The organism is Mesorhizobium newzealandense, from assembly GCF_042682145.1.
GTDB lineage: Bacteria > Pseudomonadota > Alphaproteobacteria > Rhizobiales > Rhizobiaceae > Mesorhizobium > Mesorhizobium newzealandense.
On the sequence record NZ_JBHUGZ010000012.1, the window covers coordinates 287,416 to 345,086 of the forward strand.

At 58.7% G+C, this 57,671-nt stretch carries 39 protein-coding genes and 17 pseudogenes (2 of these 56 only partly in view); 33 read left to right on the top strand and 23 right to left on the bottom strand.

Annotation, left to right across the window (positions count from 1 at the left end):
• Positions 1-881 (top strand): annotated as a pseudogene (locus ACFSOZ_RS17860) (IS256 family transposase); its annotated part reaches 67 nt to the left of the window's first position; the annotation flags it as partial.
• Positions 882-1,209: 328 nt separating this feature from the next.
• Here ACFSOZ_RS17860 and ACFSOZ_RS17865 read toward each other — a convergent pair.
• Positions 1,210-2,430, bottom strand: a complete 1,221-nt coding sequence (locus ACFSOZ_RS17865; protein WP_379100486.1) for an IS110 family RNA-guided transposase — start codon at positions 2,428-2,430, stop codon at positions 1,210-1,212.
• Positions 2,431-2,685: 255 nt separating this feature from the next.
• Between ACFSOZ_RS17865 and ACFSOZ_RS17870 the strand changes: the two are divergent.
• Positions 2,686-2,907 (top strand): annotated as a pseudogene (locus tag ACFSOZ_RS17870) (transposase); the annotation flags it as partial.
• Between the two features lie 41 nt (positions 2,908-2,948).
• On the opposite strand, the pseudogene ACFSOZ_RS17875 reads toward ACFSOZ_RS17870, so the two are convergent.
• Positions 2,949-3,442: pseudogene (locus tag ACFSOZ_RS17875) on the bottom strand (IS21 family transposase); the annotation flags it as partial.
• A gap of 458 nt (positions 3,443-3,900) precedes the next feature.
• Here ACFSOZ_RS17875 and ACFSOZ_RS17880 point away from each other — a divergent pair.
• Positions 3,901-5,661 carry a hypothetical protein gene (locus ACFSOZ_RS17880; RefSeq protein WP_379100249.1) on the top strand — a complete coding sequence of 587 codons (1,761 nt, stop codon included), beginning with the start codon at positions 3,901-3,903 and terminating at the stop codon, positions 5,659-5,661.
• A 370-nt stretch (positions 5,662-6,031) separates the two neighbouring features.
• Complete coding sequence (locus tag ACFSOZ_RS17885) at positions 6,032-6,304, top strand: PAAR domain-containing protein (RefSeq protein ID WP_342586887.1); 273 nt, start codon at positions 6,032-6,034, stop codon at positions 6,302-6,304.
• A 692-nt stretch (positions 6,305-6,996) separates the two neighbouring features.
• On the opposite strand, the pseudogene ACFSOZ_RS38750 reads toward ACFSOZ_RS17885, so the two are convergent.
• A pseudogene (locus ACFSOZ_RS38750) lies at positions 6,997-7,137 on the bottom strand (hypothetical protein); the annotation flags it as partial.
• Between ACFSOZ_RS38750 and ACFSOZ_RS38755 the strand changes: the two are divergent.
• Both ACFSOZ_RS38755 and ACFSOZ_RS38760 read left to right on the top strand, forming a co-directional pair.
• Positions 7,081-7,321: pseudogene (locus ACFSOZ_RS38755) on the top strand (porin); the annotation flags it as partial. The pseudogenes ACFSOZ_RS38750 and ACFSOZ_RS38755 sit on opposite strands and share 57 nt — an antisense overlap.
• A gap of 26 nt (positions 7,322-7,347) precedes the next feature.
• On the top strand, positions 7,348-7,743 hold the full coding sequence (locus ACFSOZ_RS38760; protein WP_465264463.1) for a porin: 396 nt from the start codon (positions 7,348-7,350) through the stop codon (positions 7,741-7,743).
• Here the strand turns inward: ACFSOZ_RS38760 and ACFSOZ_RS17895 are convergent.
• The gene (locus ACFSOZ_RS17895; protein ID WP_379100488.1) at positions 7,716-8,111 is read right to left on the bottom strand and encodes a hypothetical protein; all 396 of its coding nucleotides are present in this window, start codon (positions 8,109-8,111) and stop codon (positions 7,716-7,718) included. The genes ACFSOZ_RS38760 and ACFSOZ_RS17895 overlap by 28 nt on opposite strands.
• A gap of 358 nt (positions 8,112-8,469) precedes the next feature.
• Between ACFSOZ_RS17895 and ACFSOZ_RS17900 the strand changes: the two genes are divergently transcribed.
• Positions 8,470-9,786 carry an aspartate aminotransferase family protein gene (locus ACFSOZ_RS17900; RefSeq protein ID WP_379100251.1) on the top strand — a complete coding sequence of 439 codons (1,317 nt, stop codon included), beginning with the start codon at positions 8,470-8,472 and terminating at the stop codon, positions 9,784-9,786.
• Between the two features lie 313 nt (positions 9,787-10,099).
• Here the strand turns inward: ACFSOZ_RS17900 and ACFSOZ_RS17905 are convergent, their stop codons facing one another.
• The 6 genes from ACFSOZ_RS17905 to ACFSOZ_RS17930 form a co-directional block, all read right to left on the bottom strand.
• Positions 10,100-10,642: a flavin reductase family protein gene (locus ACFSOZ_RS17905; RefSeq protein ID WP_206073804.1), complete on the bottom strand. Its 543-nt coding sequence runs from the start codon at positions 10,640-10,642 to the stop codon at positions 10,100-10,102.
• Positions 10,643-10,693: 51 nt separating this feature from the next.
• Complete coding sequence (locus tag ACFSOZ_RS17910; protein ID WP_095090334.1) at positions 10,694-11,875, bottom strand: acyl-CoA dehydrogenase family protein; 1,182 nt, start codon at positions 11,873-11,875, stop codon at positions 10,694-10,696.
• A gap of 161 nt (positions 11,876-12,036) precedes the next feature.
• Entirely contained in the window at positions 12,037-12,921 is an 885-nt protein-coding gene (locus tag ACFSOZ_RS17915) for a branched-chain amino acid ABC transporter permease (RefSeq protein WP_095090335.1), read from the bottom strand.
• A gap of 9 nt (positions 12,922-12,930) precedes the next feature.
• Entirely contained in the window at positions 12,931-13,635 is a 705-nt protein-coding gene (locus ACFSOZ_RS17920; protein WP_095090336.1) for an ABC transporter ATP-binding protein, read from the bottom strand.
• 8 nt (positions 13,636-13,643) lie between these two features.
• Positions 13,644-14,816, bottom strand: a complete 1,173-nt coding sequence (locus ACFSOZ_RS17925; RefSeq protein WP_379100253.1) for an ABC transporter substrate-binding protein — start codon at positions 14,814-14,816, stop codon at positions 13,644-13,646.
• Positions 14,817-14,947: 131 nt separating this feature from the next.
• Positions 14,948-16,813, bottom strand: a complete 1,866-nt coding sequence (locus ACFSOZ_RS17930; protein ID WP_095090338.1) for a branched-chain amino acid ABC transporter ATP-binding protein/permease — start codon at positions 16,811-16,813, stop codon at positions 14,948-14,950.
• 634 nt (positions 16,814-17,447) lie between these two features.
• On the opposite strand from ACFSOZ_RS17930, the gene ACFSOZ_RS17935 reads away from it, so the two are divergent.
• Both ACFSOZ_RS17935 and ACFSOZ_RS17940 read left to right on the top strand, forming a co-directional pair.
• Positions 17,448-17,969 carry a hypothetical protein gene (locus ACFSOZ_RS17935; protein WP_095090339.1) on the top strand — a complete coding sequence of 174 codons (522 nt, stop codon included), beginning with the start codon at positions 17,448-17,450 and terminating at the stop codon, positions 17,967-17,969.
• 405 nt (positions 17,970-18,374) lie between these two features.
• On the top strand, positions 18,375-19,289 hold the full coding sequence (locus ACFSOZ_RS17940; RefSeq protein ID WP_095090531.1) for a MurR/RpiR family transcriptional regulator: 915 nt from the start codon (positions 18,375-18,377) through the stop codon (positions 19,287-19,289).
• Positions 19,290-19,319: 30 nt separating this feature from the next.
• On the opposite strand, the gene ACFSOZ_RS17945 is transcribed toward ACFSOZ_RS17940, so the two are convergent.
• Positions 19,320-20,486 carry an NAD(P)/FAD-dependent oxidoreductase gene (locus tag ACFSOZ_RS17945; RefSeq protein ID WP_379100255.1) on the bottom strand — a complete coding sequence of 389 codons (1,167 nt, stop codon included), beginning with the start codon at positions 20,484-20,486 and terminating at the stop codon, positions 19,320-19,322.
• Between the two features lie 46 nt (positions 20,487-20,532).
• Between ACFSOZ_RS17945 and ACFSOZ_RS17950 the strand changes: the two genes are divergently transcribed.
• The 4 genes from ACFSOZ_RS17950 (at position 20,533) to ACFSOZ_RS17965 (ending at position 24,580) form a co-directional block, all read left to right on the top strand.
• Positions 20,533-20,892, top strand: coding sequence for a hypothetical protein (locus ACFSOZ_RS17950; RefSeq protein ID WP_143748894.1), 360 nt, complete (start codon positions 20,533-20,535; stop codon positions 20,890-20,892).
• Between the two features lie 201 nt (positions 20,893-21,093).
• Positions 21,094-22,215, top strand: a complete 1,122-nt coding sequence (locus ACFSOZ_RS17955) for an aminomethyl transferase family protein (protein ID WP_143748895.1) — start codon at positions 21,094-21,096, stop codon at positions 22,213-22,215.
• A 95-nt stretch (positions 22,216-22,310) separates the two neighbouring features.
• Positions 22,311-23,257, top strand: a protein-coding gene (locus ACFSOZ_RS17960) for an IS630 family transposase (RefSeq protein ID WP_417568608.1) whose coding sequence is annotated in 2 segments (ribosomal slippage) — positions 22,311-22,652 and positions 22,655-23,257 — 945 coding nt in all. Because the reading frame shifts where the segments join, the coding sequence is not laid out codon by codon here.
• A 474-nt stretch (positions 23,258-23,731) separates the two neighbouring features.
• Entirely contained in the window at positions 23,732-24,580 is an 849-nt protein-coding gene (locus ACFSOZ_RS17965) for a MurR/RpiR family transcriptional regulator (RefSeq protein WP_379100258.1), read from the top strand.
• Positions 24,581-24,693: 113 nt separating this feature from the next.
• Here the strand turns inward: ACFSOZ_RS17965 and ACFSOZ_RS17970 are convergent, their stop codons facing one another.
• From ACFSOZ_RS17970 to ACFSOZ_RS17980, 3 genes are all read right to left on the bottom strand, one after another.
• A complete protein-coding gene (locus ACFSOZ_RS17970) occupies positions 24,694-25,581 on the bottom strand; it encodes a MurR/RpiR family transcriptional regulator (RefSeq protein ID WP_379100260.1) in 888 nt (295 codons plus the stop codon).
• A gap of 114 nt (positions 25,582-25,695) precedes the next feature.
• On the bottom strand, positions 25,696-26,385 hold the full coding sequence (locus ACFSOZ_RS17975) for a cysteine hydrolase family protein (RefSeq protein ID WP_379100262.1): 690 nt from the start codon (positions 26,383-26,385) through the stop codon (positions 25,696-25,698).
• On the bottom strand, positions 26,375-27,145 hold the full coding sequence (locus ACFSOZ_RS17980) for an N-formylglutamate amidohydrolase (RefSeq protein ID WP_379100264.1): 771 nt from the start codon (positions 27,143-27,145) through the stop codon (positions 26,375-26,377). Before ACFSOZ_RS17980 ends, ACFSOZ_RS17975 begins: the two co-directional genes overlap by 11 nt.
• A gap of 348 nt (positions 27,146-27,493) precedes the next feature.
• On the opposite strand from ACFSOZ_RS17980, the gene ACFSOZ_RS17985 reads away from it, so the two are divergent.
• The 15 genes and pseudogenes from ACFSOZ_RS17985 to ACFSOZ_RS18055 all read left to right on the top strand — a co-directional run bounded on the left by ACFSOZ_RS17985 (position 27,494) and on the right by ACFSOZ_RS18055 (position 42,216).
• Complete coding sequence (locus tag ACFSOZ_RS17985) at positions 27,494-28,807, top strand: glutamine synthetase family protein (RefSeq protein ID WP_379100265.1); 1,314 nt, start codon at positions 27,494-27,496, stop codon at positions 28,805-28,807.
• A 32-nt stretch (positions 28,808-28,839) separates the two neighbouring features.
• Positions 28,840-29,919, top strand: a complete 1,080-nt coding sequence (locus tag ACFSOZ_RS17990) for a GlxA family transcriptional regulator (RefSeq protein WP_379100267.1) — start codon at positions 28,840-28,842, stop codon at positions 29,917-29,919.
• Positions 29,920-29,961: 42 nt separating this feature from the next.
• A pseudogene (locus tag ACFSOZ_RS17995) lies at positions 29,962-30,116 on the top strand (arginase); the annotation flags it as partial.
• Positions 30,117-30,118: 2 nt separating this feature from the next.
• Complete coding sequence (locus ACFSOZ_RS18000) at positions 30,119-31,177, top strand: ornithine cyclodeaminase (protein WP_379100269.1); 1,059 nt, start codon at positions 30,119-30,121, stop codon at positions 31,175-31,177.
• A gap of 259 nt (positions 31,178-31,436) precedes the next feature.
• Positions 31,437-31,931 (top strand): Lrp/AsnC family transcriptional regulator, encoded by a 495-nt coding sequence (locus ACFSOZ_RS18005; protein WP_379100271.1) that lies wholly within the window; start codon positions 31,437-31,439, stop codon positions 31,929-31,931.
• Positions 31,932-32,169: 238 nt separating this feature from the next.
• A pseudogene (gene groEL / locus ACFSOZ_RS18010) lies at positions 32,170-32,427 on the top strand (chaperonin GroEL); the annotation flags it as partial.
• 304 nt (positions 32,428-32,731) lie between these two features.
• Positions 32,732-33,187, top strand: coding sequence for a hypothetical protein (locus tag ACFSOZ_RS18015; protein WP_379100273.1), 456 nt, complete (start codon positions 32,732-32,734; stop codon positions 33,185-33,187).
• A gap of 398 nt (positions 33,188-33,585) precedes the next feature.
• Complete coding sequence (locus ACFSOZ_RS18020) at positions 33,586-34,602, top strand: hypothetical protein (RefSeq protein WP_379100490.1); 1,017 nt, start codon at positions 33,586-33,588, stop codon at positions 34,600-34,602.
• Positions 34,603-35,198: 596 nt separating this feature from the next.
• Positions 35,199-35,953 (top strand): IS5 family transposase gene (locus ACFSOZ_RS18025; protein ID WP_378922006.1). Its coding sequence is split into 2 segments (ribosomal slippage): positions 35,199-35,532 and positions 35,532-35,953, totalling 756 coding nucleotides; the frame shifts between segments, so codons are not numbered across the junction.
• Positions 35,954-36,089: 136 nt separating this feature from the next.
• Positions 36,090-36,653 (top strand): annotated as a pseudogene (locus ACFSOZ_RS18030) (IS110 family transposase); the annotation flags it as partial.
• 848 nt (positions 36,654-37,501) lie between these two features.
• On the top strand, positions 37,502-39,001 hold the full coding sequence (gene istA, locus ACFSOZ_RS18035) for an IS21 family transposase (protein ID WP_095085188.1): 1,500 nt from the start codon (positions 37,502-37,504) through the stop codon (positions 38,999-39,001).
• Positions 38,991-39,767 (top strand): IS21-like element helper ATPase IstB, encoded by a 777-nt coding sequence (gene istB / locus ACFSOZ_RS18040; protein ID WP_206073656.1) that lies wholly within the window; start codon positions 38,991-38,993, stop codon positions 39,765-39,767. The genes istA and istB overlap by 11 nt, the downstream gene beginning before the upstream one ends.
• Positions 39,764-39,985, top strand: coding sequence for a hypothetical protein (locus ACFSOZ_RS18045; protein WP_379016657.1), 222 nt, complete (start codon positions 39,764-39,766; stop codon positions 39,983-39,985). Before istB ends, ACFSOZ_RS18045 begins: the two co-directional genes overlap by 4 nt.
• Positions 39,986-40,095: 110 nt before the next feature.
• A pseudogene (locus tag ACFSOZ_RS18050) lies at positions 40,096-40,569 on the top strand (transposase); the annotation flags it as partial.
• A 310-nt stretch (positions 40,570-40,879) separates the two neighbouring features.
• Positions 40,880-42,216: pseudogene (locus ACFSOZ_RS18055) on the top strand (IS701 family transposase).
• A gap of 295 nt (positions 42,217-42,511) precedes the next feature.
• Here ACFSOZ_RS18055 and ACFSOZ_RS18060 read toward each other — a convergent pair.
• Positions 42,512-43,544, bottom strand: a pseudogene (locus ACFSOZ_RS18060) (IS110 family RNA-guided transposase).
• A gap of 476 nt (positions 43,545-44,020) precedes the next feature.
• On the opposite strand from ACFSOZ_RS18060, the pseudogene ACFSOZ_RS18065 reads away from it, so the two are divergent.
• Positions 44,021-45,051, top strand: a pseudogene (locus tag ACFSOZ_RS18065) (IS110 family RNA-guided transposase).
• A gap of 573 nt (positions 45,052-45,624) precedes the next feature.
• Entirely contained in the window at positions 45,625-45,957 is a 333-nt protein-coding gene (locus tag ACFSOZ_RS18070; RefSeq protein WP_379100275.1) for a hypothetical protein, read from the top strand.
• 48 nt (positions 45,958-46,005) lie between these two features.
• On the opposite strand, the gene ACFSOZ_RS18075 is transcribed toward ACFSOZ_RS18070, so the two are convergent.
• Positions 46,006-46,952, bottom strand: a protein-coding gene (locus ACFSOZ_RS18075) for an IS630 family transposase (RefSeq protein ID WP_417568608.1) whose coding sequence is annotated in 2 segments (ribosomal slippage) — positions 46,006-46,608 and positions 46,611-46,952 — 945 coding nt in all. Because the reading frame shifts where the segments join, the coding sequence is not laid out codon by codon here.
• Positions 46,953-48,005: 1,053 nt separating this feature from the next.
• On the opposite strand from ACFSOZ_RS18075, the pseudogene ACFSOZ_RS18080 reads away from it, so the two are divergent.
• A pseudogene (locus ACFSOZ_RS18080) lies at positions 48,006-48,456 on the top strand (ATP-binding protein); the annotation flags it as partial.
• Positions 48,457-48,474: 18 nt separating this feature from the next.
• On the opposite strand, the gene ACFSOZ_RS18085 reads toward ACFSOZ_RS18080, so the two are convergent.
• The 5 genes and pseudogenes from ACFSOZ_RS18085 to ACFSOZ_RS18105 all read right to left on the bottom strand — a co-directional run bounded on the left by ACFSOZ_RS18085 (position 48,475) and on the right by ACFSOZ_RS18105 (position 53,157).
• A complete protein-coding gene (locus ACFSOZ_RS18085; RefSeq protein ID WP_379100277.1) occupies positions 48,475-49,632 on the bottom strand; it encodes an IS110 family RNA-guided transposase in 1,158 nt (385 codons plus the stop codon).
• Positions 49,633-49,697: 65 nt separating this feature from the next.
• Positions 49,698-49,973: pseudogene (locus ACFSOZ_RS18090) on the bottom strand (ATP-binding protein); the annotation flags it as partial.
• Between the two features lie 348 nt (positions 49,974-50,321).
• Complete coding sequence (locus ACFSOZ_RS18095) at positions 50,322-51,551, bottom strand: ATP-grasp domain-containing protein (protein ID WP_379100279.1); 1,230 nt, start codon at positions 51,549-51,551, stop codon at positions 50,322-50,324.
• 905 nt (positions 51,552-52,456) lie between these two features.
• The gene (locus ACFSOZ_RS18100; RefSeq protein ID WP_379100281.1) at positions 52,457-52,852 is read right to left on the bottom strand and encodes an aminotransferase class III-fold pyridoxal phosphate-dependent enzyme; all 396 of its coding nucleotides are present in this window, start codon (positions 52,850-52,852) and stop codon (positions 52,457-52,459) included.
• Positions 52,853-52,983: 131 nt separating this feature from the next.
• Positions 52,984-53,157 carry a LysR family transcriptional regulator gene (locus ACFSOZ_RS18105; RefSeq protein WP_379100283.1) on the bottom strand — a complete coding sequence of 58 codons (174 nt, stop codon included), beginning with the start codon at positions 53,155-53,157 and terminating at the stop codon, positions 52,984-52,986.
• A 914-nt stretch (positions 53,158-54,071) separates the two neighbouring features.
• Between ACFSOZ_RS18105 and ACFSOZ_RS18110 the strand changes: the two genes are divergently transcribed.
• A complete protein-coding gene (locus ACFSOZ_RS18110; RefSeq protein ID WP_379100285.1) occupies positions 54,072-54,722 on the top strand; it encodes a transposase family protein in 651 nt (216 codons plus the stop codon).
• A gap of 506 nt (positions 54,723-55,228) precedes the next feature.
• On the opposite strand, the pseudogene ACFSOZ_RS18115 reads toward ACFSOZ_RS18110, so the two are convergent.
• Positions 55,229-56,323, bottom strand: a pseudogene (locus ACFSOZ_RS18115) (ISNCY family transposase); the annotation flags it as partial.
• A gap of 215 nt (positions 56,324-56,538) precedes the next feature.
• A pseudogene (locus ACFSOZ_RS18120) lies at positions 56,539-56,850 on the bottom strand (transposase); the annotation flags it as partial.
• Positions 56,851-57,374: 524 nt separating this feature from the next.
• On the opposite strand from ACFSOZ_RS18120, the pseudogene ACFSOZ_RS18125 reads away from it, so the two are divergent.
• Positions 57,375-57,671: pseudogene (locus tag ACFSOZ_RS18125) on the top strand (cytochrome P450 family protein); its annotated part runs 386 nt beyond the window's last position; the annotation flags it as partial.

Here is a 57,671-nt window from a genome sequence, read left to right on the forward strand (position 1 = left end):
TGGACCATCATCTGGCGAGCGGCGAAGACGCTGGCAATACGCGTAACGGCTATGGCCGCAAGACTGTGACGACCGAGACCGGCAAGCTGGATATCGATGTTCCGCGCGACCGCCAGTCGAGTTTCGATCCGCAGCTGATCGCCAAGTACCAGCGCCGTTTTCCCGGCTTTAATGACAAGATCGTATCGATGTACGCGCGCGGCATGAGCACCCGGGAGATCACCGGGCACCTGCGCGATCTGTACGGCATCGAAGTGTCGGCGGACCTGATCTCAACGGTGACGGACGCCGTGCTCGACGAAGTCGCCACCTGGCAGCAAAGGCCGCTCGATCCGATTTACCCGCTGGTCTTCTTCGATGCGATCCGGGTCAAGATCCGCGATGAAGGGATGGTCCGCAACAAGGCCATCCATATCGCACTGGGTGTGCGCGCCGATGGTGCAAAGGAGGTGCTGGGCCTCTGGCTCGAGCAGAATGAAGGTGCCAAGTTCTGGCTGCGGGTGATGAACGAGCTCAAGAACCGTGGCACGGAGGATATCCTTCTGGCTGTTGTCGATGGCCTGAAAGGCTTCCCGGACGCGATCACCGCAGTGTTACCGGAGGCGATCGTCCAGACGTGCATCGTCCACCTGCTGCGCAACTCGATGGACTTCGTGTCCTGGAAAGACCGCAAGAGCCTCGCCAGCGCACTCAAGGAAATCTACCGCGCCGTCGATGCCGATGCCGCCGAAAAGGCGCTGGCGACGTTCGAGGCCGGCCCTTGGGGCCAGCGCTATCCCGCCATCGGCCAGAGCTGGCGGCGCGCCTGGGGCGAGGTCATTCCATTCTTCGCGTTCCCTGACGACGTCCGTCGGATCATTTACACCACGGATGAGATCGACAAGCGCTATTTTGTGACGAGCCCTGGAACCTCCCCGAGTATGTTCTTTGGTTCGACCGCATCGCTGGTGTTCTTCCGTCCCGACCGCCCCATTTCACAGCCGCCGCGCGCAGGAGCAGTCAAGGGTGGCCGCGTTTTACGCGGCCACCGCAAGGCTTGGCCTTGATCGGCCCGAGCACGGCGGCATGCTCCCGATCGGATCGGGGTGCAAGGCGCCCCCGAAGGGCTGGCGCAACTGGAAATACCCGACGCAGTCAGCTATTGTCTTCGTGCGCGGGCGACCTCGTGGCGAAGCGTGGTGCATCGGCTGAAAGCGCCGCCGGGCCGCCTTATTCGAGCCTTGCCGGACTGAGGCGCCCGCGCGCCTTTTCCTTTGGCAGGCGCGGGCGCCAAGCCTCAACGAAGTGTTCGTATCCTTTCTGGGCCTGCTCGGCGACGCGCATCTCCTGGTTCCGCAGCTCCTTGACATTGTAGGCATAGGTCGGTCCGCGGCTGTTGCCCTTCTTCTGCGGCTTGCCGGCCTGCAGTTCCATGCTGCGCATCTTGTGTGCAACCAGACTGGGTCGCGCCCAGAGGTAGTCCGCCTCCTTCGTCAACATATGCCAGACGAGCACCGTCAGCTTGCGCGCCACGGCGACGGCGGCAACCTGATGGCCGCGCCGGGCCCGGATGCTGACAAAGAACGCATGGAGCGGCCCCGGCGTCTCGGCGGCCGCCCAGGCGGCTTCCACCAGCATCGCGCGGGCATGGCTGCGTCCGACCTTGCTGATCCGCCCGTGATGGGCCGCGCCGAGCCCCGACTGGCGCACGCGTGGGTTCAGGCCGAAATAGCTCACCAGTTTTTGCGGGCTGGAAAAACGGCCGATGTCACCGACAGCCGCCACTAGCCCGCCGGCCACTGCGAGATTGACGCCAGTGATTGTGAGCAGCCGTTTGATCACCGCATCATCGAGCGCGCTCTCGGCAATCTCCCGGTCAAGTACGCGGAGATCGTCACCCAGCCTGTCCAGTTCCCGGATATGGCGCTGGATTGCGGCGCGCTCGTCATCCGGCACCGGCTGACGGGTGAGCCAGGCACGACCGAGGCGCCCGAACAGGTCGGCATGGGGGCACCGCGGAATCAGGTGGGCGTAGAGGATCGAATGTACCTCGTTCTTGATCCGGGTCCGATGCCGCACGACCTGGTAGCGCCGCGCGACCAGTCTGCGCATCCGCTCCGTGGCGGCATCCGGTGTCCAGATCTCCGGCAGGTAGCCGGCTGCGTACAAGCTGGCCAGCGTGCCGGCGTCGATCTTGTCGGTCTTCACATGAGCGTGCGCGATCGCTTTGACCTGCAGCGCGTTGGCGATCACCACCCGCTTCACGAATGGCGACAGCACCCGAGAGACCGCCATGCAGTTGCCAGTGGCCTCGATGACCACCTCGTCGTCGGCCAGAAGGGTTTTGCCGAAGCCTTCCAGCGCGGTTCGCGTCATATCGACCCGGCCCACATGCCGCAGTCGACCATCTTCCCAGATCACCACCTCGCCAAAGGTGCGGTGGGTGTCGATTCCAATTACACGTCGCATTCCTACCTCCTCTCGATCAGTCAGAGGGGAGCGGCGGGCGACACGACAACTACGGATCCGCGCTCTCAGCGCAACCGGGCGAGTCGCAGAGGCGGCCATCTACTAACACGAGCTCGCAGCTCAACGTACAAGATCGGCCTGCCCGCACCTTCGTGCTCCCGGTGCCTCTGTCCCGGATGGTCGCACCATACGCCGCGATCACGAAAACCGCAGCCGGACATCGGCACCGCCATCTTCATACCGGTTACGAACTCAATAGAGGCGTTGAACTCGAAGCTCAGGCGGGCTGTCAGGGCCAGGGGCCACTTCCCAAGCGACGATGCGGCAACCAAGTTGCTCTACCTGATCTTGAACCGATCCGAGAAAGAGTGGAAAATGCCGCCACGCGAGTGGACAATGGCCAAGGCCCAGTTCGCCGTCATCTTCGGCGAGCGCTTCATCAAGGCCATGGCGGCGTAATGTTCAACCGCCCGCCCGCACACGAAATTCCTGACAGTCCCGACGAACATCATGCGGCTGTGGCAGAGCCGGACATGGGCGACCTTCACGGTCACCGTCACGCCATTGATCAGGACGATCTCGTGGCTCCAGTCGAACTGGTAGGCCTCGCCCGGCGCGAAGAACAGCGGCACATAGGCGTCCGCCATCGCCGACCCCTGTGCCTTCGCCCAGTTCTTCGCGTATCGACGGACGGCGTCATAGCCTCCCTCGTAGCCGAGGCTGCAAAGCTCTTCGTAAATCCGGATCAGTGTCGGCTGCTCGCGCGCCGTCTTGCCACGGTTGCCATTCAAAAACCCGTCAAGCTGATCCTGCCACGGACCGATCTTGGGCTTGGGCTGCCGCTCGCGTTCGTAGGAGAACGATGTCTCATCGGACCTGAGTATCTTGCGGACTTGTTCCGCGACACATGCAGTTCGCGGCAAATCCGCTTGAGAGACCATCCCTGCACATGGAAGGCGCGCCGAACCCGGGCAATCGTATCCACCGACTTCATCCCCACACCATCCACTCGCCACGACGAGCTGATGGTCGCAAATCAAAGCCTTCACACTTGGGCGTCCAACCTATTCATACTGACCATTATGCATAAGAGCTCTATCACCCGCTGGATCCGGCGTTGCTGAATGCTCTCGAACGCGCATGATGGCATATCCGTTTTATATGGGACGCTTCAGCACATCGCAGCTAAACAAAGAAATGCCGTTTTGCCGGCTAGGAGACAGGGAGAGTTGGGGACAGTAGTCGGCCCGGCAGGAGCGGCTGGTGAGGCGATGGGCAAGGAGTTGAAAGCCGCGTAGCCAACGCTCAACGAGGCGCGCCCGACCGGCGACGGCCATGTGGAGCTGGCGTTTGGGCCCAGCTCAGGACGAACTGGCCCGCGAGATCAAGTCGCGCTGATGCCAAGTGCTCCGGACCAAAGGCTCGAAGTTGTGAGTGAGGACACCAAGCGAAATGATGCCACAACTGGACCACTGGCTCCAACAGGTAACAGGAATAACGGGGCTGCTCCCGGAGTTACTCGGCGCGATTGCGGAAAGGCTCAGCCCGATCGATCTGCTGGCGGTGTCGCAGACAGACGGCGAGCTGCGTGCTGCTGTCCAAATGTCCGCGGCGTTGGAACAACGGCGCCAGATGGCAATCCGGGTTCAGGCCGTCTGGAGCAGGTTAATGGTCCCGCAGCCAGGAGTCGCGAATCCCTATGTCGGACTAATGGCTGCCGGCGCGTTGGAATCTCTGGCATCCAATTTCAATTGCCTGACCAGCGTGCAGCAGGAGCAGCTCGTTGCCATCGCCGAAGGACTTAACAACCCCGAGCACCGCGTCTTTGCCCTGCAAGCCCTCGGCGGGGGGCTGGGAGGGCTCGCGCCCACGCTTCAGCAGCGCCTCGTCGAGGTCGCCGAAGGACTTGACGACGAAGAGCACTGCGTCGATGCCCTGGCAGCCCTCAGACAAGGGGTGGGAGGGCTCGCGCCTGCGCTCCAGCAGCGTCTCATTGATCGCGCCGAGGCGCTTGACCCCGAACTTCGCTTCTCGGCCTTGGATGACCTCGGGCTGGCCGTGGGTGACTTTACGCCCATACTCCAGCAGCGTCTCATCGAACTTGCCGAGGGGGTTGGCGATCCCCAGCTTCGCGTCGCTGCCCTCGCTGGTCTGGCAATGGGTGTGGGACGGCTTGTGCCGGCGCTCCAGCAGCGTTTCGTCGATCGCGTCGAGGAGCTCAACTCGGAAGACCGCGTCTCGGTGTTGTCAGCCCTCGGGATAAGCGGGGGAGAGTTTGTGCCCGCGCTCCAGCAGCGTGTGGTCGACCTCGCAGCAGGGCTTGTCGATCCCGAGCATCGCGCTCAAGCCCTGGAGGACATCGGACCGAACCTAGGAGAGCTTGCGCCTGCACTACAGCAGCGCCTCGTCAGGCTCGCCGAGGCGTTTGTCGATCCCGAGCTTCGCGCTAAAGCCCTGCGGGGCATCGGAACGAACCTAGGATCGCTTGCGCCCGGACCACAGCAGCGCCTCGTCGTGCTCGCCGAGGGGCTCGCCCAGTACGAGCATCGCGTCACAGCTCTGCTGGGCCTCGCAGTGGGCGTCGAAGGACTTGCGCCCACGCTCCAGCGGCGCCTCGTCGACCTCGTCGTGAACCCTGACCTCGAAGATTACTCCTCGGCCCTCGCAGCCCTGAAACCAGCCGTAGGAAAGCTTGTGCCCGAGCTACAGGAGCGCCTCGTCGCGCTCGCCGAGAATCTTAACGACCAAAGCCATCGCGTCATTGCACTGCAAAGTCTCGGAGAGAGCGCGGGATCGCTTCTGCCCGAGCTACAGGAGCGCCTCGTTGTGCTCGCCGAGAATCTTAACGACCAACGCCATCGTGTCAATGCGCTGCAAAGCTTCCGAGAGAGCGCGGGATCGCTTCTGCCCGAGCTACAGGAGCGCCTCGTTGTGCTCACCGAGAATCTTAACGACCCACACGATCGTGTCACTGCGCTGCTAAGCCTCGGAGAGAGCGCGGGATTGCTTCCGCCCGAGCTACAGGAGCGCCTGGTCACCTTCGCCGAGAGTCTTAACGACCCGGACAACCGTGTCGCGGCCGCGCGGGTCCTTGGAGCAAGCGTGGGAGCGTTTCCGCCCGCGCTACAGCAGCGTCTCGCTGCTATTGCTGAAGGTCTTGTCCATCCGTGGGCTCGGGCTGCCGCCCTGGCAGCCCTGTGTCCTAGGAACTAAACCCATTCACTTGGGGTTTTTCCGCCCAGGGTAATTCAAGTCTTGCAATCGGGCGGCCTCCGGCCGCGTTGCCGGTACGAACTGATGGAGCACGAAAGCTTGATCATGTCACCGCTGTTGGCAAATGTCTCGTGGTGTTCTCGCGTCGGTCATTCGCGTCCTGAACAGCTCGGAAATGTCTGGTCGAATGGGTCATGCCCTAGCCCGCGGCGTCCGGGCTCCGTCGAAGTCGAGAAGGGTCGTCGTGCCATCAGCTCATCTTGAAATCGCCGGATGGCTCCTGTGGATCTCGATCAACTTTCTGGGAGCATAATGGGACGGGACTGAGAAGATGGACATGGTTGGACAACTTGTTAGCCTCAAAGGCCACATGCATATCTGCCCCCTGGTCGAGCCTGGACCACGGCCGCATATCGGCGGCCCCGTGATCTTGACCGGTCAGAATTTTGTCTGCGTGGAGGGCGTTCCAATCGCCACCGTGAGCGACAGATGCCTATGTTCCGGCGCGCCGACAACCTCCGACAGCATTAAAGAAGGCTCTTCAATCGCGCGGATCAACGGCAAGAGGATTGCGCGGATGGGAGATTCCTGTTCACACGGTGGGCGCTTGGTTCAAGGCGTGCCGTGGATAACGTTCGAGTAACATCGCCGGCGAACGCGCTGGCGCCGACTCGAACTTCGAGACGCCGCGGCATCGTGCAGGGCAACGCCACGCCGCCGCTCGTGCCGATGCCGGAGGCGATGAAGCGAGAGCTTGAAGAATACCCCGGGCGTATTTGCGACCAATTCTGCGGCGGAGCGGGCAACAACTCAGGATGCGGGCGGCCGAGGCCGAGCACGACTGCGAGGACCACGTGATCGTTGCGATGCGCCAGACGGTGGTCTACTCCTGTGAGCTGAAATTAGACGATCTGGAATATTCAAACAGCTTGAAGGCTGTAGCCTCCCGCATTCAGCACCGGCAGACGTGGCGGCCGCGCAACGAGGGCACGCAAGCGCCGACGATACTTTAGTGGAGTGCGTACATAAATGGTCCCGTGCTCGCCACCCACGAACTGCCGTTGCAGAGAGGACGTGAAGCCGCTCCACGTTGGCACGGTGCCGTCGCCGACGTCCTCTTCCTCGATCGCGTCGGGACGCAGTTTGCCGAGATGGACCGACGTGCTTGAGACGGCATGATCCGTGTCGTCTGGCGTCACTGGGTCAACAACGTCGGACGTCTGCGCTGGAGTTTGCTTCGCGATCCAATCGGGGTGAAACAATCATGGAGGCTCGCCGCGTTGTTGGCCGCGGCGCAATGCGCTCTCCCTTTGGGTTCAATGCCCGATCGATTGTTCAGGGACGCTTCCCGCAAGGTCCAAAGCGCTCGTCGTCGGCAGGACCTTCGACGCTGGCAGCGGCTTCTCGGGCGTTGTCTCGCTGGAAGAAGGCTCCGGCGCGACCGGCACAATCGACAGCTATGTCCCCCATGTTGTCGGCGGCTTGAAATACAAAGGCGACTGGGGCGCGGTCACGGGTGTCGTCGCCTATGACAGCTCCTATGGAAGTGGCTGGCAAGGTTCGACTGGACGTCAACGTCACCAAGGAACTGACCCTGTTCATCATGGGCGGCTACGGCACGGACGATAACCTCAGCGACGATCCCGGCAATGCCATCGATGCTCATGGCCGCGGCTTCTACAAGCCGTGGGGCGGCAACTGGGCCGTCTGGGGCGGCGGCATGCCAAGACCGCGTTCAACCTCCAGGCTTCGGCTGACGACGACAAGAACTACGCTCTGGCTGCGAACGTCGCCTATACCATCGTTCCGGGCTTCACGATCACGACCGAAGTCGACTGGGACCATTCGGTCACTTCGACGATGGCACTCCGTTCGGCAACTTCACCAAGGCCGACAAGAAGGATAGCGTTGGCGGCATCGTCCGTTTCCAGCGCAATTTCTGATCGAACCCCTGCCGATCAGAACGGAAAGGCCAGCGACGTCGTCGCGGGCCTTTTTGTTTTGCCGAGAGCTGCCGTACCGACGCGAATGTGCCCTCCCGTAAGAAGCAGCGCTCAGCCGGCAGGGAACGGGGCGAAGTGACCCGAGCCACGAAGCCTCGCGAGCAGGATGATGGCCGTTCCGCGGTGCTCACCCCTCGCTTGCTCACTTAGCGGCGACGCATCCCAGGCACCCAATTCTGCCACCAAAAGGGCTGTGTCTCCGTTGATCGAGGCGCATCTAAGCTGTCCGCTCTTCTCCATTACGATTATCGCTGTGCCGGTTTCGCCATATCCAATCCCAGCCATCCGCTGAACGCAGATATCGCCGTCGACACGTACGTCGAATAGAACCGATCCTGCGGTTTTCTCCGCAGCGTCAGCCACACGATCACCGAACGGTTGATGCAGGCCCTCGCGATTGCCGAGCGACTGCTCAAACAACGCCAATTCAACATGCTCCGCCACCATGGTAGCCAGGGTGCGCGCCGGCTGGCGTAATCCGCAATAGGCCAAGGCTGACTATCCACACTCCGCAGCCTTTCGATGCTATGCCGGAGCTGCGCTCTTGGTCGACGCCACCCTCGTTGTGCGCCTAATCTCCGGCCCCGATGCCCGTTCCTTGCCGACCGTACTAAAATGTTAAAATTTTTTCTATTTGCAGTAATGGTAAAATTCTGAAAATAATTTGGCAATGGCCGCGCGCCTGGTCAACGGCGCGTTTTGGCAAGCAATAGAGCCGAATTGAGCGCCTTACCTATGGCGAGCAAGAAGATCGAATAGCCGAAATCGCCCGGTGCTCCCCGCTGCCGATATGAAAGGAAGACCAGTGACCGATCTTTATCGCCGTGAAAGCAAATCAGTTTCGAACATGGCTCAACTTCGTTTCTTTCCTCAAGCGGTCGTTGGAGGGAAAGGATCGTATTTGCGAGGCGATGATGGTCGCCAGCTTCTTGATTTTTCGGCCTCTTGGGGAGCTGCCAGCCTGGGGCATGCTCATCCTTCGGTTCGCGAGGCCATTACGCGGGCGTTTTCAGATCAAGCTGGTGCAAGCTACCTGTCTTCCGCAAACGAACCTAGCGTGCTTCTTGCTGAGAAGCTTCTATCATTGGTTCCACCACGCAGCCGCGGCCGAGTTTGGTTGGGGCACTCTGGCTCTGATGCTAATGAAACAGTAGCTCGAATGGTCGTCGCAGCCACCGGACGCCGTCGAATATTGGCCTTCAAGGGCGCGTATCACGGCGGGACCAGCGGTTCCATGGCTGTTTCGGGTCATCCGGCGCTCAAAGGTGTGGAGAAATTCGGCGGCCTGATCTTGGTGCCTTATCCGAACAGTTACGCGGCAGGTGACCCGACAGCTGCCAGTGCCGCGGCGCTGTCCCCTCTCGAGGAGGTTTTTTCGGCGGACGTTCGGCCAGAAGAAGTTGCTGCCTTCTTTATCGAACCAATACAGGGCGATGGAGGATTGCTAGTGCCGCCTGTCGGTTTCTTCGCCGAGATCGAACGGTTTTGCCGTCAGCACGGAATTCTTCTGGTGTGTGACGAAGTGAAGTTTGGCCTAGCTCGAACCGGACTTCTGCACGCCTTCGAACATTCAGGGATTGAGCCAGACATTGTGGTTTTTGGTAAAGGCCTCGGCGGAGGTTTGCCGATATCTGCGGTCGTCGGCCCCGAACCCATTATGAATCACTCCCCTACCTTTTCCTACCAAACGCTACACGGCAATCCGATCTGCGCGTCAGCGGCATTGGCGGTACTGGAGACGATCGAAAAGGACGGGTTGGTCCGAAATTCGGCAGACATCGGCTCTTACATGTTGGCCTCACTTTCGAAGCGAAGCAGAGATTGGGATTTGGTTGGCGATGTCCGGGGGAAAGGGCTTGCCATTGGGATTGAGCTTGTGGGCGATCGCGTTAGTCGCGCACCAGCGAAAATCCAGACCGCTCTCACTGTTTATAGAGCGTTCCAGCTTGGACTCGTAATGTATTATGTCGGTTCGAATTCGAACGTCCTGGAGCTTACCCCGCCGCTCATATTGAGTACAAGTGAAGCCGACGAAGGCATTTCTATTATTGGTCAAGCACTTCAAGATGTCGCTGCTGGGAAGGTTTCGCCCGACTTGATCTCATCCTTTGCCGGCTGGTGATATTCACCAAGTTGGCCCGTTTCGGCTTCGTGAATACCGAGTTAGTAAGTCAGTGCTTGCGAGGGCTGAAGAAACGCAGCCGCGAATTGTCCGAGATTCAAAGGATCTGCGCGAACGTATGCAAATTGAACCGCCAGCCTCGCGACCGTGGGCAGAATCGACTCGGCGCGGTTCGAGACCGAGTACTTCGCAGAAGGTGGAAACTGGCCAAGCTGAGGGCGGAGTGGCGGAGCGTGATGATGGGGGCTGAGATCTCAAGGATCGTCGTAGAGTGATTTCGCGGGTGCGACTGATCATGCGATCCTTTCTGAACCTAGAAAATCATTTCATCCAGAATCATTTGCACGTCAGCGGGTCGACGAACCAGTTCAACGAATTCCATCGGCTTGTGGTATCGGCGACCTTGCCAAAGGAGCGAATTGTGGGAATCGCCCTCCCCAAGCTGCACGTCGGTGACGACGCCGATCAAGATACTGTGCGAAAAACCGTCGTAGGTATGGCTAAGTTTGCAATCAAGCGCCATCGGCGCGCCAACAAGGAGCGGTGCCCCGGTTTTGCCCGCGACCCAATATTTCTTCTCGAAGCGATCTGGACCTTTTTGAGATTGAAATCGACGCGCCACATTGGACAACGCAGGAGATAGCAGATTTACGGCGAAGATACCTCGCCGTAAAATCGTGTCGTGCGAACTGGCCGACTTGTTGATGCAAACGAGAACAGACGGCGGATCGAAGGATAAACTACAAACCGCAGTGGCGATCAGGCCGCTCGGAAGGCCATCTTCTTCAGTCGTGATGATATTGACGGCCCCGGCGAAACGGCCCATCGCCTCCCTGAAGGCATCGTTCCTATCCAAGTCTGTCCTCCGTAGCAGTGACCCGTTCTGAATTGATCGCAGACCTAATTTTCAGAAGCCTGCACTCACCTGGTCAAGCTTCAGCAGCGCCCGGGCGTATATCTCGCGCCCAATGTCGCCATTAATATAGGCATGTCGCGTGCAAGTCTCCATGTCGCGCCAGATCCGCTGGACCGGATTACTGAGCATGAAAACCGACGCTCCGCCTATGTTCAGCAGCAGGTCTACGGCCTCGCGCACGCGTTTTTGCGCAACCGCCGCGTCAAGTCGGACGCGAGCTCGCTCGAGATCGGTCATGCTTGTACCGTCGCTGACGGAGCGATCGATATCGCTGGCCGCGCGCATCGTATGCAACCGTGCGGAGTCGATCAGACCACGAGCATCTGCCAGATTTAGCTGGTAGCTTGGGGACTGCCTTGCATCTGTATATAGGGACGTCACAATGGGCTTGCCGCGCTCGAGGTTCTCCAACGTGAAATCGAAAGCTGCCTCCGCCATCCCGACAGCCGCAGAACATATGCCCAACGGAAGCGCGGTTATGAGCGGTGCCCGATAGAGAGGTTCGTCAGAATGGTCCGAGCGACTGAAGCCGGAAAGCATTTCGCTGATGAGCATCGTCCGGTGTTCCGGCACGAAGATATCTTTTCCCACAAAGGTATTGCTCCCCGTCCCTGCCATCCCAGCGACATGCCATGTGTCTTCGATCTTCAGCTCGGACGTCGGCACCAGTGCAAGCCGTACGTCGATCAGAGCCCCACTGGCATCCAGGACCGCGGAGCCCACGAAGCTCCACTGCGCTTCGAAGCATCCGGACGCCCAGGGCCATTTGCCTGTCAACATCCAGCCCCCCTCGACCGCGGTGGCTTTCCCGGTGGGGGCCCATTGACCGATGACGACCGCGCGGGGATCCGAGCCAAAGACATCGTCGCGCGTCTTGTCAGGCATGAGCCCCATCAAAGATGCGCTGCTATTGGCGACCATGGCGAGCCAACCAGCAGCACTGTCGCCGCGGGCTAGTTCCTCACAAATCTCGCAGTATGTCTGGATATCAATCTCGCGACCACCGCAGCGGCGCGGCACCAAACCCTGCAGAAAGCCGGCGCTTCGCACCGCCGCAGCACTCTCCTGAGCAAGTCGTCTGTTTTTTGCTGATTCCTCCGCATTTGCACGCAAAAGCGGTCGGAGTGCGCGAGCATTGCGTACCAGCTCGGCGTTACTTAGGGTTAAATCCATCACTGTTCTCCTCCTTATTATATCGATATACCCACACCGTCGCGGCAAATTGATAATGTTGCTCAACGGGCTGAAGCCATAGCGGCGTCAGTGCTTGCTCGTTTGCCGTCGGTACTTGTTACATCCGGTCTGATTCCTACCCGCCACCAGAGCGTGCATATTCACGAGCGAAGACCCCGTACGGCTGGCAATAGACCGTCCGGCTTGACAAGCAACAAAAGAACTACCGCCAGAAGGACAAGCGCATCCCGGTATGGCGCGGTTCCAGTGGTGAGGAACGGTTCTGAACCGACCTCCAACGCGCCGAGCACAAAGCCGCCCAGCACGGCTCCCCGCAAAGAACCCAGCCCGCCGATGATCGCAGCGATGAAGGCCTTCAGGACCGGAGTAAAGCCCATGAGCGGATCTACCGAGCCACGCTGCGAAATCCACAATATCGCGGCAATACCAGCAAGAAGGCCTGATATCGCGAAGGACGTCGCAATGACTGTGTTTGCGCGCAAACCAAGCAAGCTAACCATGATGAAGTCTTCGGATGCGGCGCGCATCGCGACGCCCAAAGTGGTCTTGCGTAAGAAGATGTCGAGCCCGATTAGAGCTAGTGCCGTCAGGGCGATGGATGTCAGCGGGACCATACCGATCTGAAAGCCTCCGAAAGTAAGAGTTCCTGACATCCATTCCGGCAGAGCGACCGCTCTTCCGCGAGCAGAAACTCCGTTTTGAAAGAAAACCTTGCAAATGGTGCTTACGCCAAAGCTGGTAATCATAAGCGTCGTCACGGACGCGGACCGCATAGGACGAAACGCTATTCGATCCATCAATACCGCAGAGAGCGCCGCTCCCAGACAGGCCACTAGAAGAACTACAGGCAACGGCAGGCCGAATGAAAGCGACAGTACTATGAGGTAGCCTGCAATCGTCATCAGTTCGCCATGTGCGAAATTTATGAGCCCAACGATCGAAAATACGATCGCCAGCCCCAGCGCCAGGAGAGCGTATATTCCACCCAGGCTAAGAATATTAACCAGGTACTGGACGAATTCCATGACGACCTCCTAGATTGCCAAATATGCCTGCCGCACAAGGTCAGAGCTGGCGAGTTCAGATGCCGTACCGCTTAGAGCAATACGGCCGTTGGCTACCACGTAGCCTCGATCGGCCACGGACAGAGCCAACTCGACATTCTGTTCAACAAGCAGAATGGTAAGCCCCTGCTTGCGCAGGTCTTCGATTAATTCGTAGACCTTGTCTATCGTTTGAGGCGCAAGGCCCAACGAAGGTTCGTCGAGCAAGAGCAGGTCGGGCTGGCTCATTAAAGATCGGGCGATCGCCAGCATCTGCTGTTCACCGCCCGACAGGCTCCCTGCCTTTTGATCGATGCGCTCAGCAAGGATGGGAAAGCGGGAGAGCATGCTATCTCGGCGAGCCCGCAGCTCATTACCTTTCGCGAACGCCGCTCCCCCTAAATGCAGGTTTTCACCAACTGTGAGATGGGCGAAAACACGGCGACCCTCAGGAGTTAGTGCTATTCCCTTTCGGCTGATGACGTCTGCGGGCAGGCCGGTGAGTGGCTGACCTTTGAGCAACACCTTGCCCTCGGCAGGTGGGATGGACCCGGCGATGCCGGCAAGAATCGAACTCTTGCCGGCGCCATTGGCGCCAATGAGTGTGACAAGTTCTCCATTTCCAACGTTTAGATCGACGCCATGGACAGCCTGGACGGCCCCGTAGCGTATTTTCATTCCCTCGACACGAAGCATTGGCGTTCCTACCAGCTTAAGGATTGGGGATTTCCTCCTTCGTCGGTCGATATACCTTCACAAAGGTCGACTTCCCCCCCCTCAATTCGGATTATTGCAACGTCGCGCAGAGCAACACGCTCAGTTCCAGCATACGTCACTTTGCCGAGAACGGTCTGCACATCTTCCAGGCCAGCCAATGCGTCTCTGATTTTCGCGGGGTCCAGCGATCCTGCTTTGCGAGCTGCGGCGTCGAGCAATTGTGCCCATTCGTATCCTGATGCCTCGTATGAGGTTTCCGCGTCATGACCGGTTTCCTCCGTGAAGCGCTTGTTGAAAGCTTCCATCCCGCTGCCAGGGGTTGGAAAGCCGGCTGAGGAATGCACAACGCCATCGACCACCGAACCGAGTCCGTACACGGTCGGAGTACCGATGGCATCCGAGGCGATAACAGGAACCTTAACACCAGCACCGCGCAACTGCTTGATGAAGGCTGGGAAGTCAGGCTCGTACGCGGTCGTCATGATAACGTCAGGTTGCGGTGCTAATCGCTTGATTTGAGAAACCACCGCAGAAAAATCTGGCTGCCCCATCGAGTAGGACGCTTCACCGACAACGCTCCCACCCTTTTTCCGAAACGTTTCGCCAAAATAGTCTGGGAATTTGGACGTATAGGCGGAGTCGGGCGACTTCAGAAGAAATGCCGTCTTGTAGCCGGTTTCTGCGGCATAACTTGCTAGCGCGGCCGACTGTACAGTGTCGGATGGATAAGAAATGAACATATAGTCGCCGACAGCAGGTGTTAGGCTGGGCGAACCAGCGAGGTTGAGCATCGGAATGCCCGCTGCCTGTCCGATCTGACCCGCTGCGATCGAGGGATCGGCATCGGCCGGGGTAATGAGAAATTGAACCCCGTCTTCGATCAATTTCTGGGCCGCGTTGACGGTAGCCGCTGTGTCGGACCGGGTGTCGATAACTTCGAGAGTGACCGTCGCCATGCCCCCAATGCCGCCCTTGGCATTGAGATCTTTGATGCCTAACTTGAAGCCGGCCAGGCCGGGTTGATCGTATGGTGCCAAGGCACCAGTCAGGGCCATTGCGGCTCCAATCTTGTATTCATCCGCCGATGAGTATCCCTCGCTTGACGAGAGCGCTATCGCAGCAAGGCAAGCGAGCGCAGTTGCATATCTTAGCTTGTTCATTTTTGAGTTCCCGTGTGAGGTTTGACCAATGCTTCGTTTTCCGAAGTCTAATAGTTATTCTGTCTGCAACTCCTTTGTGCTTTTGTAACCATTAAATATCCATCAGACTGAGTAACTCAGCGATACCATCTCTAGGACGCGCTAGCGCCGATGACCTGCACCACAGAGCTTGTTTCGACCTGAGTTTTTTTCTCGCCCATCCTTTTGCTTCCGAGATAGGCTGATATCACGGCAGGGTCGGTTCTGACCGCGTCTGCCGTGCCCACGGCGATGCGCTTGCCCCGGTCGATAACGACGATGGTGTCACTAAGCGACATTATAAGGTGCAAGTCGTGCTCAACCACGAGAATGCCCACGCCTGTGTCCGCGCGCAGTGCGGCCAACCTGCCCATTAACTCTTTAGTCTCGGCCGGATTCATCCCCGCAGCAGGCTCGTCAAGAAGGAGGAACCTGGGGCCCGTGGCAAGAGCGCGGGCGATTTCTACAAGACGTCTCTGTCCGTACGGAAGGCTGCCGGCAAGCCGGTCCCCTAATGTTTCCAGGCCAAAACGCGCTAGGGCGTCATTGGTGCGCCATACAGATAGAGCCGTGTCGGCCGCACATGCCTCAGCGGCAACCAAGACATTTTCCCTTACAGTCATGTCAGCAAAGACACGAAGGTTTTGGAAAGTTCGCGCCAAACCTGCGCGGGCAATTATGTGAGGCTGCTTATTTTCTATCAAATCCGACCCAAGCGCCACATGACCTGCGCTAGGTCGTAACTGGCCAGTCAACAGATTGATCAAGGTGCTCTTCCCGGCACCATTCGGACCGATCAACCCCGTAATGAGGCCAGCTTCAGCCTTGAAGGTTACCCCGTCGACGGCCCGCACACCGCCAAAATGACGAGACAGCTGATTTGCCTCCAAAGCGTTTGCACCCTTTGGTGCCTGAAAATCTTGCGATCCTGGAAGGAGCTTGCTGTCGCGCCCCTTCAAAGGATCCCATGCTTTTGACAGCTCGAGTTCCCGGCTACCAACAAGACCAGCGGGCCTGATGAAGAGGACGAGAATCATTGCGAGCGAAGCACCAACGAGAGGCAGTCCGTACAAGGCCGGGACCGAAAATCCGAGGATATCACCCCCGCCCTCTAGCGCCCGCAAAAGCTCCGTGACTGCTGTGATTACTATCACGCCCACTAAAGCGCCCGAAACAGAACCGAGGCCTCCGACGATCAGCATCGAAATCAGCAGAAAACACGACTCGAAGTAGAAATCCTTGGGGCCGAAGGCACCTAAAAACTGAGCCGTCAACGCCCCGGCAATCGACAAAATGGTCCCGCTCAACAGCCATGCCCTAAGTCGCGCTTGGCGAACGTCCACGCCCACTGCCGCTGCGGCTACTTCGTCTTCTCGCGTGGCTCGGACGGCGCGACCAGTCCTTGTATCCCTAAATGTTCGGGCAACTGCGATCGACAGCGCCGCCACAGATAGAGCAACCACAAGCGTGGTATTGCGGGGCACACCGTAAAATGTTTGGCTGCCGCGCGTGATATCCTTTGTCGCTACCAGAACCGTGTAGACGATAATCTGCAATGCCAGAGTGGCGATGGACGCAGCCGAACCGGACAACCGCCGCATAACGATGCCGCTCACCCCAGCCAAAACCAGCCCCGTAAGGGCGGCTACAATCAACGACGACCAGACTGAAAGACCATAGCCCGCCATCCAGACCGGGAGGTGAGGAAGTGCGGTCCGTTGAACAACAGGGCTCATCGTGAGGATGCCTGCAGTGTAGGCGCCCACCCCCATGAAAGCTGCAGGACCGAATGACACGATACCTGTGTTGCCGGAAAAAACCTGCAAACCAACGCAGGCAGTGACCACGATTGACATCGATGTCGCGATCCTGGTTCCATTCGCTCCAAACAAAACACCGGCCAAGATCCCTACTGCCACTAGGATAACGGCCAAAGCCAGCGAATCCATCGTCACAGCCTTGATGCGGGAATTGACCATCCGTCTGCTCCTCTGCGGAATTACGATTATTGGACAGGTCAACCTTCATGTCAATATCATTACATCATTCTGTCATATGAAAAATTGTGCAGAAGGCGCTACAGCCTTCCAGCTGCGGTCGTAAGATTGCTGATTGCTACCCCAGAGGCTGGAGAACTTGACCTCCCGGCGCACAATCCCCACAGAGCTGAGCAATAGCCATCGATGCCGATCGGCGCGCGCTGATCGATATTGGAGATAGTCAGACCAGAACGGGAAGGCTTTGAGGACCATCCGATCCTTATCCCTGCAAGGGCGGCATCTCTGGTCTTACCTCACTGCCGAATTCCTGGTGCCCTTGTCCATCGTCGAAATCGCACATAAACAGCACCCAGGAAGTTTGATCTTCAATCCATGCCGCAATCTCCTCGCCTGGATCCTGCTAAGGCTGCCTACCCCTCCTCGTTGCCGACTCGTCTACTTTTCTTCCATCAGCGCCAGCCTCTGAAGAGATATTGACACGCACCTAGGCCGCAGCTACCCTCGAATAGGCTTTGAGTATGATGCCGGTTGGTCAGCCTCCAGCCGCACACAATTTCTATTTCGGAACGAGCCTTCAGCAAATCGGCTCGTTCCGTCGCGCCCCTCAACAATCATGATCGATAAAGGTGTTCCGATGCGGTCTTCTGTTGCTCCGACTTACGAAAATCGCGTGCTCAGCGCCTATGAGGGTGAAATCTTGGGGGAAGAATTTTTTAGCGTTCTTGCCCAGAAGGCTGACAGTGAACAATCTCGCGTAAAGTTGCGCAATTTGGCCGCCATTGAGCGGCTTGTAGCAGAGGCGCTTTTGCCAGTTATCACGCGTTACAAACTTGAACCAAATAGCAAAGTACTGCTTGCTGAGAAGGGACGCGATGAAACCGTTGAGTACGCAGAGCTTGGTTGGACTCAATTTGCGGTAAAGCTCAAGAAGCTATTGGGGCCATTCGTTCGTGAATTTGAGACTCTGCTTGTCGAGGCGCCGGTTGACGACCGACCCTATATCCAGTTACTTCTTGACCACGAAATTGCGCTTTTCGCGTTCGCTCAGGCGGAAGGTGAAGACTCAAGCGATGGTCAGATTCATCTTGACAACTTTCTACAACGGCACAAAGCTCTATTGCGCAACGAAGGCTAAGAAAACCTGTCTTCAGACCAGGTCCTGCTGTATCTGAGCCACCGGGGTCGCTGGGGCGGCTTCGTCTGAGTCACGCCGCTTTGATCGGTTCCCCCTGGAGTTGGGCAGTGGCGCGTCTGATGGTTCAGAGCGTCTTCCACGTCCCCCCAGCCGACAGAGATCCGGTCGACTTGGGAATGGACGGCGACCGGTGTGACCCTGTAGGCTGGCTCAAGGCCAAGGCAGCCGATGTTGGCCGCGACCGCCCGACAATGTGGACGGCCTTTCTGTAGTTGAAAACTAGCGTAGCCGCGCTTGCGCGCACTTTGGTGGCTTGCCATCGTGCATTATTCGGACAGCCCGCTAACATATTCACAATGAGAAATTTTGTAATATTCTCTTCAGCAATGTCAGTTGGAGGACACGATGAACGTTAGAGACATGCTGCTGCACGGGGCCATTTCGTTGACACCATCAGAAGAGCGGATCGTTCAGGTGCTCCTGACCGACTACCCGGCGGCCGGCTTAGGCACTGCCACGAGTCTCGCAAAGCGCGCCGGCGTCAGTGACCCTACTGTGGTTCGCCTTGCCATGAAGCTGGGTTTCGAAGGGTTCCCCGCCCTCCAACGGCGGTTACTTGCAGATGTTGAAGCAAGATTGCATTCGCCGCTGCTTATGATGGAAGCCAAACGGCCCGACATGGGGACGCATAGCGAACAAGGAGCTGCGATCGCCTACATGCATTCGGTGGCCAGCAACCTCAACAAAGCGCTGACATCGACCCCGCTGGCGTCATATCAACGGGCCGCCCGCCTGGTAATGGATACAAAGGGCAAGGTCGTCCTGCTCGGCGGGCGGTACAGCCGTTTTATCGCAGGCATGTTAGCAGCCTACTTGTTGCAATTTCGGCCAGACATCATGCATATCGACGCACTATCGGCGCAAAAGACGGACGTGTTAGTCGACTTGGGAAAGCGCGATCTCTTAATCGTGTTCGATTATCGCCGATATCAGCTGGACGTTGTTGCGTTCGCCCAATTAGCTGCGGCCCGCCGCGTTCGCATTCTTCTGTTTACGGACCCTTGGTTATCGCCCATTGCCGAGTTTTCAGAACTAACACTAACCTGCCCAATTGAGGTTAATTCGCCCTACGACACGATGGCGTCATCGGTGGCGCAGATCGAAGCTGTTATCGCTCAAATCCTTGCTTCCATGGAGAAGCGGACGCGCGAACGTATCGAGGAATTGGAGGAGATCCGCCTCCAGGCGAGTGCATCGCTGGATAACGCGCGTCTCCTCGAAGAGGAAAAGCCCGCGCTGGCATCCATGACGACCAAGTAGCGCGCCATGGATGCAAATGCGCTGAGGACGTTATGCGAAGCGATGCAATGAGAACTTCCTGAGCAATTCCTGACGTTGACCCAACGCCCATTGTGCGACGACTTCGCCCATGGCAGGCCCAAGCTTGAAGCCATGCCCACTTGAGCCGGTGATCACGAAAGTTCCCTTTGCGCCCGGAATCTCGTCAACTATAGGGAGGTGATCCGGGCTCATATCATATTGACAGGCGTAGCCGGGACGGATGCCCAATTCGGCAATCTCAGGAGAACGGGACATGATATGTTCAATGGCCCAGACCGATTCCTCTTGCGTGATCGTTCGGTCCAATTGGCCCGCGACCTCGAGGCGATAGTTCATGCGCGCGTGTGCTTCTTTAAGCGCGTCGTTCTCGACGCCTGTGCCGCCGCCCCCCCAGGTTCCAACCAAAATTGTATTCTCGCCTTCCGGCCGAGCATAGCAGTTCGTAGTTTCATCAACCCAACAATGCGGAAGTAACTTCCTTGCGACACCTGGTGCGTCCATTACTGCCATGAAGTGGCGTTCAATAAACGTCGGTAGGCTAACTCCACGCTTAGCCAGGAGCGCCTTCGACCAAACACCCGTTGCAAGAATTACGCGACCGGTAGAGATGACGGTGCCATCACTTAGCGTCACCCCGGTCGTGTTTCCATTTGTTACTTGAATTTCGGTAACCGAGCGGCCGCCCATAAACTTAACGCCATTTGCGCGAGCTCGATTGACCAATTCGTTAGTTGCACCGTAAGGGTCGCAGTGTCCCGATTCGTCTTCCCAGGCGGCAAAAGTGATCCCCTCCATATTGAAATGAGGGAGAATTGCCTGCGCCTGTTCTCCGGTCAGACCCTCGATTCGGCTACCTTCATCGTCGCGGATCCGCTTAACAATCTCGCGATTTGCGGGTTCGTGCTCAGGGCCGCAAACCCACAGGCAGCCAGATTGATGAAAGGCGCCGGGGAGATCCTTAAGGATCTCGATTCCCCGTTTTGCGAGCAAAGATAACTCGGGATCGCCATAGAACGCGTGGCACACCGCGGACGATGAGCCGGTCGGTCCGGAAGCCGGATGGTCGGACTCGACTTGGATAACGTTCAGATTTTGGTTCGACAGATAGTAGGCTGCCCCCGCACCCGCAATTCCCGCTCCCGCAACGAGTACGTCACAGCTGTATCTTTCGCTCATTTGATGCTCCTGTTACAAGAAAAAGCCCAACCGGCTATCCTTATCGATGCAGCCACTTCCGGTACGGCGAGTGGTGAAGGGCCAGGACGACGATTGCGACCGGCTCGCAATCAACTTTCTTCAGAGCAGAATGCCCTCTGCACAAGATCCACCCCTCCCCACCTTTGGCCAAAGCAGTCCGCTGATAGGCTGGCTGAGGAGCGAAAATAATGTGGAATTTTTTTCCTGTCTACAGTTAATTGCGATATTTGAAGAAATTATTTCAGTCCGCGGCACTCGACCTCCTCGGCCACCTTCGACCTTCCCGCTTGCTCAACAAACCAAGCCTCATCCGATCTATCGCGAACTTGAGGCCATGGTTGAACAGAAGGCCACGTCGGAAAAAATTTTCTATCTATCAAAATGATCGCATCATTGACAAATAATTTTCAGCAATTCATGCTTTGTGAGATAGCATGTTCGTTGCACGCAGGATGGACGCCGGGATCGAGGACATGCTGGCAGCCTATCAAGCATCGGAGACTAAGTGGGGTTCCCGTTCTGAGAACGGCGCCAATGTCGCGTATCGGCCGACAAAGATAGCCATTTGTTAAATTTGGAGGATACCATGGAAAAAAGAACAGCATATCATTCAATATACGAGAAGCTTGGCGCCCCCATGATTGACTTTGGAGGCTGGAAAGTCGCTTCGCACATAACTTCTTCAAACAAAGAATACATGATGGTCCGCTCCAATGTCGGCTTTGCCGAGTATGATTTCCAGAGTTGTTTTGGGGTGTGCGGACCGGAATCGTTTCAATTCATACAGGAACTTATCGTAAACGACTTGGGAAAGATCACCCCTGGCGGCACTATTTACTCAAGTATCCTTGACGACAAGGCTAGTCTAATCGACGACGTTATCGTTTTTTGGATTAGCGAAGATCAGTTTATGATCCACGGTGGAATTACTCGCGACGCCTCGCGCAAGTGGATTATGGAAAAGGCAGATGGTCGAAAGGTCTGGGTCACTGAATTGTCTAACACGTTCCTTTCCATACAGGGCCCAAAGTCGATCAATGTACTTCAACAAGCCGTGGACATTGCAGATCTCGAGCACAACCGATTAGTGCATGTTGATTTCCATGGCGTTCCAACCACGATTGCACGAGTGGGCTTTTCAGGTGAACTGGGTTACGAGGTCCATTTCGGGCCTGAATATGCTCACGGCATGTGGGAAAAGTTCACTGAGTATTGCGCGAAGTACGGTGGCGGCCCGGCCGGACTGATGGCCGCCTTCCCAATCGCGGTTGATAAAGGCTTTCTGTTCGGAGCCGACTTTTATGCGGGAGGTTCCCCTCTTGAATATGGCCTTGGATGGTCCGTAGCTTTTGACAAGGGCTTTTTCCATGGCAGAGATGAGATGCTGCGCCGCAAGCAAGCAGGCCTCCGCACCAAACTCGTAGGAATAGAGGCCGACACAACGGAACCTCAGATAGCGGGAGGTTTAAAACTGACCTGTGGTCCCAAGAAGAACGCAGGTGAAACGACGATCGGCTGGGTCAGCCCACTGCTCGAACGCAATATTGGACGAGCATGGGTCAATAGCGAATTCGCCGAGCCAGGTACGGAGTTGGAGGTTCAATCCAACGGCGGTCCCAAAAAGGTGAAAGTCACCGCCAGCTACCGATTCTTCGATCCCAAAGGCGAGCGCGTCAGGGTAAATCCCCGCGAGATGCTCAAAGTTTGATCTAGAGCGGTTTTCCCTTAATCGGAGTCGTTTGTTTGCAGTGAACGGCTTGTTCTGATTCCCTGATCGAAGTGATTTGCGGAAGGAGCAGCGGCATGGCACGAGCTTACAGCCTGGATTTGCGGACGCGTGTTATCGAGGCGATAGAGGCAGGCCTGTCGACCCGAGAAGCGGCACGGCGGTTTGCCATCGGGATATCGACGTCTGGTGCATGGTATCGGGCCTGGCGTTCGAGCGGCAATCTGGAACCTGGGCGGCAGGGCAAGCCGAAGGTATCGAAGCTGGACGCGCACGAGACTTTCATTCTCGCCTTGGTCGAGACCGATGAGCGGGACATCACGCTTGCCGAGATCGTCGATCGCCTTGCGGCAGAGCGCGGGGTCAAAGCCAGCCTGACGACGGTCCATGCGTTCTTCGCAAAGCGTGGCATCACGTACAAAAAAAGACAGCGCACGCGGCCGAACAGCAGCGACCGGATGTTTTGGCAGCGCGGGAAGAGTGGTTCGAAGGCCAACTCGATCTCGATCCGAGCCGCCTGATCTTCATCGACGAAAGTGGCCTCAATACCAAGATGGCCCGGCTACGAGGCCGCTCTGCGCGTGGACAGCGTTGCCGGGCGGCTGTTCCTCATGGGCACTGGAAATCCACGACCTTCACGGCCGGCCTGCGCCTCGACGGGATCGTCGCGCCCTGGCTCCTGGACGGCGCCATGGATGGCGAAGCATTCCTGGTCTACTTGCGCCGCGTCCTCGTGCCGACGCTTCAACCCGACGATGTCGTCGTGATGGACAACCTGCCTGCTCATAAAGTGGTCGGTGTCCGCGAAATCATCGAGGCTGCGGGGGCTTCCCTTCGCTATCTTCCGCCCTACTCCCCGGACTTTAACCCCATTGAGATGGCCTTCGCCAAGCTGAAGGCTTTACTGCGAAAGGCAGCAGCCCGGTCCATCCCGGAATTATGGGACGCCGTGGCCGTCGCCATCGATCGTTTCCACCCCAAAGAATGCGAAAACCTGTTCGCCCACGCCGGCTACGATGCCTAACCGTGATTATCCAGAAACTGCTCTAGCTCAGTTAGACATCTCGCCGTCTTCCGAGCGTGGGGCCGGGCAAAGCAGCGATGCTGGCCGGCCCCAGCGGCGCCCTTGCCCGGCGAGACCTCCTTGGCGGTAAAACAAGGATACCGTCATAGGTCTGTCTCGGAAGACAGTCTCACGCTCACACCAAACAAGAGCGGCCACCATCGCAACGGCATCAACAGCCTTCGTCGGAGAGGTCCATCGCAAGGTCGAGTTCGGGTCATTCGACAAGGGTCTGCGGTCGACGCGCCCTCGTAGGTTACCCTTATTCTGTGATCATGCCATTCGCCCTTGGGCTGAAAGCTGTGGAGCGGACAAACCTATTTCTGCAGAGCGCTTGCCTTTTTGAGTCGCTCGATGCGATTCAGAAATTGACATGTTGACGCAGGTCACGAGGATTTGTAATTTCCTCTTCACGAGCTCAAGGGGAACTGATTGATGCAGTTTCGAGACATGCTGCTTCAAGGCGGCTTATCGCTCACCCCGTCGGAGGAGCGCATTGTTCAGGTGTTACTCACCGATTATCCGACGGCCGGGCTAGGCACCGCAACGAGCTTGGCGAAGCGTGCTGGGGTCAGTGACCCCACTGTGGTTCGCCTGGCCATCAAGCTCGGCTTTGAAGGTTTTCCGGACTTCCAGCAGCGGTTGCTCGCCGACATCGAAGCGCGATTGCATTCGCCACTGCTTATGATGGGTGCGAAGCGGCCAGAGTTGGCCACCGACGGCGAACAAGGCGCGGCTATAGCCTACATGCATTCGGTTGCCGGGAGCCTCGACAAGGCGTTGACGACCACTCCGCTGGCTACATATGAGCGCGCAGCCCGACTTGTCATGGACTCCAAAGGTAAGGTGGTCCTGCTCGGAGGACGCTACAGTCGGCACGTCGCGGGAATGTTGGCAAGCTACTTATCGCAGTTTCGAGCCAACGTCGCCTACATCGAGACACTATCCGCCCAGCAACTGGATCTGTTGGTCGATTTAGGAAAGAGAGACGTTCTGATCGTCTTTGACTACCGCCGCTACCAACGCGACGTGGTCGCTTTTGCCGAACAAGCCGCCGCCCGTAACGTTCGCATCCTCCAGTTCACCGATCCATGGGCATCGCCGATTTCCGATTTCGCCGAAGTTACCCTTTCGTGCCCGATCGAAGTCAGTTCGCCCTATGACACGATGGCACCGGCAGTGGCGCAGATCGAAGCCGTCGTCGCTCAGATTTTTGCAGCCACCGGCGAGCGGACACGCCGCCGGATTGAGGAACTCGACAAATCCGTCACGAGAGCAATGTGACACTTAACGAGGCCCACGCGCACAAAAATCAGAGCAACGGGAGTTCTCGTCAAAAACTCCAATAGCCGACCCAAAGAGCATCTTCCCTTCCATTAGCCTTAGCTTTTCTTTAGTTATGACTCCCTCACTGGCTCTCTCTGATGCGAGACCGAAGTCCTCAACGAGTCCCATTTTTTTATCCGCTGGCTTGCCTGGGGCCAGTTCGCCTCGGCGACCCGGGTTATGAGCGCCTCGATCAACGCGAACGCGGCAACGTTGCTGTCAAATGCAGTCTCGTTCTCAATGTGCAGCGCTATCACTTCTGATGCATATTTGGAGATTGGAGACATCCATCGATCCGTTATCAGGATGATCTTCAGCCCGCAGTGCTTTGACACTCTTTCGGCGAACTCTTCAAGGGAACGTTGGTACCTTCGAAAATCGACGAGGACTAATACATCCCTTTGCCGCATTCGCATTATATACTCTGGCCACCAGTCATCCTCGGACGATACCTGATGAACACCAGCGCGGATTTGTTTCAAGTGCCTAGACAAATACTGCGCAACTAGATCGCTGATCCGACCACCCAAGGTAAATATATCAGATCGCGGGTCGGAAATTAGTGCCCCTACCCTTTCAAACTGGGCGGCAGTGATCGCCCCGGCGGATGCCTTTAGCAACTCGGTTGATTTTAGGATAAAGTTCTCGAAAAACTCGTCCGTTATACCGCTTGTTGTTGTCCGCAAATCGAGCGGAGACTTTTGCCCTTGCTTCAGTTCCTTTATAAGTTGTTGTTGGAATTCCTGCAGACCCTGGTAGCCGAGTTTACTCACGAAGCGTGAGATAGAGGGAGCAGAGACGTTTGAGGAGGTCGCAATTACCTGGATTGGCTCAAGTCCGGCAAACGGATAATTCGACAGAATTAGCGCAGATAAGCGCCGCTCCGTGGCGGTTAAAGAATCTGCTGCTCTCCTTATCTGCTCCCTTACGGTTTCGCCCGGAATTGTGCTATCGGTCATAATCTCTCCAAAGCCGGCTACCCCGCAAACCCTTAAGCACTGCTGTTTTCAGTATGGGGGAGTGAGACCTAGCTAGCAAGCTCCAGCGCTCCGCCACGAGAATGAGGTGCTGCTCTAACCAGCACTGGGCGTTAGCGGCTTAGGGGCGTGTTCCAGGCCTTGTATTTCGGCAATGAGCTCACGGGTAGTGACCTGACGGCAATACCCCTTAATCGCCCGTAGCGAGCTATCATGGCGTTCCCGGGTATAAGTCAGGCATGCATCTGTAACCTGTGTGACGAGATAGCCAAGGTCACAGGCATCCCTGATCGCGCCTTCTACACACTGGTCGGTAACCAACCCTGCGAGTACGAGCTGTTTAACACAGAGATTCCGCAAGATGTAATCGATATTTGTGGAAATGAAGACGGAAGATGACGTCTTGGGTAGAACTATCTCATCACCCTGCACAGCTATCTGGTCAATTACCTTACCGTCCCATGACCCCTTTGGTACATGGAACCCAGTGATCTTGTAGTCGAGAGATCTGTCCCGACCATCAGCTGTCAAGCTTTCGATCGTTGTGTACATTACTTCAATACGAGACTTCCTGAAGGCGGCTTGCAAAGATTGCATGTTCGGAATGACCCGAGCCTCAAGCTCGCTGAAATACCAGCCATACTTCGCTGCAAAATCTGCTTTCGGCAGCCCTGAAAATTCGGCTCCGTCACGGTGAGCGCTGAAATTTTGGACATCGACAAAAAGTAAGGCCGATTGCTCCGGCACCAAGGGCACATTGCGAGTAAGACTCATTTCAGTTCCCATTCAAATAGTCTTCGATCGATGATGCGACGATATCGGCCCAAAGCTTCTGACCTTCAGCCGTCCGCAGATGATCATTTCGGATCTCAATCAGGCTGTTGTTCAAGCCACGTGTCTCGCAATGCCGGGGCACAAACCAATCGCTCGAGTCATTGACCTGATAGGGTTCATTCATTCCCACGCGTAAACGCGGATACCTGCGTGTAACAGAGTCTCTCAGGCGCGCTGACGTGTCCGTGTCACGACGGAACAGGAAACCGATATCCCACGGGCGCCACACGTTGTTCATGCGAGGAGTGAAACTGTGAACCGATATCGCCACTGTGTGTCGACCCTCCTCTAGACGTCGACTGATCTCTGTGTGAAAAGGCTCGAAGATCTCGGCCACGCGAGCCGCGCGATCGGCAATGTCGACTTCCTGATTGCCGGGTATTCTGATCCCATCGCTTGTTGCAGGAATAGCATCGAATGCCTCCGGCGGCCGGTTGCAATCTATGACCAGGCGGCTATACGGCTGAAAGACAGCAACAGCATCTAGCCGCCGCGCCAAAAGCCGCGCCACTTCGGCTGCCCCGATATCCCAGCCGACATGATCGTCAAGCACCTCAAGAGAAATGCCCAGATTTCCGAGCGCCGCGGGGATCGCCTGCCCCGCATGTTCACACACCAGGAGCACAGAACTTGACCCGTCGGGGTTGATGACCTCAAACGGGTCCGGATCGCCCTGCCCCAGCAAGCGTAGCGTATCATAACCCTGCTTCATGCCATTCTCTGTCCTTCGAGAGATCGACGGGCTTGCCGACGCCTGAGCCACCAATGCATTGAGATTGCAAATGTCCCTGGGGACCAACTCTCTCAGGAAGCCCCGCCGCGTGCTCCCATCGTTCGCTGCAAACAGGACGAGATTTCATTTTCAATGTCAACTCAGTATTTGTGATTGACAAAAAAATTTCATTGAGGTTTTGTGCACTGAAGGCAACATGGTCGTTTCGAGACAGGCTATCGCGGTGGTGGGGTTGCCTATGGCCGCGGAGCACTGGCGTACGTTATGAAACTGACTAATTTGAACCTCACGATCTTGTTCTGCTGCCCAACGTTTTGAAGGACACCGATGATTTCGAACCCGCTTGTCTTCGCAGCTACGTCCGATATCGCCGGGAGAACACGTGGTAAAGCGTTTCCAGTGTTGGAACTGGATAAGCGCCTTAAGCGTGGAATCGGCTGGACGCCGACGAATGTAATGATTACCTGCTTCGACGCGATCGCTCCAAGCCCCTTTGGCTCGCTCGGCGATCTCCTTCTGATCCCTGATCCTGAAGCGCGCGTTGAGGTCGACTTCGCAGACGGCGGCCTGGTTGAGCATTTCATGTTGGGGGATATCACCGATCTCGATGGCCGCCCATGGGATTGTTGTACTCGCTCGATTCTTAAAGCGGCGCTTGAGCGGCTCCGATCTTGCGGCGGTATCCAGCTTGTGAGCGCTTTCGAACATGAATTCCAGATGCTCGACGCCGGCGAGGTTCTTCCCGACGCCTTTAGCTTGCGCGGGTTTACTCGGCGGCGGCAGCTTGGAGAGGCTTTAATGTCGGCTCTCGCTCAGGCAGGCCTGACGCCCGATACCTTCATGAAGGAATTTGGTCCAAACCAGTACGAGGTTACCAATGGCCCCGCTCAGGGTCATCGCTCTGCCGACCAAGCGGTAATTCTTCGGGAGTTGACCCGCATGGCGGCGCAACGCTGCGGTGAGCAGGTGACGTTCGCACCAATTTTGGACCCCTCCAGCGTCGGTAACGGAGTTCACATCCATATGAGCTTCCTGGATGGGAATGGCTCCCCGGCAACGTATGATGAGAACGACCCGTTCGGCATGTCCAAAATTACCGGGTCATTCATCGCCGGCGTACTCAAATATCTCGACTCCATCGTTGCGCTAACCGCGCCATCTCACATTTCCTATCTGCGATTGACGCCAAACCGCTGGAGCGCCGCATATAACAATCTTGGCTTCCGCGATCGCGAGGCTTCAGTCCGAATCTGTCCCACTACCTCCGCAGATCCCGAGAAGATCGCCAGGCAATATAACTTTGAGTACCGTGCGGCCGATGCCGCCGCCTCGCCATATCTGGCCTTGGCATCGATTCTCCATGCAGGTGCCCAGGGCATCGAAGACGGTCTCCCCACACCTCAGGTAACTCAGGAGAACTTATCCGTGCTGTCTGAGGCCCAGCTGTCTGATCGCGGTTACAAGCGGCTACCACAATCCCTGGAAGAGGCTTTGCTGCGTTTTGAGCAGAACGATGTTGTAACGCGTTGGTTTCCGGACGGCTTTGCCTCGATTTATACTGCGCACAAGCGTGCCGAAATCGCGCATCTGAGCGATCGCACCGTCAAAGAGCGCTGTGCCGCTTATTCAAAAGTGTACTGATAACAAGAAGGCACTTCGTGAGAGGCGTAGAGATGCTGAAGATAAAGGGAGCAGAACGTCTGTTCAGTCTCTATCTGGAGCCTGGATTTTCGCTGCAGGCCTTTTCTTCTGCAGTCGAGGCCTTACGGCTTGCCAACGAAGTGCTCGAATCGGAGATTTACGCTTGGCGAGTTGTATCTGACGACGGACTCTCTGTGAGATCGAGTTGTGGACCTACGATCTCTGTTGATACGTCGCTCAAGGAGGAACGCGGCCTCCTTGGCAAAACGGGCTGGTCCCCTTCAGTCGCCGTAATTTGCGGGGGTAGCCACCCACTTACCGCAAATCGGGCCCTGCATGGCTGGTTGCGAGAATGCCGGGCTAGGAAACTGTGTCTGGTCGGAATCGCGAGCGGGATCTTCAGCATCGCCCAGACCGGTCTGGCGGATGGACGAAGATGTGCAGTACACTGGGAACAGTTCCCTTCGTTCGTTGAACAATTTCCACGTATCGCTGCTGTTCAAGCTGCTTATGAGATCGACGGAGACACGTACTCCTGCTCTGGCGGAGATGCTGCTTTCGACATGTTCGTGCAGTTCGTCAGAGAAGATTATGAATCCGCTACAGCCAACCGGGTGTGCGAGAAGGCGGTCGCTATGACGGTTCGTCAACCTGGAGATCGTCAGAGACTACCTCTGCATGCAGGCGCGGCCATTCACCATGACGGCCTGTTGAAGATCATCGAGCAGATGGAGAGGCATCTCGACGAGCCAGTCGCGCTCGAAGACATCGCTGCCTCCAGCCGCTTGTCTCGTCGCCAAGTTGAACGCATCTTTTCGCAACAAATAGGACGTTCGCCTGCGCGATACTATCTCGAGATGAGACTTGAGCGCGCGCACTTGTTGATCTTGAACTCGCAACTTCCAATCGTCGAGATCGCGATGGCCTGTGGTTTCATCTCGGCCTCGCACTTTTCAAAGGCATATCGCGAGAATTATGGACTGGCGCCGCGTGAGGCTCGCTCGGAAGTCGTAGAACGCCGACGGAGCGGGCACGGAACCTTCGCTGCGGACGCACCCGCACCATTGCCGGTGATGAGGTCATCAATCGGGGAAATGGTGCATGCAAAGTGATTCACGTTCCGGAAACTCGCCCGGAGGCCGCAGATAGTGTCCGACAGCAGCCTGGCATCCAGCCTTGACCTCGTCGAGCTGAACCCGTTCCTGGACGAGCGCGGCCGCACCGCGACCCTATGGTCGACCTCACCGCCAGCCTGATGGGCCGTCGCATCATGGACCACCCGACCCGCAGTCATTCCGGAAGCATCTGACCATGACCCAGCCTTCTCGCCTTGCCATCGTCCCCTTCATCAGCGTCGACCGCATGATGAAGCTGGTGCTCGCCATCGGGATCGAACGGTTTCTCACCGAGCTTGCCGGCTACATCGAAGAAGACTTCCGCCGCTGGGAGCTGTTCGACAAGACACCGCGCATCGCCTCGCACAGCCATGACGGCGTCATCGAGCTGATGCCGACCAGCGATGGCCGGCTCTACGGCTTCAAATATGTCAACGGCCATCCCAAGAACATGCGCGAGGGCCGCCAGACGGTCACCGCCTTCGGCGTGCTGGCCGATGTCGGCTCGGGCTATCCGATGCTGCTCAGTGAAATGACTATCCTGACGGCGCTGCGCACCGCAGCCACCTCCGCGCTTGCGGCCAAATACCTGGCGCCCAAGGGGTCACGCGCCATGGCCATCATCGGCAACGGCGCCCAGTCCGAGTTCCAGGCCATCGCCTTCAAGGCGCTCACCGGCATCGACCGGCTGCGGCTCTACGACATTGACCGCTCGGCTTCGGAAAAATGCGCCCGCAACCTGTTCGGCAAGGGCTTTGACATCACCATTTGCACGACCGGGCAGGATGCGGTGGAAGGCGTCGACATCATCACCACGGTGACGGCCGACAAGCAATGCGCCACCATCCTGACCGACAACATGGTCGGCTCGGGCGTCCACATCAACGCCGTCGGCGGCGACTGCCCCGGCAAGACCGAACTGCATCGCGACATCCTGCTGCGATCGGATATCTTCGTCGAGTTTCCCCCACAGACCCGCATCGAAGGCGAGATCCAGCAGCTCGATGCCGACCATACGGTGACCGAGCTGTGGCAGGTGATGACCGGCCAGGCGCAAGGCCGCAAGACACCGGAGCAGATCACGCTGTTCGATTCCGTCGGCTTCGCCACCGAGGATTTCTCTGCGCTGCGCTACGTCCGCGATCAGCTCAAGGCGACCGGCCTTTATGAAGAGCTCGACCTGCTCGCCGAACCCGACGAGCCGCGCGATCTGTTCGGCATGCTGCTCAGGGCCGCCTTGCAGCCGGCCTCCTGAGGAAACGCGCCCAAAGCGTCTGATCTTAGTGTCCCCGGCCAGTCGGACGTGCACCTTCAATCAAGCATTCTCTATCCATCAACCCACAAGCCGGTGTTGGCCAATCTCTGGGCGCCAATTTTGTTTATAACCTCGAGCTTGAAGCGGGCCTAAAGCACCGAATATAGATCGGCATTTTGATCACTCCTCTCAAACGACAAACTTGCGGCATCCAGACTGCCCTCACGACACGAACATGGTAGTGAGAAAAAAGTGAACGGTGAAGACTGCAGCGAAACTCGATCCGATCGATCTCAAAATCCTCGACGCCATCCAGCGCGACGGGCGCATTGCCAAGCTGGCGCTGGCCGACAGGGTCGGATTGTCGCCGACGCCGTGCTGGATGCGGCTGCGCAAGCTGGAGAGGGCCGGCATCGTGTCCGGCTATCACGGCGCGATCGCCATGCGCACGATCGCGCCGGTGGCGACCGTGCTGATGGAGGTGACTTTAGCCAGCCACCGCCAGGCCGACTTCGACCGCTTCGAGCGCGTCATCCGCGACATTCCCGAAATCGTCGCCTGCTGGTCGGTGGGCGGCGGCGTCGATTGTGTGCTGAAGGTGATGGCGCGCGACATTGACACCTATCAGCACCTCGTCGATGCCTTGCTCGAGCGGGAGATCGGCATCGACCGCTACTTCACCTACATCGTCATCAAGACGGTGAAGGAAGAGAGGGTGTTTCCGGTGGCCGATCTGCTGCCAGTCGTGGGCTAGATAGATCCTGTGCGTCTGCCCGCCAACAGAGACAATCTCTCTCTATGACAGTATCGAAACAGCCTCTCTGTCTCAACCGCTCGGGTAGTCTTTCGGCATCGCCTCGGCACCGGGAAACTTGATCGATGTCTGCGCATTTTGCCCGCACTTCCTTGAGAGGGCGCGCTCGCCTGGATTGTGTCTAGCCATGATATGTCTCCAACAAGACGAGACCGAATCGGAGATGACCCTGCCACCTGCTGAAACCTCGATCGTTGCCGGCAAGATCTTGGACAACAAGGGCGCGACCTTCGGCTATAACGCCCAGACCGGCGAGTATGGCGACATGATTGCCATGGGTATCGTCAACCCGGTCAAGGTCGTGCGCACCGCTCTCCAGGACGCGGCCTCGGTCGCCGTCGAGCCGGTCACCACCGAAGCCATGATCGCCGAAGCTCCGAAGAAGGAAGCTGCCGGCGGCATGCCCGGCGGCGGCATGGGCGGCATGGACTTCTAAATCCAACCCAATCAGCCTTAGATACGGAAGGGGGGCGGCGACGCCGCCCATTTCTTTGGCGCGAACGTTGATCCAGAACACGATCGCCGTGAAGGCCGGACATATGATCGTAGTAGCGATCGCACTGACACAAGGACAGGAGATCGAGAGTGCCGGCCAGGAGGTCGGCGGTGAGCCGCTGGCGTCTTGGCGTCGAAGACATCAAGGTCTTCGAAAACCGTTGGAGAATACGTGGGGCGGGTGGACGAAAGCGAGCTATCGGCCTAGACGACATTCGCAACTCTCCCGAGTCCCCGAGAGCACTATGAGGAAGCAGCGACCCTTTGTCGTCGAGATCAAACAGAAGCGTGAGCTCGTGAAGCGGCCACAATCAATCTGGGCCGGCATCGACCTGGCCGCTATCACGAATGATATCGCGGAGGCGGAAGCGATCGCTGAAGCGCCGATTTTTCCGTGTGAAGATGTTCGCTCTCGGCCCATGGCCGCCATTGATGAAGCATCTGACGCCAAGGAGGTGACCACGCCCGACCTATCACTCCCTAAGCCGCCGACGGTTGGGGAAGCGCCGATTCTGGAGGCATCGAACGCACCGACTGAAGACAGACGGACTCGCAAGAAGAAGCGGTGGCAGACAGATGTTGTTCTGCGGCGAGGTGAACGATGGAAGCGGCGCCTGCCGTGGGTGCTCGGCCAAGGCCGGCCTGAAAGGGAGGTCAACTGCACCGGGATTGAAACCGCACTTGTCGAGAACTGTCCATGACACGCCCGGAGTGCATACAAGTAACGAAGAGGCCCGACCGTACTGTAGAAGTTGCCTGTCAAACGCTCTCGGATCAGGTGCAAGAATGAAACCGAAAACGGGCTCAGGTTGGCCAGGCATCGGCTCTCGCAAAACGGCCGGGGAAGTTACGGCCGCTTTGGCATATACCGCAAGCGCGGCAGGTGCCATTTCGAGTGCGGCCTCAAAGTCCTCATAGGGGCCTTCTGCCATCTCAGCCCGAGGCCGGATAACCACCCGACAACCGGCGGGTGCAGAGGACGTCCATGACCTTAAAATTCATCCTAAAGGTGAATCGTTAAAGCTGTGCCTTCCAAAACGGGGATTCTTTCGAAATGTTCAGATTTTTTGGGCGGGATCCCCTTTCCGCCTCTCGGGGAATGTTCCTGTTTGCTAAGTCCATTGCGGGATTTTCCTTCTGTATCCTCGGGACCCGGGCTGCCAGCGCCCACGTCAAATGGTTCTCTGCCTATGACGTTGCCAGCCAGCCGCGCGGCCTCGAAAACGTCCTTTGTCAGGAATTCGAGCTCCTCCTGGGCGTTGCCTTGCTCTGTATCTTTTCCGGCTGCGTGGTGGAGCGGACGTCTTTAGGCGAGATGATAACCCGCTCGCTCAACCGCTTCACGGAGGGCTTGCTGCTGCATACCGAGACGATGATCCGCGCGATCTGTGGGTTTTTCTTCATCTCGCTCTGGGCGGTCGGAGGCATCCTCTTAACCCCCGAATTGAAAACGACGTCCGCATTGGTGGGGCCTTTGCAGCTCGCCATCGCGGCCGGTCTGCTGTCACGCCGCACCACACCCCTATCCGCCGCGGGGATCGTCGTCCTGTTCGGGCTAGCCGTGCGCGATTACGGCGCGTTTCATCTGGCTGACTATCCGATCTTTCTGGGGCTTGCGGCCTATCTCGCTCTCACCGGGTTGCAAAAGAACTTATTCGGCGTTCAGCCGCTCGACGTCGTGCGCTATGCGACCGCCGTCACCCTGATGTGGGCGTCGGTCGAGAAGTGGGCCTATCCCGAATGGAGCTTCCCGCTCCTGATCGAGCACCCCGGTATCACCCTTGGCTTCAACAACGAGTTCTACATGCGAGCCGCGGGCATGGTCGAGTTCACGCTCGCCTTTGCCCTGGCTTGGACGCCGCTGGTCCGACGCGTTGCGGCGGCCGTGTTGGTTGAGATGTTCATCAGCGCGTGCTTCGAATTCGGCAAGCTGGATGTGATCGGGCACTCGGCCATCATCGTCGTCTTCGTCGCGATCCTTTCCGATCAGCGACCTAAGGAGACCGACACTCCCGCGGCATGGCTCGCTCCGGTCGGATTATGTGCGGCGTTGACAGCAACGCTGCTCGCTTACTATGTCGGCCACGCGGCGATCTTCAACACTACGATTCTCTAGGTCCTCTACTTCGCCACGCGCATGCAAAGCCTTATTTGGGATGAATGCTGCAACGCACGGTGTAGTCGCTAGAGCAATTCCAGGAAAAGTGCGCAGCGGGTTTCCGTCCGGAATTGCGCAAAAACAAATGCTTAGAGCGGGTCAGCGATTCTATCAAAAGCTGAACGGCTGTAGCCACAGAAATCAAGCTGTCCGAGCTCAAATAGGCGCGATGCAAGACAGCCCACCTCGGCGTTAGTGAGCCCTAAGGTCTCGCCGCGCTTGATGATGATCTCTCTGGGCCTGAATTCTCGATCCTTTTGCGAGATCGCGTTGGCGCCTAAAGCTGCTCCTGGAAGGAGTCCCCCATGCTCGCGTGGTCTGGAGACCGGACGTTCCTGCGCGCAACGGTAGCAGCCTTGATGTCATTCAGCCCCTCTGGAACTTCAACTTTACCATAATTCGACCCGGCTCGGGAGATGTAGCATCGCGGATCCTGCACGACGATGCTTTGCTGCGCGAACGACGGATCGTCGTATCCCTAGGATCAGGACCCATTAAATTGCTTGCGGAGGTGGCGATCGCTTGATTCAATGGCAGCGCGAGGAGGCGCTGCCATGAGTGATCTGATCTGGTTGTCGCAGGCGCAGATGCGTCGGATTGAGCCATATTTTCCGCTGTCGCACGGCGTGCCCCGGGTGGATGATCGTCGGGTGATTAGCGGCATCATCTTCGTGATCAGGAACGGGCTGCGCTGGCGGGATGCGCCGCCGGATTACGGCCCGCCGAAGACGATCTACAACCGCTTCATCCGCTGGAGCCGGCTGGGCGTGTTCAACAAGATCTTCTCCGCGCTCGCGGCCAAGGGTGGCAGGCCCGACCAACTCATGATCGACGCCACCCACCTCAAGGCGCATCGGACAGCAGCCAGCCTTTTAAAAAAGGGCCTGTTCCCCGACGTATCGGGCGCACCAAGGGTGGATTGAACTCGAAGCTCCACGCCGTGTGCGATGGCCAGGGGCGACCGCTGATCATGTTGCTCAGCGAAGGCCAGATGAGCGATTACAAGGGCGCTGCCTTGATGCTCGGCACCTTACCCAAAGCCCAATCGCTGCTCGGCGACAAAGGTTACGACGCCGACTGGTTCCGCACCGCGCTGGCCGAGCGCGACATCACTGCCTGCATCCCCTCCAAGACCAACCGCAAAGTGCCGATCCCCCATGACAAGGCGCTCTACCGCCAGAGGCACAAGATCGAGAACATGTTCGGCAGGCTCAAGGACTGGCGGCGCATCCACACCCGCTACGATCGCTGCGCCCACACCTTCTTGTCCGCCATCTGCATCGCGGCAACCGTCATCTTCTGGCTCTGATCAATGAGTCCTGAGCCTAGATGCCGTAATGGGCCGGCCTTCGCGAGCATAGCCAGGTTGGGTGGCTGTCCCTCAGAATGATGGTGTTGAAACGGAGTCCGAGCGATCGGCTGCAAACATCATGAGAGGAACAGCCATGGAACATTATGCGGGAATCGATGTCTCTCTGGAAGAGAGCAGCGTGTGCATTGTTGACGCGACCGGAACGATCATGCGCGAGGTCAAGATCGCCAGCGAGCCGGAGGCGCTGGTCCGCTATTTCGACGAACTGGAATTGTCTGTTAGTCGCATTGGGCTCGAGGCCGGGCCATTGTCGCAATGGCTGCATGCCGGGCTTGTGGCCGCCGGACGCGATGCGGTTTTGCTCGAGACGCGGCACGTGAAGGCGGCGCTCTCGGCTATGACGGTGAAGACCGACCGGAAAGATGCACGCGGGATCGCCCAACTGCTGAGGATGGGATGGTACCGTCCGGTTCATGCCAAATCGGTGACTTGCAAGGATAGCCGAGCCCTTCTTGTTGGACGCAAGCTTCTGCAAGGCAAGCTTCTCGACGTCGAACTTAGCATCCGCGGGATCTTGCGCGGCTATGGGCTGAAGGTCGGAGAGGTCAGTCGTGGAAAGTTTGAGACGCGCATCCGGGAGCTGACAGCAGGCCACGTCACTTTGGAGACGGTGATTGGTGCGATGCTGGCGGCGCGTGTCGAAGACGGTCGAAACCCGCTGATAAACGACGACAAGATCTGAAGCGCTGGAAGAGCAAAGGCGGCCGCCCGCGCGCTCTTCAACTAGCGCTGTAGCGGGCGGCCGCCTTTGCGGCGCGGTGCTGATCATGGGAGGTTGAAGGGATAGACGCGGGGCACGTCTCCAGCCGCCCTGAGGCGGCTTTCGACGTACCCCGCCATGCGCGTGCCTTGTGGTAGATCTGCGGGTAATCAGCGCCGCAGAAACAATCCGGCGTAACACCGATCTCAACTGGCAAGTCCGGGCTCGGTGTCACGCTCCACTGACGGTGCGCGACTGCATTATCGCATTGTCAGCGCATTCCGTCGACCTTTTCCCCGAACTCCCCGCGGCGCTCCGAAAGGATCGTCGCGGATGCTCATGGGCCGCTTCTTTCTGTGCGGCCGCTGCCGTTCGCAGGTAACGATCTGCCGCAGCTGCGACCGGGGACAGCGCTACTGCGGCCAGGACTGCGCCCGTGCTGCCCGCCGCGAGAGTGTGCGCGAGGCGGGGCGACGTTATCAGCGCAGCCGCCGGGGACGCCTGGCTCATGCGGTCCGGGCCCGACGATATCGGGCTCGGCACAATAAAGTGACGCATCATTCTCCACCTGCATCTCCTGCCGGTTCACTACTGGTCAGTCCCTCGAACGATGTCGTCGCTGCTTTTGCTGACGTCGCCGGGCGGGCGACGACATCGGTCATGCCCACGCCGTGCTGTCGGCGCTGCGACTGTCGACTGTCGCCGTTCGTTCGCACCGGCTTCGTGCGTCGCCGGGGGCCTCGTTATGCCCGTGAAGCTGACTACGCAGACGGAGAGCCCGTATCATGACCATCAGCCCCGAACTGGAAGCGCAGATCCTGCGCCTGTATCACGCCGAGAAGTGGCGCTGCGGCACCATCGCCAGGCAATTGCATGTCCATCACACGACGGTGCATCGCGTTCTGGCCCAGGCGGGATTGCCCCGGCACAAGCCGCTGCAGAGAGCCTCAATCATTGACCCGTATCTTCCATTCATTGAGCAGACGCTGGAAAAGTTCCCCTCGCTGACCGCCAGCCGCCTTTATGCGATGGTGCGCGAGCGCGGCTACCGGGGCTTGCCGACGCACTTTCGGCACCTGGTCGCCCTGCACCGTCCCCGCAAGCCGGCCGAGGCGTTCCTGCGGCTGCGCACATTGCCGGGCGAGCAGGGACAGGTCGACTGGGCCCACTTCGGTCACATCGAGATCGGCAACGCCCGCCGGCCGCTCATGGCGTTCGTGATGGTGCTTTCTTACTCACGCGACATCTACCTGCGCTTCTTCCTCGACGCGCGCATGGAAAACTTCCTGCGCGGTCACGTCGGCGCGTTCAACACATGGTGCGGGCTGCCCAGGGTCCTGCTCTACGACAATCTCAAGAGTGCGGTGCTCGAGCGCCAGGGCGATGCGATCCGCTTCCATCCGACGCTGCTTGCCTTCGCCGGCTTCTATCGGTTCGAGCCACGTCCTGTCGCGGTTGCCCGGGGCAACGAAAAAGGCCGCGTCGAGCGCGCCATACGGCATATAAGGGAAGCATTCTTCATCGCCCGCAAGTTCACCGATCTCGACGATCTGAACGCCCAGGCCGAACAGTGGTGCCGCAACCAGGCAGCCGACCGGCCATGCCCCGAGGACCGGACGATGACGGTCCGCCAGGCGTTTGCGCAAGAGCAGCCACTGCTTCTGCCGCTGCCCGCCAACCCATACCCCGTCGAGGAGCAGGTCGCCGCCAAGGTTGGCAAAACGCCCTATGTGCGCTTCGACCTCAACGATTACTCGGTACCGCATGCTCATGTCCGGCGCACGCTCAGCGTGCGCGCCGATCTCGGCCTGGTCCGCGTCTTCGACGGCGCAAAGATGATCGCCAGTCACCGTCGCAGCTATGATCGCGACCAGCAGATCGAGGACCCTCAGCACCTCAAGGCACTCGTCGCAATCAAGCGCGAGGCGCGCCAGCATCGCGGCCTCAACAGCCTGACCCGCGCCGTGCCGGCCTGCCAGACCCTGATGATCCGGGCCGCCGAGCGTGGCTCCAATATCGGTGCGATCACAAACGCGTTGCTGAAACTGCTTGACCTGTACGGCGCGCAGGAACTGCAGGCCGCCGTCGAGGAAGCTTTGCATGCCGGCGCCTCCCATTCGAGGTCGGTTCGCGACGTACTGGAACGCCGCCGGGTCGCCCGCGGTGCTCCGCCGCCGGTCGAAACGAGCCTGCCCGAACACGTGCGGCGCAAGGATACGACGGTACGGCCGCATCGCCTCGACAGCTACGACCAACTGACCCTTGGAGGCAAAGATGATGAATAATCCCGACATCCTGCTCAACCGGGCCAAGGCGTTGCGCCTCAATGGCCTGATCACCCATTGGGACGAAATCGCTGACGCGGACTGGCTGGCCGCCGTCCTTCAATGGGAAGAAGAGGAGCGCTCCGACCGTTCGATGCGGCGACGCACGCGTGCCGCCAGGCTCGGCCACTTCAAGCAACTGTCCGATTATGACTGGCACTGGCCTCGCCGCATCGACCGCGCCGCCGTCGAGGATCTGATGACCCTGTCCTTCATGAACGATGCCGCCAACATCGTCTTTATCGGCCCCAACGGCGTCGGGAAATCGACACTTGCTCGCAATGTCGCTCACCAGGCGCTCATCTGCGGTCACACCGTCGTCTTCCGAACCGCCAGCGAGATGCTCGGCGAACTCGCCGCCCTCGACAGCGACGCAGCCTTGCGCCGACGCCTTCACCACTACGCCGCCGCCGACGTTCTTGCGATCGACGAGGTCGGGTATCTGTCCTACTCGAACCGTCATGCGGACCTGCTGTTCGAACTCATCAGCCGGCGCTACGAAAAACGCTCAACCATCATCACCACCAACAGACCCTTCGCTGATTGGTCGGAGGTCTTTCCCAATGCCGCCTGCGTCGTCAGCCTCGTCGACCGCCTCATGCACCGATCCGAGGTGATCTCCATCGAAGGCGATTCCTACCGCTTCAAGGAAGCGGCCGAGCGATCAAAGGCACAGCGCGAAAAACGCACCAGCCGCTCCTCCGGCGAAAAGGTGCCCGCAGCATGAAACCAGATCCTCAACCGTCCGGCCTCAGTCGTGGTATCCACTTCCTCATCAATCCCGAATGGACACCCGAACAGGCGCTCGCTGTCTTCGAGCTCCTCAACGATCTCGCCGATAGCATCTGGTCTCACTACGGCGTCCAACTCCAGGAACTTATCCAGGAGCAGCAACGAACACCGACCGATCACAGCGATATCGAAAAAACCCCGTCCTCGCTCTAAAGCACACATCCTCCACACTCGGCGGCCTGCAAAGGCCGCCTTTTTGTTCCGTCCACAAGCACCAAACGCTTGTCGTCGTTTAGACGCGCTTTTGAAAAGCCATCAACACGGCGCGGATGGCGTTGTGGTGCGAGTTCAGCAAGCTCCATCGCGAGATGCTGAAGATCGCGCGCGCTGATAAGGTCTGCCACAGATTGATGAGCACACCTGGCGTTGGGGCCTTGGTCGCCCTGACCTATCGCTCGGCGGTGGACGACCCGATGCGGTTTGGAAAATCCAGTACGGTCGGAGCCTACTTCGGGCTTACGCCCAAAAAATATCAATCCGGTGAGACCGATCGGGACGGTGGTGTCAGCAAGGTCGGCGACGCCATGGTGCGAACTGCGCTCTTTGAAGCTGCGCACGTCATGCTGACGCGGGCGATCCGCTTCTCGAGCCTGAAGCACTGGGCGCTCGACGTGGCCAAACGTCGGGGCATGAAGCGCGCCAAGGTGGCCCTTGCCCGCAAGTTGGGCGTCGTGCTCCATCGCATGTGGGTGGATGCGACCGACTTCCGCTGGAGCAAGGCCGCAGCGATGGCATAGGAGATAGAGCGTTCGGAGCGAGCCGAAACGGCACCGCTCTCCTGAGGTCCCGTCGCCGGGACGAGGGCTTGGCAAGGTCGTGTGTAGTGCTGTGAATGCTTCGGCAAACCACGCTTCCTAGATTGACCTGTCAGCTCTGGATCTGATGGCATAGTGTGGCGGCCTTCGCGCTGACCACGGACAGAAGCATGATCCTGGCGACGAGATATCGTTCAGAGGGGACTTGACGAACGAAGGCCCATTACAGAAGCACTACTTTGGCAGATTTTTAGCGACGGGCAGTTTTTGTGATTCCCAAGAGAGGGTTTGCGTGATTCATGGGAGGTCGGCTTATGGAGGGCCGATCAATGGACGTGGATTGGCAAGCCGATCTGGATCGCTGGCTCGCGCCGTTTGTCGCGGCGCTACGGCACAAGACGAGGGCGCGGATGTGTCCGGCCTATATCGCCGGGCTGATTGGTCCAGGAGATCGCAAGAGCGTTCAGCCGATGGCGGCGCGCGCTGGCGAGGTCGGCTACGATCAGCTTCATCATTTCGTCGCTGCCGGCGTTTGGGACAGTGCTCCCCTCGAAGCTGCCCTGCTGAAGGAGGCAGATGGTCTGGTTGGCGATGATGCCGGGTTTCTTGTCATCGATGACACGGCGTTGCCCAAGAAGGGACGTCACTCGGTTGGCGTCGCGCCACAATATGCTTCGTCGCTCGGAAAGACTGCCAATTGTCAGTCGCTGGTCTCGGTAACGTTGGCCTCGCGCGAGGTGCCGGTGATGGTGGGCCTGCGGCTCTTCCTGCCCGAGAGCTGGACCGATGATCCTGAGCGCATGGCGCGGGCCGGTGTGCCGAAGGATAGACAAACCGCTCTGACAAAGCCGGAGATTGCGATCGAGGAGATCGACCGCGTCATCGCCTCCGGTGCGCATTTTGGCTGTGTGCTTGCCGATTCAGGGTACGGCTCCAGCGGGCCTTTCCGTCAGGCTTTGAGTGAGCGCAGTCTGCTGTGGGCGGTAGGACTATCGCGACGCCAAAACGTCTATCCGGCCGATGTTGATCTGATCTTCCCGGTCGCGACCACCGGCAGGCGCCGCCAATATCACATCCCGGACCGGTCGCCGGTCTCTGCCGAGGTAATGCTGTCTGGTGAGAAATGGCAGAAGATAAGCTGGCGGCGCGGCACTAAAGGTCGGCTGACATGCCTCTTTGCGGCTCGCCGTGTCCGCGTTGCGGATGGTCATAAGCACCGGATGCTCGACAATCGCATGCAATGCATGCCAGGCGACGAGGTCTGGCTCGTCGGCGAACGCCGGTCGACTGGCGAGCAGAAATACTATGTGTCGAACTTACCGGCCGACGCGAGCCTCAAGCTGCTCGCCGCCACGATCAAAGCCAGATGGATCTGCGAGCAGGCACATCAGCAGTTGAAGGAGGAACTCGGCCTCGACCACTTCGAAGGTAGATCCTGGACCGGATTACACAGACACGCCTTGATGACCATGATCGCCTACGCCTTTCTCCAATCCCGCCGCCTCAAAGCAGCGGGACGGAAAAAAAAAGAGTCGGCGGACCACCGCCACAACCGAGCATGCCAGCCATCAGGCAGGCCATCCTCGACCTCTTCGCACGGCCGCCACCCAGGCGATGCCCCCACTGTGAGAAACTCCTCGCCGACGCCGTCGAATCTAAACTGCCAAAGTAGTGCTTCTGTAATGGGCCTTCGTTCGTCAAGTCCCCTCTGAACGATATCTCGTCGCCAGGATCATGCTTCTGTCCGTGGTCAGCGCGAAGGCCGCCACACTATGCCATCAGATCCAGAGCTGACAGGTCAATCTAGGAAGCGTGGTTTGCCGAAGCATTCACAGCACTACACACGACCTTGCCAAGCCCTCGTCCCGGCGACGGGACCTCAGGAGAGCGGTGCCGTTTCGGCTCGCTCCGAACGCTCTATCTCCTATGCCATCGCTGCGGCCTTGCTCCAGCGGAAGTCGGTCGCATCCACCCACATGCGATGGAGCACGACGCCCAACTTGCGGGCAAGGGCCACCTTGGCGCGCTTCATGCCCCGACGTTTCGCCACGTCGAGCGCCCAGTGCTTCAGGCTCGAGAAGCGGGTCGCCCGCGTCAGCATGATGTGCGCCGCTTCAAAGAGCGCTGTTCGCACCATGGCGTCGCCGACCTTGCTGACACCACCGTCCCGATCGGTCTCACCGGATTGATATTTTTTGGGCGTAAGCCCGAAGTAGGCTCCGACCGTACTGGATTTTCCAAACCGCATCGGGTCGTCCACCGCCGAGCGATAGGTCAGGGCGACCAAGGCCCCAACGCCAGGTGTGCTCATCAATCTCCGGCAGACCTTATCAGCGCGCGCGATCTTCAGCATCTCGCGATGGAGCTTGCTGAACTCGCACCACAACGCCATCCGCGCCGCCAGCATCGCACCAATCACCGTCTCCAAAGTGACGTGGCCTGCTGTCAGCTCCCGGATGCGCGTCTCAAACTTTCCACGACTGACCTCTCCGACCTTCAGCCCATAGCCGCGCAAGATCCCGCGGATGCTAAGTTCGACGTCGAGAAGCTTGCCTTGCAGAAGCTTGCGTCCAACAAGAAGGGCTCGGCTATCCTTGCAAGTCACCGATTTGGCATGAACCGGACGGTACCATCCCATCCTCAGCAGTTGGGCGATCCCGCGTGCATCTTTCCGGTCGGTCTTCACCGTCATAGCCGAGAGCGCCGCCTTCACGTGCCGCGTCTCCAGCAAAACCGCATCGCGTCCGGCGGCCACAAGCCCGGCATGCAGCCATTGCGACAATGGCCCGGCCTCGAGCCCAATGCGACTAACAGACAATTCCAGTTCGTCGAAATAGCGGACCAGCGCCTCCGGCTCGCTGGCGATCTTGATCCTCGCGCATGATCGTTCCGGTCGCGTCAACAATGCACACGCTGCTCTCTTCCAGAGAGACATCGATTCCCGCATAATGTTCCATGGCTGTTCCTCTCATGATGTTTGGAGCCGATCGCTCGGACTCCGTTTCAACACCATCATTCTGAGGGACAGCCACCCAACCTGGCTATGCTCGCGAAGGCCGGCCCATTACGGCATCTAGATATGGTGGCGATCCAATTCTTGCGCGTCCGAGTTCATTGCGCTCTCGCGCAGGCGCGAAACGATCATCAAGGATGTCGCAACGTGACCGCGATCTGGCGCGATGTTGCCAGGGCGGTGGCCGCCCGATCGGCCGAGATCAACCCCAGGCGAGCGCCTTCGTGCGGTGATGATCTCAAGAGGGTATTTGCCCTGTAAGGCCTTCTCCGATATTTCGGGCCAGTAGGGGCCAATCCCGGCTCGGCTGCTAACGTTGATATTCTGGCACATCGATGCCGTGCTGGGGGCCAATGGTATGGACCCCGCCCTCCAGGCGAGGTGAAATCTCGAACGTCAACTGCAACAAAGGAGGATGTCATGCAGATCGTTCGAATAGGTCTGGATCTTGCGAAATATGTGTTCCAGGTTCACGGGGTCGACTGCCACGGAAAAGTCGTCGTGCGAAAGACGCTGCGTCGCGATGCGGTAGCCTGCTTCTTCGCCAATCTGCCCCGATGCCTGGTCGGCATGGAAGCCTCGAACGGCGCGCATTACTGGGCAAGGGTGCTCACCGAGCTTGGCCATGAGGTTCGGCTGATCAGTCCTCAGTTCGTTACACCATATGTGAAGTCCAACAAGAACGACCGAAACGATGCGGAAGCCATCTGCGAAGCGGTCGGCCGGCCTTCGATGCGCTTTGTGCCGCCGAAATCGACTGATCAGCTGGCGGTCCAGGCCGTTCATCGCATTCGTCGGCGTCTGGTCGCCGATCGAGTTCGGCTTGTGAACCAGATTCGCGGCCTTCTTTCCGAGCACGGGATCGTCATTCCCCGCGATATCTCGCAGCTGCGGCGCGGCCTCGCCGTCATCGTGGGGAATGATGATGACGGACTCAGCGAGATGGTCCGGTCGCTGATGAGGGAGCTGCAGACGGAATTGGCCGAGCTCGACGATCGCATTGCAATTTATGATCGGCGGATACGGGAAATCTTCCGCACCAGCGAGCAGTGCCAACGGCTTGGGAAGATCGAAGGCATCGGCCCCGTGACGGCAACCGCCTTGATTGCTGCCGTAGGCGATAGAACCTGCTTCAAAAATGGCCGTCAGTTCGCGGCCTGGCTTGGCCTGGTACCCAAACAACGATCCAGCGGAGGGCGAGCCCGGCTATTCGGCATCAGCAGCGGGGCGATCGCTATCTGCGCACATTGATGATCCATGGGGCTCGTGCTGCGCTTGGCAAAGCAGCCGGCAAGCAGGATCCACGAAGCCTCTGGCTCAGTAAGCTGCGGCAAAGACGACACCCCAATGTCGCGGCTGTCGCGCTCGCCAACAAGAATGCGAGGGTCGTGTGGGCCATCCTCTCGGGTGGCACATTCTACGAGCCCGCACAGTCGGTGAAAGCAGCTTGAGGCGAAGCGGCAAACGAAAGGAAAACAACAGAAGGAGGTCTCACCCCGGCAATTGTAGCAAAATGGCAGGAGATGGTGAAACGGTCATTCCGTCGCTTCCCGAACCTGGTGTGTGGACCGGCTTGGCTTCGGCCAATGTCTAGGGGCCGATGAGGTGGAAGCGCGCGAAAATCGGGCTCGCGGCGAAGACGTTGTCCAGCCGCATGAGGAAGCCGGATATACGTCAGCAGTTGTGACCGACGATCTTGATCCAGCCGACCTGTTGCAATCGGGCGGGGTCCATATACGTCCACACCAACACGACTGGAGTCTACAAGCGCGCACGATCCGAAGGTTGCAGCGCGTGTACGGAGCTTTTAATGATCAGGGGCCGAGTCCGGTGCAGACTTGTGCTTCAAATCGAATCGATGGCCGGCATCATGGAAATACGCAGCAGGCCATCGCCCGAAAGGGATTGAACCAAAGCATAGGAGAATCGAGCCAATCCTTACTCAAACCCAGCCTAGTGATTTCGCGTCATCCGATACTCTAGGGGGACGTATCTCGTTCGCCCGCGAGCTCATCAAACTAACAATGGCACAGGCCGCATGCCGACTTGGTGTCGACACAGCATGCTGGAAGGGGTGGGAATGCGACCGCGCCGCGCCGCAATCCAATCGCCTTGCCATGATGGCGGGCATCCTGGCTGTGAGCCCCTCATGGCTGTTGTCGGGAATAGGCGCCGGTCCATTGGAGCTGGCGTCGAACGACGGCGCCGCGCTGCTGCGAGAGCTGCAAATCGCCTCTTCTGACGCAGTGGCTTCGCAAAAACGTGTGCAAGAAATCGTTGCGTTACTCGGTTCCGGTAGGGGCGAAATGCCACTCCAAGTGCCGGTGAAGCTCGGCGGTGGGCATCGCCAGACCTGAAGCAGTGCCGCCAACCAGACAGCTAGAGCAGTTTCTGGATAATCACGGTTAGGCATCGTAGCCGGCGTGGGCGAACAGGTTTTCGCATTCTTTGGGGTGGAAACGATCGATGGCGACGGCCACGGCGTCCCATAATTCCGGGATGGACCGGGCTGCTGCCTTTCGCAGTAAAGCCTTCAGCTTGGCGAAGGCCATCTCAATGGGGTTAAAGTCCGGGGAGTAGGGCGGAAGATAGCGAAGGGAAGCCCCCGCAGCCTCGATGATTTCGCGGACACCGACCACTTTATGAGCAGGCAGGTTGTCCATCACGACGACATCGTCGGGTTGAAGCGTCGGCACGAGGACGCGGCGCAAGTAGACCAGGAATGCTTCGCCATCCATGGCGCCGTCCAGGAGCCAGGGCGCGACGATCCCGTCGAGGCGCAGGCCGGCCGTGAAGGTCGTGGATTTCCAGTGCCCATGAGGAACAGCCGCCCGGCAACGCTGTCCACGCGCAGAGCGGCCTCGTAGCCGGGCCATCTTGGTATTGAGGCCACTTTCGTCGATGAAGATCAGGCGGCTCGGATCGAGATCGAGTTGGCCTTCGAACCACTCTTCCCGCGCTGCCAAAACATCCGGTCGCTGCTGTTCGGCCGCGTGCGCTGTCTTTTTTTGTACGTGATGCCACGCTTTGCGAAGAACGCATGGACCGTCGTCAGGCTGGCTTTGACCCCGCGCTCTGCCGCAAGGCGATCGACGATCTCGGCAAGCGTGATGTCCCGCTCATCGGTCTCGACCAAGGCGAGAATGAAAGTCTCGTGCGCGTCCAGCTTCGATACCTTCGGCTTGCCCTGCCGCCCAGGTTCCAGATTGCCGCTCGAACGCCAGGCCCGATACCATGCACCAGACGTCGATATCCCGATGGCAAACCGCCGTGCCGCTTCTCGGGTCGACAGGCCTGCCTCTATCGCCTCGATAACACGCGTCCGCAAATCCAGGCTGTAAGCTCGTGCCATGCCGCTGCTCCTTCCGCAAATCACTTCGATCAGGGAATCAGAACAAGCCGTTCACTGCAAACAAACGACTCCGATTAAGGGAAAACCGCTCTAGACCCAATTGCTGCAAGGCCTAGGCATGAAGCATCGCGGATGGCTCTGTGGGCGCCGAAATCATAGGGATCAGGACGCTTCTGGTGTTCGGTACCGGACAATTCGCCCTCTCGGAAAGAGGTGGGAAAGAAAGTTGAAGTCCCGAATGTTTCCCTTGCGCCCACTTGTCGCGCCTGCAGGAAAACGGGCGTCGTTGACGAACTTGCGCTCGTGGATCCCGAGGGCCTCGAATTCCAGCCGGCAATCTGGCGGACGTGTGCCCCGATGCGCCTGCGGCGGGGTGAGACTCCGAAGCCCTTCTGGTCGTCGGATCGGCCGATTATCTCGACCACGAAGCGCCTCAGCGATCTCCCGGCGGGGTGCTCCAGCGAGCGACCCGTCGGGCGCACGAAAAACGAGGTCAATGGGGCGCCGCGTCTTTCAGAAGCCGAAAAGCTGCCCGCGTCAGGGGCGAGCCGGGTGGCCGAGACCGCCTGAGCCTGCCGAAGAAAAGCGAGCTCGGTGTCAATACCGGGCGAAATTTCCGCAGAAGTGCCGAAGTAAAATTCCCCAGTTATGCCGCCCCGGACGACGTGGAGAATTGGGCATTTTCGGGGGTCTGCCGCGTTCGCGTGATGGCGGGGCGTAAGACGGTGGCGTTATCAATGCTTTCGAACGGACGTGTTCGGGCATCAATTCGGCATGTTGCCGCAGTCTTGCCGTCATGAGAATGGGCCCGCCGCCTCGGAGCCTTGCTGCTGAAGCCAATGACTGCTTCATGGTCCGGGTCTTTTGCAGACCCACCGAATACAAGGTTGCGGCGTAATGCGATGCGCCCAAAGGCAGGCTCCCCTCGAATTTGATGCTCGCGGACCAATGCACGATGGCAGTGACCAACCGTTTATGTGAGGCTATCCTGACCACTTTACCGCGAAATCATTGCCAAAGGCCCCTTGACAACGAAATCCCCATACAAGGGTCGTCCATTTCGTCGGGCCGCCGGGAACCGGCAAAAGCCATCTGGCCGTGGCGCTCGGCGTCGAAGCTGTCAAGGCCGGCAAGAGCGTCTACTTCTGCACGCAGGCCGATCTCATCGCAGCCTTGTCCAGGGCCGAGCGCGAGGGACGGCTGCAAACGCATCCGCTTCTTCTGCAGGCCCAGTCTCCTGATCGTTGACGAGATCGGTTATCTCCCGGTCATCGCCGGCGGTGGCAATCTGTTCTTCCAGCTCGTCAACGCCCGCTATGAGAAAGGTGCGATGATCCTCACATCAAATCGCGGCTTTGCAGAATGGGGCGATGTCTTTGGAGACGCCGTGATCGCAACGGCCCTCCTCGACAGACTTTTGCATCATGCCGTCGTCGTTCAGATCGAAGGATCAAGTTACAGAATAATGCCATGGTGTCCATCGGGACACCGCCACCTCGAATCGATACGCCCTGCAGTGTGTTCAGTTCATCGGGCGCAATGTCACGCCCATCGGGATTTCGCCGACGGTAACCAATCGCCAAAGCGCGATGAGCAGCTTGCGTGCGAGCGCCACGATCATTGTCGTTTTGCGGGCGCCTTGTGCCACTCGTGCCTGGAACCATTGCGTCAGCCCGCTGTTCTTTTGGAATCTCAGCAAGCGCCAGGCCAGTTGGATCAGCCCGCGTCGCACCCGGGCGTTGCCTGCCTTGGCCAACCCCTTTTCGCGTCGTTTCGATCCGCTCTCGTCGGGGGAGCCTGTCAGACCGGCGTAACGTGCAACCGCGCGCCGGTCTCTGAGGTTGCGGCTAAGCACCTCGTGGACCAGCATGTCGGCTGTCTCAATCCCGACACCAATCACGCGCGCCAATAGCACAACCATTGTCTGAGACCTCGACGCCGGCGCCTGCTCAAGCTGTGTAATCCGGGCTTTTTCAATCGTCGTGATCTGATCGCGCACCACGGCGAGCCGAGCCATGTCGCGCAGCATCTCTTCCAGCATATTCGGCGGAAGCGGCTGTCCTTCCGGAGTGCGCAGGTCTGGCAACTTCTTCGGCGCCCGGCGAAGCTCGGGCTTGAAGCCTCGGATGCCGAGCCGAGCCAGCGCCCCTTTCATGCAATTGACTATCCGCGTTTTCTCGCTGACCAAATTCTCCCGCTCGCGGCTCGGCCGATTGGAATCTTCTTCCCCCAGTGATGGGATCGCTACCATGCGGCAGTGGCCTCGCTCGCCACGCAGCCAGGCCAGGAACACGCGCATCAGCATGGCCGTGTCCAGCCGGTCCGTTTTCGCCCGTCGGTGTTCACGGGTCACGGCCACACTGGTCGAATGGATGACGTGAGCGTCTATGCCTCGCGTCTGCAGCCACCGAGCCAGCCAGAAGCCGTCCCGCCCAGCCTCGAAGCCCAGCGCAACCCGGTCGATCGGCATGCCCGCAGCCTCCGCCTCCGATCGCCAGCGCGTGATCAAACCGAGCAATGCATCGGGATCGGGATCGAGTTTCTTGAGGGGGTGTCGCTGAACGCCGGGAAGCATTCCGGCTACCAGCCAGCTATTCTGACTCATTTCTACAACGACGAGCACAGTGCGAGCTTGATCCAATACAGTTATTGAGTGGCTGAGATCTTCGACTTTGGACATGATCGTCTATCTTTCGGGTTAATCGTACAACGATGGTGCCACCTCGCCGCTTTCCCGCATAGCTTCTCATGGCGGTCGACAAAACCCAGTTGCGTCAGCGTGAAGATCCGATCTCGATCGAGTGAGGGCCGGAAAGAAAAATCAAAGCCGGCGACCCATCCGCAGCGCGGTTTTTATACGGCTGTTCTCGCGCAGGGTCGGCTCTTCGGGAAGTAGGATATCGATTGCTTCGAGAGCCGACAGCTCGCCCTTCTCCAGGCGCCGGACACAATATGGTCGAGTGCTTCAAGGGCACGTGGCATCTCAAGCCGACAAGGTCATGGCGAATGCGGATCGATCATCGACGGCACGGAATCAAGAACGGCGCTATCGAATCGAGAACGGCGCTATCGACAGGGGCCGGAGACATGCGGGATACGCCCGGCCCTCAAAGTGCATGTCCGCCTCTGCAATCGCGCTGACAGTTCGTTGTGAGCCTCCCAGATCAAGGCTGAATCGGAAGTTGCGAACTCGCAGAGTCGGCGCTCTATTCGTGCATCCGCCTGGCTGGTTGCAGGCCCGGTTACAATTTCGGTGAGTCCCGACCCTATCTGAGTTTTCATGGCCTATTTGTTGCCTTATTGGAGTTTGCGTGACTAGCTCTGGGCTCGATCCGCTGGTGCGGAAGAGGTAAGGGGACGATATCGAAACTATTCGCCAAGGGTCGGAATTGGTGTGATCGACCAACCGATTAAGTCGACGGCATGCTGAAGTATCGTTCTTGTCTGAGCAGGGCTGGGCGAAGCGGCAATGACATGTCCGATCTTGTCTCGGATATCGCCTTGCCTGACAAACAGCGACTTGGGTTTAATGTACAATTTGACCTCGGCGACACCTGGTACAGCAGCCGCCCGGCTCTCACCACCGATCCAATCGAGGATGCCATCACGATCAGGAACTAGGATCCGCGAGGCCGCAGTCTGCGAATGCCTTTTGCGCAAATCCCATTCCTCGCCGATGATAAGTTTGATGTGCTCAGCGACGAGATCGACACCGTAAGCCAGTCGGATCAGTTTAGGTTCCCCAACCCCAAGACGCGGATTGACTTCAATGACGACTGGGCCACGCTTCGTCCATCGGAATTCAATGTTCGACGGCCCCCAGCCAAGCCCGAGTGCTCGCAAACAGCTCAGCGAAACATCGGCGATATGTTGATGCTCATCATCAATCAGCGGGGCCGGACAGGTGGACTCACGAACGACGAAATGCGGTGGCGGGCCGAACTCGTAGGCGGTAATTGCAATGACCTCATTTCCCATTAAATTAGCGACATAAAGGGGGCCCTGCGCGAATTCTTCGACCAGTATCCTCGGCGAAGAGCGCCCTACATTCTTCCCGCCCAACAGATAGGTCGTATGTTCGGCCAACTCATCGACGTTGCGGCACAATCGGACACCGATGCTGCCGCAGCCCATGGCTGGCTTAACAACCACAGGCAGGCCGATCTCTGCGGCAGAGCTTTCTACCTCCGTCGCATTCGCTGCCAAATGATAAGCAGGCATTGGAACCCCGGCCACTGCGAGCAGCTGACGTTGAGTGAATTTGTCGCAGCACCGTTCAACCGATGCGGGGTTTGGTCCCGGTAGACCGAAATGCCGGCAGAGCTTGCCAACTGTCGCAGGGATCGATTCGTCGAGGTCCGGAAACCCGGTAATGCCGGCAATGTCATAGGTTGCTCGCAGCTGGGAACATTCGTGGATTAGCGCATCGAGATTGTCTGTATCGATACGGATTGCCTCGATCCCTTTTGCCGCAAGATAGTCGTATTGTGTTGGATCCGCCGCCAGGGTAACTGGATGAAGACCAAGACCCTGGGCCGCTTGTTTGTATTGCGGACCATTACCTCCCCCTCCAAGCATGATGAACGCTCTTCTTGCCATTGGCTTTAACCCCGACATTGTGTGTTTGTGTGGCGGTTCAAGCCTAAATCGGCATCTACTTTTTTTAGCCTTGTATGACTCAGACCTTGCCGTGAGCGTATCATCGTCAGCGATTTCCGGTCGCAAAGATCCTGTAAATTTATTTGAAGGATCTGTTTAAATGGTTGGAGGTCGCGTCCCACCTCGATCACCTCCAGGAAACGGCTGCGATTGATCACAATCCCGTCGAAGCTCTGCGTGAGGCATGTCACATCAAGCAGTGCATGCCAGTCTGACGCATTGGTATCGTGTAATCCGGAACTGCTCTTGCCAAAGTGCGCCAGCCCAAACCGTTTGGCGGCGTGCTGGGACGGATCATGGCTGAGCATGTCACGATGATGCGTCGCAGGGAATATAAACATACTTCGCAGCCCACGTTGCTCTTGCGGTTCGACCGGTTCCTGCAGTTGAACCCGCAACCGAACTGCTGAGCGTGATGATCGATCAATGGGCGGCAATGAAGGCTTACGCGCAACGACGTGGAAGAATGCGAGAAGCTCAAGCGCATCTTTGCGAAAATCCTACGGCATCGTGACCCGTCGGTCCTCCGCGCCGACAGGACCCCAGACCTCGGAAGGATCTGACGCAGGAAGAGTTGACTGCACGCGCGGACCTCAGCATGCGCTATGGGGCTCGATCAAGCGTGCCCGCGTCTCCGACAGCGTAGCGTGCTTGGACGACTTGCGGAGGCATTCAGCGTCGACTCTGCGAACTCATAGAACCACCGCGCAAGGCATAAAAAACTGCTTCTCACCGACTTGACGCCCACGGCAACAGGCGTCTCACCGGGCGAGGATGGCACGGCGAGCGTCTCACTCGCTTGCTGGCGCTTTCCGACGACGATGTCTTGCGCGTTCTCGCCATCCTCATGGTGGGTTTGTCTCCATGCTGTCATGTACCGCGCCAATGCTGTCGCGAACAATGGACAGACCACGGCGCAGGTCAGCCTCGGCAATGGTCAGAGCAGCAAGGAACTTCAGCACCTCATTGCGCCCGCCGCAGGTCTCGATCACCAAGCCGCGACGAAGAGCTTCCCGTGAGATTTGGACCGGTAATGTGTGGTGCTTCTGAAATGCGAGCCCGTACATCAAGCCGCGGCCCCGTACAGTCGGGCCAAGGTTGGGAAATTCGTTTGCGATTAACCGGAATTCCGCAGCCAGGATCAGGGACTTGCGAGCGATCTCTTCCTCGAACTTGGAGTTGGTCCAGTAGGTCTCAAGAGCCGCACGAGCAGCAATGAAGGCGGCATTGTAAACATGCAAGTCCGGACGGCAAATCTGAACGGCGAGCTTCGCGATCGACTGCGGGCACCATTCCGACAGCCAGAGCCGAACGTGCCATCACTTTTCAATCCCAAATCACCCCTCCAGCGCGTCGCGTAACCCCAGAGAAGTTACCGGTCTCCCATATGCTCTTCCAGCCGGCGCAGCGCGTTGCTGATTGTGGGCTGCGACAGGGACAGCTTGTCTCTGGCAGCGGTTAGGCTTCCCTCCTGCACGATGACCGTGAATGTTCTCAGGAGATTCCAGTCGATCTCCCAGACAAAACGGCGCCGCACTTGGGTCATTCTCCTCCTCCGTCAGAACCACAGAAGCGCTGACCCCGATCGCAATGCCGGCAAAGCAAGACCTGTGAGCGGCACCGTGCGCAGAGAAAGAAACGACCGGTTTGCATTGCGGCGGCGAACCTCTCGGAACGCCGTCGGGATTGCGGGGAAAAGCTCGACGGAATGCGCCAATGCCATTATGCTGGCGCATACCGTGAACCAGTCGGCATCAGTGCCCGGGGACCTGCAAGTCCCCTCACACGGGCCGTTGGGATAGGACATCGAGTTTACGTGGTAGTGGGTCGATGTCTGATTGCGGCGCTCCGCACATGTAGCATGCGCGGACGCAGCGCGGGATGCGCCTCAGTCGCCCTCCGGGCTCCTGTCGGCGCATCCCGCGCTCTCATCCCCAACCAAATCAGATCATCAGCGTCATTCAGCACCACTCCGAGCCGAATTCCGCATCAATTCCCTCTCGGCGCCATCTATACGCGGTTCTCAACCGCCATCGACAAGGGGATCACCTGCGGCGCGATATCGCGCCAACGAAGGCCGCAGGGCTTGTGACGATCTACATGCCAAGCCGCTTTCGACCACAATGGGAGCCTGCCTGACGAAGCCGCAGTCGGACCGGACTACCGAGTCGAGCAGTTTGTCCAAGGGGCTGGTATCGTTCTGGCCACCAATCTAATAGGCGAGCTTTAGACCTTCGCCAGCCAAGAAATCGACGCCTCTGACCAAGAGCAGCTTCACACAGCCGTTACATTAGTCGGCGCCCCGGCAACTGGTCGACGGGCGATCAGATTTCATCCTGTCCGTTGTCCTCATCGCAGATTCTGTTGCCTGTGCGCTGGTAGCCTTCAGAAATAACGGAAGTCGCATTGCGTTCGGCGTGGAATAAGGGGCAGACTCAATCTTGCTGCAAGTGAAGGACGATGTCGCGCGGTTTTCGAGAAGGAATCAGCGTGATGCAACGAAGATTTGGATCGACGAGACTGGCGCTTGCAGGCTTCGTCGTTGGGCATGCCGAAATCGGAACGGATTGTGTATTTCTGGACGTGCGCGTCGCGGCTGCTTCGGCAACGTGCCCATGCTGTGGGACCAGTTCACGTCGAACCCAGAGCCGATATCTGCGGCAAGCCGCCGATCTGCCGATTGCCGGGCGGCGGGTTGTCCTGCGCGTGACGGTTCGTCGTTTCTGGTGCGACGCTGTTCTTTGCCGTCGCCGCATTTTTGCCGAGCGGTTTGGCGCAGCTGTCTTGGCTCCGCTATCGCGAAAAACCGGACGCCTTGAGACGATCGTTCATCACCTGGGGTTGGCGCTGGGCGGCAGGCCGGCGGCAGCCTTCGCCGAGCGCCTGATGATGCCGGTGAGCAACGATACCCTGTTGTGCGTCGTGCTTCGGCGGACGGAGCAGCCGCGTAATAGGCTTTCCTTCATTGGCATCGACGATTTCGCATTCCGGCGCGGCCAGCGATACGGAACGATTGTCTGCGATCTCGAGCGACGAAAGCCGGTGACACTGCTGCCTGATCGTGAACAGGCGACATCGCAGGCATGGCTTGCGAACATCCTTCGATCATGATCGTCGCACGTGACCGAGGCGGCGGATATGGCGAGGCGATCGCCAAGGCCATGCCGCACGCCGATCAGGTGACCGACAGCTGGCATCTCATGGAAAACGCCAGCCGTGCCTTTCTCGACGCGGTCAGGAAATCGATGCGTCAGATCCGAAGGACAGTGGGCGCACCATCATCGATCCAAAGCTCCTCACCTACGCCCGAACGGCTGCAATATGAGGGGTATCTGCGTCGTCAGGAGACAAACGAGGCCATTCTGGAATTGTCGAAGCAGAGCGTGCCGATCAAGCAAATCGTCAAGCGTACCGGACATGGCCGCAAGCTGGTGCGCAGCGTCTTGCGCGGTCAGCGCTCCGAGTATTCCGGGTCCGACAAAGTTCGCTCGATGAATGGCTACCTTGGCTCGACAGCTGCTGGGAGACCGGCGCACGCAATGCGTCGGCGCTTTGGCGCGAAATGCGCGAGAAGGGCTTTCGAGGTCAGATCGGCGTCATCTCAGAATGCGCACGCCGCCGCCGTCTGGCCGAAAAAGCCGATCAGAGCGCGCTTGACCATAGAGGGCGATGTGGCGTTCCAGCATGGGCAACAAGCGGTCGCTGTCGGCCGGATTGCCTGCTTCAATCACCAGATCGAGGATCATGCCGCTCCTGCCGGTGGTCAGGTTGAGTTTGTGACCGTACTCGGTATCGCGGCTGCCCTTGACGATGATATCGGCATGCGGTTCGAACAGGCTGACCAACTTCTCGCCAGCCGGCACCGGCTTGCCGGCCAACACCCGCCGCTCGCTCTGTCTGATGATGCGTTCGACCAACGGCCGGTAGTGACGGACCTGGGCCTGCCATAGTGCGATGAGTGGCGTGCTCGCCATGGCCAATCGCTCGCTCGCCTGCTTCAGATAGGCCAAGGTCGCGCGAGTGATTGCAATCAGTTCACGGTAGAGTTGGACGCGATTAGGTCGACCGCGCGTGAACTGGATCTTGCGGGCGCGCTTCTTGGCTGCGCGGCAATGATCGCGCCATGATGAGCCGGCGCCGCCTACCAGGCTATCGGCCCGCTTCAGAAAGCGCACCATGACCCGCACAGCATCCCAAAGCAGGCTGCTGTCGCTCGGCTCATGCATGAGTGCCGCGGTCACGGTGCTGTCCAGCCGCACGACCGCGCCGTCTTCGAGCTTCGCCTGCCGGGCGCCCGACAGCAGCGTCCGATTGACCTGTTCCCAGGTCTCGGGCCGGATCGCGCTGATCGTCTTTTGCAGCACCGACTTCTGCGGGCTCCACGACCATGGCAAGCGGGCAAAGGCGCGAAACGAGGCCGAGTCCTCGAGGTGGAACGCCAGCTCCTGGTACCTCAGCTGGCGGTATTGCTTGAGCAGCGCGCAACGCAACACTGCTTCGGCGGGCAACCCTTGCCGTCCAGTGGCCTTGACGTCATCTCGACACAGGTCCCGCGCCACCAGCCCGAGCAAATCGCGATGCTCGTCCAGCCATTGCGACATCGCCTTCAGCTCGTGGCCGATCTCGCGCGTGGCGAAAAGATCGAATATGCTGGCTTCTCTATTCGGCACGTTGAGGTCAAGCGCTTTCGAGCTTTTCCGCTTCGCCGGCATCTGACGTCTTTCGCGGGGCTTGCTTCTCTTCGGGATCGGCGTCTTGGCCCTCCCAGTATGGGGAATCCGCAGAACGAGGTGGTACAATCTTGGACGCGTCCTGATCTACGATCGGCACTGCCAGCATAGCGAACTCACCTCATCCATCGTCCCGCGAAGGACATCTTTCCACCTGGCAAGTGGAACTCTGTTGTCTCCTCCCTTAACGGCCCCGGTCAGACCGCGACCAGCGTGCTTTCCTTTGTCCAGCGAAACGGTGTGCCATCAGTCCACATGCGATGCATGATCACCGCCAGCCGGCGGGCGAGCGCAACAACGGCCTTTTGCCGGCCGCGCCGCCTGGCGACTTTCACCGCCCAGGCCTTCAGCCAGGACCATTTCGCCACGCGCGTCAGCAGGACTTGCGCGGCCTCGTAGAGCAGCGTTCGCATCATGCCATCGCCGCATGCCGAGATCCGGCCAACCCGCCGGCTTTCACCCGACTCATTGAGCACTGGCGTCAAGCCAAGAATTGCCCCGACCGCCTTCTCTATTCGGCACGTTGAGGTCAAGCGCTTTCGAGCTTTTCCGCTTCGCCGGCATCTGACGTCTTTCGCGGGGCTTGCTTCTTCGATGCGGTGCGGCCCGACGACCGCGCGCGGTGCGTGTCTATCGGAGACCATCTTGGGTCCGAATCTGGACAAGAATGTCTCAAGTCCGACCAAAGGTCCCCAAGGCTGGGTCACCGGTTACCGGGCAAACGCTGTAAGGCAAACGGAGCGCCGATTCGGCACGCAACTTGCTTCGCTGATTTTATCAGCGGGCGTCAGCTTTGCGTCACGAAGAACAGCGGTGATTGATCAGTCTCCCCAGGACGACGTGGATGTCCCCACTTGAATTCACGACCGATCTCATCCGCGCTCGTGCGCAGGTCGGCTGTATCGCGCAACAGGATCTCAGGGCGCCTTAGCCGGGACGCGCCACAGGCTGGCAATCGGCTTTGTGAACGTGGTGGGATCTCATGAGCGTATGAACGCCTAACGTCATGAGCGCCTGACGTAGGGAGATAAAAATGGCGACCGACCCGGTCCCAGATCATGTCCCGCCCGAAACGGTGAGGGACTTCAGCCTGTTTACGTCACCGGGCATGTCACCAACGGCCGACGGGGATCCACACGCAGCTGTGGCTTCCGTCCATGCCGGGCCGCCGGTCTTCTATTCGCCCAGCAACACGCAGGATAGGCAACGTACCTGCGTCATCACTCGCGCCGCGGACCAGCGCCGGGTGCTGCAGGACGCAGAGACTTTTCCAGCCATCGCAGCATCTTCGCCTCTGCGCTGGGCGAAAACTGGCCGACGATCCCGCTTG

Coding starts and splice junctions, on each gene's coding strand:
- ACFSOZ_RS17880 (WP_379100249.1), top strand. CDS start 3,901: ATGATGCCACAACTGGACCACTGGCTCCAACAGGTAACAGGAATAACG.
- ACFSOZ_RS17885 (WP_342586887.1), top strand. CDS start 6,032: ATGCATATCTGCCCCCTGGTCGAGCCTGGACCACGGCCGCATATCGGC.
- ACFSOZ_RS17895 (WP_379100488.1), bottom strand. CDS start 8,111: ATGGTGGCGGAGCATGTTGAATTGGCGTTGTTTGAGCAGTCGCTCGGC.
- ACFSOZ_RS17910 (WP_095090334.1), bottom strand. CDS start 11,875: ATGGATTTAACCCTAAGTAACGCCGAGCTGGTACGCAATGCTCGCGCA.
- ACFSOZ_RS17915 (WP_095090335.1), bottom strand. CDS start 12,921: ATGGAATTCGTCCAGTACCTGGTTAATATTCTTAGCCTGGGTGGAATA.
- ACFSOZ_RS17920 (WP_095090336.1), bottom strand. CDS start 13,635: ATGCTTCGTGTCGAGGGAATGAAAATACGCTACGGGGCCGTCCAGGCT.
- ACFSOZ_RS17925 (WP_379100253.1), bottom strand. CDS start 14,816: ATGAACAAGCTAAGATATGCAACTGCGCTCGCTTGCCTTGCTGCGATA.
- ACFSOZ_RS17930 (WP_095090338.1), bottom strand. CDS start 16,813: ATGGTCAATTCCCGCATCAAGGCTGTGACGATGGATTCGCTGGCTTTG.
- ACFSOZ_RS17935 (WP_095090339.1), top strand. CDS start 17,448: ATGATCGATAAAGGTGTTCCGATGCGGTCTTCTGTTGCTCCGACTTAC.
- ACFSOZ_RS17940 (WP_095090531.1), top strand. CDS start 18,375: ATGAACGTTAGAGACATGCTGCTGCACGGGGCCATTTCGTTGACACCA.
- ACFSOZ_RS17945 (WP_379100255.1), bottom strand. CDS start 20,486: ATGAGCGAAAGATACAGCTGTGACGTACTCGTTGCGGGAGCGGGAATT.
- ACFSOZ_RS17950 (WP_143748894.1), top strand. CDS start 20,533: ATGCAGCCACTTCCGGTACGGCGAGTGGTGAAGGGCCAGGACGACGAT.
- ACFSOZ_RS17955 (WP_143748895.1), top strand. CDS start 21,094: ATGGAAAAAAGAACAGCATATCATTCAATATACGAGAAGCTTGGCGCC.
- ACFSOZ_RS17965 (WP_379100258.1), top strand. CDS start 23,732: ATGCAGTTTCGAGACATGCTGCTTCAAGGCGGCTTATCGCTCACCCCG.
- ACFSOZ_RS17970 (WP_379100260.1), bottom strand. CDS start 25,581: ATGACCGATAGCACAATTCCGGGCGAAACCGTAAGGGAGCAGATAAGG.
- ACFSOZ_RS17975 (WP_379100262.1), bottom strand. CDS start 26,385: ATGGGAACTGAAATGAGTCTTACTCGCAATGTGCCCTTGGTGCCGGAG.
- ACFSOZ_RS17980 (WP_379100264.1), bottom strand. CDS start 27,145: ATGAAGCAGGGTTATGATACGCTACGCTTGCTGGGGCAGGGCGATCCG.
- ACFSOZ_RS17985 (WP_379100265.1), top strand. CDS start 27,494: ATGATTTCGAACCCGCTTGTCTTCGCAGCTACGTCCGATATCGCCGGG.
- ACFSOZ_RS17990 (WP_379100267.1), top strand. CDS start 28,840: ATGCTGAAGATAAAGGGAGCAGAACGTCTGTTCAGTCTCTATCTGGAG.
- ACFSOZ_RS18000 (WP_379100269.1), top strand. CDS start 30,119: ATGACCCAGCCTTCTCGCCTTGCCATCGTCCCCTTCATCAGCGTCGAC.
- ACFSOZ_RS18015 (WP_379100273.1), top strand. CDS start 32,732: ATGAGGAAGCAGCGACCCTTTGTCGTCGAGATCAAACAGAAGCGTGAG.
- ACFSOZ_RS18020 (WP_379100490.1), top strand. CDS start 33,586: ATGTTCCTGTTTGCTAAGTCCATTGCGGGATTTTCCTTCTGTATCCTC.
- istA (WP_095085188.1), top strand. CDS start 37,502: ATGACCATCAGCCCCGAACTGGAAGCGCAGATCCTGCGCCTGTATCAC.
- istB (WP_206073656.1), top strand. CDS start 38,991: ATGATGAATAATCCCGACATCCTGCTCAACCGGGCCAAGGCGTTGCGC.
- ACFSOZ_RS18045 (WP_379016657.1), top strand. CDS start 39,764: ATGAAACCAGATCCTCAACCGTCCGGCCTCAGTCGTGGTATCCACTTC.
- ACFSOZ_RS18070 (WP_379100275.1), top strand. CDS start 45,625: ATGGCACAGGCCGCATGCCGACTTGGTGTCGACACAGCATGCTGGAAG.
- ACFSOZ_RS18085 (WP_379100277.1), bottom strand. CDS start 49,632: ATGTCCAAAGTCGAAGATCTCAGCCACTCAATAACTGTATTGGATCAA.
- ACFSOZ_RS18095 (WP_379100279.1), bottom strand. CDS start 51,551: ATGGCAAGAAGAGCGTTCATCATGCTTGGAGGGGGAGGTAATGGTCCG.
- ACFSOZ_RS18105 (WP_379100283.1), bottom strand. CDS start 53,157: ATGACCCAAGTGCGGCGCCGTTTTGTCTGGGAGATCGACTGGAATCTC.
- ACFSOZ_RS18110 (WP_379100285.1), top strand. CDS start 54,072: ATGTCGCGCGGTTTTCGAGAAGGAATCAGCGTGATGCAACGAAGATTT.